Here is a 44,986-nt window from a genome sequence, read left to right on the forward strand (position 1 = left end):
GAGGCGCGCTACGGGCTCCCGGTCCTGGCCACCGCCTTCGCGCCCGAACTCATCGGGCCCGCGATACTCGGCCGGACCACGGCGACGCAATGGCTGGCCGGGATCGCGGAAGCGCTGGGCGGCCATCCCGAGGCCGTCCAGGCGACCGCGGAGTTCGCCGACGTGGACTTCTGGGTTGACCGACCGGTCGCCGACCTGCTGACGCGGGTACGGACGCGCATGCCGCTGATCCTGGTCACCAACGCTATGGACAACCTCGACGACCACCTGACGCGCCTGCGGCTCACCGGGTTCGCCGACGCGGTGATCAGCAGCGCGGTGGTGGGGATCGCCAAACCCGACCCGGGTATCTACGAGATCGCCGCCGAGGCAGCAGGTGTCCCGCCGCGGCGATGCCTGTTCATCGACGATCGGCTCGACAATGTGGCCGCCGCGCGGGCCCTCGGGATGACCGGCATCCACTTCCACGACATCGACGATCTGGCGGTGCTGCGGGCGGGCGCCTGAGAGGTGACCGGCGTGTCCATATCCCCGCCCACCCGGCAGGCGAAATCACCGCAGTGGCACCATGGATCCATGGCGCGACTCGACTACCAGGCCCTCAACTCCACCATTCGCTACCTGATGTTCTCGGTGTTCCAGGTGCAGCCGGGCGTGCTCGGCGAGGACCGGGCCGCGGCGATCAAGGAGGCGCAGGCGTTCTTCGACGGCCTGGCCGACAAGGGTGTCGTGCTGCGCGGCATCTACGACGTGGCCGGCCTGCGCGCCGACGCCGACTTCATGCTGTGGACCCACGCCGAGCGCGTCGAGGACCTGCAGGCCGCCTACGCCGACTTCCGGCGCACCACCGAGCTGGGCCGGGCCAGCGCCCCGGTGTGGAGCAATGTGGCGGTGCACCGCCCGGCGGAGTTCAACAAGAGCCACATCCCCGCGTTCCTGGCGGGGGAGGACCCGGGCAACTACATCTGCGTGTACCCGTTCGTGCGGTCCTACGAGTGGTACCTGCTGCCCGACGAGGAGCGGCGCAAGATGCTCGCCGATCACGGCAAGGCCGCCCGCGGCTACCCGGACGTGCGCGCCAACACCGTCAGCTCGATGGCGCTGGGCGACTACGAGTGGATCCTCGCCTTCGAGGCCCCCGAGCTGCACCGCATCGTCGACCTGATGCGTGACCTGCGCGCCACCGAGGCCCGCCTGCACGTGCGCGAGGAGATCCCGTTCTTCACCGGCCCGCGCGTCGAGGTCGACCAGCTGGTCACCGCGCTGCCGTAGTCAGGACACCGCGAAGGGCCCGGTCGCCTCGACCGGGCCCTTCGTCGTGTCAGTCCTCGGCGGGCTGCAGGCGCAGCGCGATCGAGTTGATGCAGTACCGCTGGTCGGTGGGCGTCGCGTAGCCCTCGCCCTCGAAGACATGGCCGAGGTGGCTGTGGCAGTTGGCGCACAGCACCTCCACCCGGCGCATGCCGAGCGAGTCGTCGGCGCGCAGGATCACCGCGTCGGAATCGGCCGGGTCGAAGAACGACGGCCAGCCGCAGTGCGAGTCGAATTTCTCGGTGCTGCGGAACAATTCGGCGTCGCAGGCGCGGCAGGTGTAGACACCCTCGGTCTTGGTGTCGGTGTATTCCCCGACGAACGGGCGCTCGGTGGCGGCCTCGCGGAGAACGGCGTACTCCTGCGGATCCAGTTTCGCCCGCCACTGCTGCGGCGTCAGCTGGATGCGCGGCGTGGGCAACGATGAGCTCATCACTCCACGCTAATGGTTTCGGCCGGTGCGCGCCGCGATCGTCGCGTCACAGCACCGGCCGTGCCCTATTTCAGCGCGGGTTCGCGGTCGTCGACCGGCTCTTCCGGGGCGACCGGATCGTCGCGATCGGGCGCGGGGGAGACCGCGGCGGGCGCGGGCTTGTCGTCGTCGGAACCGTCTCGCGAATCCGGCGCGCTCGCCATCCACGCCGGGTCGATGCCGAACCGCAGCCTGCCCTCGCGGCGCGCGGCCAGGTAGCGGTCACCCAGCACGCAGAACACGACGACGAGCAGCAGACCCCAGCCGAAGGTCACCCGCAGGTACTCGAGCGTGCGCCCGGTGCTCTGCCAACGGTCCGAGAGCCACTTGTCGTAGGTCATGAACCCGAAGATCGCCAGCCAGGCGGGCCAGTTGCGCAGCACGGAATTGCGCAGCACCACCGACAGCAGGAACGGGAACAGCATCATCGAGTAGTACATCTGGCCCAGCGAGAGCAGCAGGAACGACGCGGTGAGCAGCACCCCGGAGAACGTGGTGACGAAGAACAGCTCGTCGTCGCGGTAGTAGCGCCACAGCAGCCACAGCGTCACCGCGACCACGGCGGCCATCACGCCCTGCACCAGCAGGATCAGCCAGTGCGGCAGGCCGTAGTAGAGCCCGTTCCCGCCGATCGAGCTGTTGAAGTAGTCGCGCGTCTGCGCCAGATACGGCACCACCCGGGTGAAGAACTTCTCGGGATCCGCCGACAACGGCCAGGCGATCGCGGTGAGCGTCAGCGGCACGCCGAGCGCGGTGATGAAGACCTTCCACTGGCCGCGCACAGCCGCGACGAGCAGCAGCGGCGCCAGCGTGGGTTTGACCGAGATGCTCAACCCCAGCGCGACACCGGCCCAGAGGTCGCGCCGCGCCAGCAACAGGTGCAGGAACACCAGCTCGGCCAGCAGCAGACAGCCGTTGACATTGGTGAAGACCAGCGTGTTGGTCACCGTCTCGGAGGCGAACATCGCCAGCAGCAGCGCGGGCGCGGCGACGGACCCGAGACCGAACTTGAACAGACGCAGCAGCAGGTACCAGGCGATCAGGATCGCGACGGCGTTGAGGCCGATGAACAGCCAGCGCGACAGCTCGTACTCGATGACCGCCACCGGCGCGATCAGCAGCGTTCCACTCGGGTAGTACAGATAGTGCGGGTCGACCGAGGAGAAGTCGGCGGTGTACAGCGGCCTGCCGTTCAGGAACTCGAACGAGGCGTTGTACACAGGCCGGTAGTCGTCGGTGACGAATCCGTTGACCGCCTTGATGAAGACACGGTTCAGCACGGTCATGACCGCGAAGGGCCAGAGTGCGAACTTGATCACCTCGGCGGAGGTGCGAGCGGTGCGGGGCTCGAGCTGTCGGAACAACACTGGGGCACGGTACACCGGATCGGGTAGCGATGGTGTCGCCGGACCCGTCCGACGCGCCGGAATCACATGGTCGTACGACCTGGATCAGGCGGGGCAGGCACCGCCGTCGGCGGGCAATTTCGCTTCCGCGAGGTAGTCGGCGACCGCCTTCTGCGCGCAGCCGGAGTGCGCGGTCACCGGGTGCCCCCAGCCCTGCCAGGTCATGGTGGCGTGCCGGGCGCCCGCCGCCCCGAGCGCGCCGGTGACCGAGGCCGCGGCCCCGCCGACGATCGGGTCGGCGGCACCGGCGAACACCAGCACCGGCAGGTCCAGCTTCGTCGGCAGCGGCGGCGCGGTCGAGACCGGCCAGGCCGAGCAGACCATCAGCCCGATCGCGGCGGTGCGACCGAAAACCGGATATTTGCCGGCCCAGGTTCCGGCGAGCTCGCGGGCTCGGTCCGGGGTCGGCGGCTGCTGGCTGTCGGTGCAGCGGTTGACGAATTCGCCGTCGGAGTTGATCGCCGCGGATTCGCGGGCCACCAGCGCCGACAGCGGGGCTCGGTCGCCGCGGTCGGCGGCGGCGAGGATGTCGGCCAGCGCGGTGACCCGGCTCGCCTGGTCACCGCGTGGGCTGGACAGGAAGCCGGTGAGCGCGGTCGAGAGGTCGGCGCCCGAGATATCGCCGAGGCCGCCGCTGTTCGCCTTGGCCACCAGCCCGATGACGGTGGCGCGCGGGTCGGCGCCGAGGGCGCAGTTGGCGGCCTTGCAGCGCTGGGCGAACGCCGTCACGGCGGCCTCGGCGCCGGTGACGGCGGCCTCGGTCATCGTCGTGAGGTCGGCGCCGACCGGTTCGGGGGCGTCCAGGATCAGCCGGGCCAGGTGGTCGCCGTAGCGGCGGGCGTAGCTGAGCGCGACCTTGCCGCCGTTGCCGGTGCCGAGCAGGTTGATCTTGTCGACCTGCCACTGCTTGCGCAGCTGTTCGATGTCGTCGGCCGCGTGCGGCGCGTCGAAGGTTCCCTCGTAGGGCTGCAGGAAGTCGCGGCAGGCGATGGTGGCGTCCTGGCTGTAGCCGGCCACGGCGCCGACCTGGTCGTCGCTGCCGATGCCGAACTGGCCGAGGTCGGTCATCACCGCGCGCAGCTGCGCCGGGATGCAGTCGATGGGCTGGGAGGCGCCGATCCCGCGCCGGTCGACGGCGACGATCGGCTGCACGGCCAGCAGCGCGCTGTTCGGCCCGATCGCCAGCCCGGCCAGCGTCGAGGCCGAGGAACGATCGGCGCCGGAGGTGAGCACCAGCGGTGCGGCGTCGGCCGGAGTCTGCGGCAGCCGGGCCCGCAGCGCGCCCGCCCGGAACGTGCCGAGCACGGTGCCCGCGGTGTCGATCGGGGTGGAGAAGTCGGCGCATTCGAGCACCAGCCCGGCCGGGGCCGGACCGAAGTCGAGCGAACCCAGCGTGGCGGCGGTGCAGTCCTTCCAGGCCAGGTCGGTCTTGGGGACTTCCGCCGTGGCCGGTTCGGGCACCGTGGGTGTCTCGGTCTGCGCACCACCGACCCCCGGCCGCTCGACAGCGACGACGGGCCGATCCGACGGTCCGGCCCCGCAGCCCGCGAGCATGATCGACAGTGTCGCGGCCGTCGCCGCGGCCCGAGTCCAGCGCATGGGCTACACACTGCCAGGTTCGGCGCCAGGTTTCATCGACGGGCCCAGCGGGCCAGGACGGTGCCGTCCTCGGCGAGCACGAGCTGCCTGCGGTGCATCGGGATGTCGAAACCGCTCGCCGACAGCGAGATTCGCCCGCCCGCCCCGCCCACCAGCACCGGGGCGGTGGTCAGGCACAGCTCGTCGACCAGATCGGCCTCGGCCAGCTGGCCGAACAGATGCGGGCCGCCCTCGCACAGCACCCGCTGCAGGCCGCGCTCGGCGAGCACCCGCAGCAGCGCCGCGGGCATGATCGCGGCCTCCCCGGCGACCACCACCTCCGCGCCCGCCGCTTCCAGCGCCTCGACCTGCTCCGGTGCCGCGTGGGCGGTGGTGATGATCAGCGGGGCGGTCTCGGCGTCGGTGAAGAACCGCGACGCCGGATCCAGGCGCGCGCTCGCGGTGACGACGGCGATCGGTGGCGGCGTGCCGTCCGCCGACCCGCCGATCCCGTGCCGGAAATGCGCGCGCCGCCGGTCCGGATCGGGGTGCGCGCCGCCGTAGTCCTCCGCGCGCACCGTGCCCGCGCCGACGACGATCACCTCCGCCAGTTCCCGCAGCAGCCCGAACACCCGGTGGTCGGCGTCGGTGCCCAACCCCGCCGAGACCCCGTCGACGGTGAACGCCCCGTCGATACTGTTGACGAAGTTGGCGCGCACCCAGGGACGATCCAGCTGCCGGGGGTAGGCATAGCACCTGGCCAGTGCGTCGTCGTCGAGGTCTGCGAGCTGGGTCACATTGTGGATACGCTGCATAGGATCCGATGCAACCACGTCCGTACGATTCGTTCATGCAAGAACGCCTCGTCGATCGCCATCCGGAGGTCCCGGCCGACCAGCTCGTCGCGCAGATGGTGCCCCCGCCCATGTTCGACGAGGTCAGCTTCGCCTCCTACATTCCCGACCCCAAGGAACCGAGCCAGGCCGCCGCGGTCGCCAAGGCCGAGGAATTCGCCGGTCAGGTCGCCAAGATCCACAAGGCCGCGTCCAAGAAGAGCCTGTTCGGCAAGAAGAAGGCCGTCAGCGGCGCCGGTCTGTACCTCGACGGCGGGTTCGGCGTCGGCAAGACCCACCTGCTCGCCTCGATCTTCCACAGCGCGCCCGCGCCCAAGTCGTTCGGCACCTTCGGCGAGCTGACCAACCTGGTCGGCGCGCTGGGCTTCGTCAACGCCGTCGAGCGGCTCTCCGGCAACAGCCTGCTGTGCATCGACGAGTTCGAGCTCGACGATCCGGGCGACACCACCATGGTCTCGCGCCTGCTCACCGAGCTCTCCGCCGCGGGCGTCTCGATCGCGGCCACCTCCAACACGCTGCCCAGCCAGCTCGGCGAGGGCCGTTTCGCCGCACAGGATTTCCTGCGCGAGATCAAGAAGCTCGGCTCCATCTTCGAGCCGGTGCGCGTCGACGGTCCCGACTACCGCCACCGCGACCTGCCGCCCGCCCCCGAGCCGACCTCGCCGGACATCCTGGCCGAACGGGCCGCCACCACCCCTGGCTCCACCCTCGACGACTACGACGCGCTGCTCAAGCACCTGAGCACGCTGCACCCGTCGAAGTACGGCGCCCTGATCAACGGCGTGACCTCGGTGTTCATCTCCGGCGTCCACCCGGTGACCGACCAGGCCGTCGCGCTGCGCATCGTGGTGCTGGCCGACCGCCTCTACGACGCCAGCATCCCGGTGACGGTCTCCGGCGCCAAGCTCGACGAGATCTTCTCCCAGGAGATGCTCGACGGCGGCTACCGCAAGAAGTACCTGCGCGCGATCTCGCGACTGCTGGCGCTGTCGCGCTTCGAGGCCGCCGCCGCGTAACCGACCGGCGCCGGGTACGTTCGTGCTGACCGTGACCCGGCGTCGTCGAAGGAGCCCTGTCGTGACCCGTAGCCGTGCTCTGCGCGCGAGTCTGGCCGCCGCGACCGGAGTGGCCGTGCTGCTCGGTCCGGCGATCGGCCAGGCCGTGGCCGCACCCGCGCCCGCCAGTGAGACCACCGCCGATCGGCTGCTCGGCCTCACCGGCGTCCAGAACGCCAGGGACGCGGGCGGTTACCGCACCACCGACGGGCACCGGGTGCGCACCGGGCTGGTGTTCCGCACCGGTGCGCTGGACAAGGCGACCCCCGAGGATCTGGCCCGGCTCAGCGCCCTCGGCGTGCGCGTCGTCGACGACCTGCGCACCGGCTACGAGCGCGGCCTCGGCGCCGACCGGCTGCCCGCAGGCGCGGTCGGCAACTCCTACGACGTCATCGGCCAGGCGCCGCCGCTGATCCTGGCGGGCGCGCTGTTCGGCGGCGAGGGCATGTACCGCGCGTTCATCACCGCGCCCGGCGCGAACGAGGCGTTCGCCGCCGTGCTGCGCGACATCATCGCCGCCGACGGCACCGGCGTGCTCTACCACTGCAGCGCGGGCAAGGACCGGACCGGCTGGACCTCGGCGGTCCTGCTGACCCTGCTCGGTGTCGACCGGGCCACCGTCACCGCGGACTACCTGGCCTCCAACGTCTACCGCGGCGCCGCGCCCACCGACCCGCTCAACGGCGTCCAGCAGACCTGGCTCGACGCCGCGTTCGACCAGGCGGACCAGAGCTACGGCAGCTTCGACGGCTACGTGCGTGACGGCCTCGGCCTGTCCGACGCCGAGATCACCGCGCTGCGGGCCGCGCTACTCGACTGAGTCGCCCAGCGCCAGTTCGTAGACGAAGTCGGAGTGCACCTGGCTGCCGACCGGGAACGTCTTCGTGCCCACCTGGGTGAAACCGTGCTTGGCGTAGAACTTCTGGGCGCGTTCGTTGGCCTGGTTCACGCCCAGCCACAGCACCGCCGCGCCGGCGTCGCGGGCGGTCGCCACCGCCGCGGTCATCAGTGCCGCGGCGACGCCGCTGCCGTGGTGCCCCGGCAGCACGTACATCTTGCTCAGCTCGACCACCGCACCCGGGCTGACCTGGGCATCCACCTCCGGATCGGCCGGCCTGCCCGCCACCAGCATGGCGTAGCCGACGATCTCGTCACCCTCGACGGCCTTGAGGACCGTGCGCTCCGGATCGGACAGGTACTCGCCGAACCGCTCGCCCGAGAGCATCTGCTCGAGGAAGATCTCGATATCGCCCTGGGTGGCCTCCGGCGGGCACGCCAGCGGGAAGGTCGCCGCGGCGACGTCACTGAGCTCCTCGGCATCCCAGAGCCCGGCCCGATCGACGACGACGGAACTGTTGGTCATAGTTCCAGTACAGCACGGGTCGGCCCGGCGGCGGTGGCACCCGCGCGCCGGTGCCGAGTACTCTCCTCGCCATGACGAGCGGTAGCCGCATCGGGATCGTCGGTGCGGGAGTGGCGGGTTTGGCCTGCGCGAAAGTGTTGAGTCGGGCGGGTTTCCCGGTCGAGGTGTTCGACCGGGCCCCTGATGTCGGAGGTGTGTGGAGCGCCACCCGACGCTATCCGGGGCTGCGCGCACAGAACAGCAAGGTCCGGTACCACTTCAGCGATTACCCGATGCCCGAGGACTTCCCGCGCTGGCCCGACGGCCAGCAGATCCAGGCCTACCTGGCCGGGTACGTCCAGGAGTTCGGTCTGGCCGAACATCTGCGGCTGGGCACCGAGGTCGTCGCCGCCGACCCGGTCGACAGCGGCTGGCTGCTCGAGGTCCGCGATCGCGACGGCGTGCACCGCACCACCTGCGATCACCTGATCGTCGCCAACGGCGTGTTCAGCGACCCGGTGCTGCCCGCACTCCCCGGCGCGGCGGCGTTCGCGGCCGCGGGCGGGCGGCTGGTCCACGTGTCGGACTTCCACGACGTCGAGCAGGCCCGCGACCGCTCCGTGGTCGTGATCGGCTACGGCAAGTCGGCCTGTGATGTCGCCGAGGCCGTCAGCCATCTGGCCGACGAGACCAGCGTCGTCGCGCGCAGGCTCACCTGGAAGATGCCGCGCACGCTCGATCTCGGCCTCGACTACGAGCGGCTGCTGCTGACCCGCCTCGGCGAGGCGCACTTCCGGTCACGGGAGCCGCGCCGGATCGAGCGCTGGCTCGACGCGCTCAGCCTGCGGCAGGCGAACCTGGATCTGGTCCAGGAGCGGGTGACCCGCAAGCTCCGGCTACGCGAGCTCGATCTGCTGCCGACGGGCGGCATCGAGGAGATGACCAACAGCGGCGCGAGCCTGGCGACCGAGGGCTTCGCCGAGCAGGTCGAGGCGGGCCGGATCACCGTCCACCGCGACACCGAGGTCACCGAGCTGATCGGCGGGCAGCACGGGCCCGCCGTGCGCCTGTCCGACGGCACGCTGAAACTGGCCGAGATCGTCGTCTGCGCCACCGGATACCAGCAGGAGGTGCCGTTCCTGACCCCGTTCGTGCGGCGCAGCCTGACCGACGAGGTGGGCGACTTCCGGCTCTTCCGCAACATCCTGCCGGTCGAGGTGCCCAACCTGACCTTCGCCGGCTACAACAGCTCCAATGTGAGCGCGCTGAGCGCGGAAGTCGGCGCGCACTGGATCGCCGGGCTGCTCACCGGGAAGTTCGTGCCGCCGATGCCCGAGCAGATGAACTCCGAGATCGACGAGCGGCTGCACTGGTCGCGGGAACGCTCGGCGGGCTATCACGCCCAGGGCGCGTCGGTGGTGCCGTTCTCGCTGGCCAATATCGACGAGATGCTCGACGACCTGCGCACCCCGCTGCCGCTGACCAGCAGGCTGGCCCAGTGGGTGCGCCCGGTGCGGCCCGCCACCTACCGGCGGGTGCTGCGCGAACATCCGGCGACCGTCCCCGCGGCGCCCGCGCCCGCGCCGGTTGCCGAGCGGTAGCCCGACACGCAGGATCGTCGCCGCGACAACACTTGGCGGTAATCCTTGCGTTGGTGATAATCCTCGCGTGGACGCGCTGGATCTGAACCTGTTGCTCGCCCTCGACGCGCTGCTGGAGACCAACAGCGTGACCGAGGCGGCCCGGCGTCTGCACACGTCGACCTCGGCGATGAGCCGGACCCTCACCCGGTTGCGTGCCGTCCTCGGCGACCCGCTGCTGGTGCGCTCCGGTCGCCGGCTGGTGCCGACCCCGCGGGCGCTGGAGCTGCGCCACGACGTCGCCGGACTGGTCGACCAGGCGCGGTTGCTGCTCACCGCCCGCGACGACACCGGGGCGGGCCGCCATCGCGATTTCGTTGTCCGGGTGGCCGATTCGGTCGCTCCCCGGCTGACCGGTCCGCTGCTGGCCGCGGTCCGCGCCCAGCTGCCCGGCGTCACGGTGCGCGTGCTGGCCGCCGACGCCGCGGACACGGTGGTCGCCCTGCGCGACGGCCGGGTCGACGTGGAGGTCGGCATGATCGGCCAGACCGACCCGGAGACGGTGGTCACCCGCCTGTTCGCCGACCGCTGGATCGGCCTCGCCGCCGCGGGGCACCCGTTCGGCGCCGATCGCCCCACCGTGGCCGCCTACGCCTCCGCCCAGCACCTGGAGGTCTCGGCCACCGGCCGCACGCACAGCCCCATCGACGACCGCCTGGCCCTGCACGGCCGCACCCGGCGCGTGGTCGCCACTGTCCCCGACCTGTCCACCGCGCTGTTCACCGTCGCCACCACCGAATTGGTCTGTCCCGCCCCGGAACTGCTCGCCCGCCCCGCCGCGCTCTCCCTCGGCCTGACGACCTTCGAGATCCCCCTGCCACTCCCGGCCCCCGTCGTCGCCATGGCCTGGCACCCGCGCAACACCGCCGACGCGGGTCACCGCGCCCTGCGCGACCTCATCGGCACCGTCCTGCGCGAGGCTCCACGCCCCGACCTGGTCGTGGCGCCTGCTTGACCGGCTGGCGATGTCCCACGGCCCGACAGTGCCGCCGCACCGGTCCACAGCCGAGAGCTGAACCGGCTGACGGTGCCGACGTTCGACCGTCCTCGGTGGCGGAGAGCTGGCGCGGTTTTCGGGTCGCGGCGCGGACTGGGCGCCGGCGTCGGAGTTCGGCGTGGGCTGTCGGCAGCGGCCGGGGCGCAGGCTGGGCGCCGGCGTCGGAGTTCGGCGTGGGCTGTCGGCAGCGGCCGGGACGCAGGCTGGGCGCCGGCGTCGGAGTTCGGCGTGGGCTGTCGGCAGCGGCCGGGACGCGGACTGGGCGCCGGCGTCGGAGTTCGGCGTGGGCCGTCAGCAGCGGCCGGGGCGCGGACTGGGCGCCGGCGTCGGAGTTCGGCGTGGGCCGTCAGCAGCGGCTGGGACGCAGGCTGGGCGCCGGCGTCGGAGTTCGGCGTGGGCCGTCAGCAGCGGCCGGGGCGCGTGTCGAGGCATGGTGCGTGCCGAGGCCTGGTGCGGACTCCGCTGTCGGTGGCGGTGCCCGGCTGGTGCCGCTGGCGGAGCCCTGGCGCGGTTTTCGGGGCGCGGCGCAGGCTGGGCACCGACGTCGGAGCTCGGCCTGCACCGTCGGCAGCGGCCGGGGCGCGTGTCAGGGCCTGGTGCTTGCCGAGGCCTGGTGCGGACTCCGCTGTCGTGGCGGTGCCCGGCTGGTGCCGCTGGCGGCGGCCTGACGCGGCTTCCGTGTCAGTGGTCCGGCGCGGTGTCCGGTGTGTGCCCGGACCGGAGGACAGCGCCGCTGCTCAGCCGGCGTCGGTTGTCGGTGGTCCGAAGACGTCGCGCCGTCCCGGCGGCAGCCCGGCGGACCGCTTCAGCTCGTCGAGCATCGCCTGCAGCTTGTCGACGTTCGCCCGTTCGATATCGAAGGCACGGAACGTCCCCGTCACGGTGATCCCCGCCGCATCGGTCGCGGTCGGCGGAACCGGATCGGAACTCACCCGATCGAGCGGGCTGGTCGCGGGCGCATCAGGCCCGCCCGGATTCGCCGCGGCGAACCCGCCGGTCTGGGTCCGCTCGCCGCCACCGGCGGACTCGACGCCCGGGTACCCGTGGTCGGTCGTCGAGGAGCCGAATTGCGTGGTGGACTCGACGCCCGCGTCGCCTCGGCCGCTCAGGGGCTCCCCGAATCGAGCCGTAGGCTCCAGACGCGCGCTTCCGTCATCACCGGTCGGTGCGCCGAATCGCGTCGTGGGTTCGAAGGCCGAGCCGCCATGGTCGGTCGTCGAGCCGTCGAATCGGGTCGTGGGTTCGATACCCGCGTTGTCTCGGCTGCTCGTCGACGCGCCGAATCCGCTGGCGGGCGTTGTGCCTGCGCCTGCCGAGTCGGTCGACGGTGTGCCGAATCCGGTTGCGGGCGATAGGCCCATGCTGGGTTGGTCGGTCGTCGGTGCGCCGAATCGGGCCGTGGGTTCCGGGCCCGTGTTCGGCGTGGCGGTCGGCGAGGCGCCGAATGCGGCCGGTGCTTCACTGCCGGTGGGCTGCGTGGTGTCCTTCGGCGCGGACAGGCGGGCGGGCGGTGCCGACGGCGACGTGTCACCGGGGGCGGTGAGGCGCTCTCGTGGTGCCGCGTCGTCGAAGATCGATCCGGGGCGCTGCGTGTCACCGGTGAAGCCGTTGCGGGCGTAGCCGTTCGAGCTCGGGGTGGATGGGGTGGTCAGGTCCTCGTCGGTGAAGGTCCAGTGGATGCCGCTGGCGGTGGTGCCCGAGCCGGCGGATCCCGGTGTCGCGGTGGATCGCGGATCGAACCCGTTCACCTGGTGGGTGTTCGCTGGGGTCTCGCCGCGATCACCGGCGGTGAGACCGGCCGATCGGGGATCGCTCACGACCCGCTCGGGTTCGCCGCTCGAGGACTCGATCCGATTGCCGGACAATGCCTCCGACGATCCGGTACCCACGACGGGCGCGGCTGTCCCGCCTACGGGCCTGCCGACCGGCCTGGCCCGCTCCACACCCGCCTCGACGGGCGGTCGCACCCCGGTCTCGGTCGGCGGATCCGACAGCGCGTCGACGGCAGCGGCACTCGACTGCGGCGCCAGGGCACCATTGATCACGTCATCACCGCCACGCGCGGCAACCACCGGTGCTGTCCGCCCCGGCACGGTGAGCTCATCCCCGGCCCCGGCCCCGGCCCCGGCCCCGATCTCGGTCCTGGACCCGATCTCGGTCCCAGCCCTAGCGTCGGCTCCGGCCCCGATCCTGGTTCCGGCCTCAGCTGCGGTTCCGTCGCCAGCCATAGCCCCGGTCGTCACCCCCGACAGTCCCGCGTCCGGCGACACCCCATTGCGCCCGAGCGCGGAGATCGACACCGTCCGCCCGGCGACCTCGGCGTCACCACCCGAAGCACCGGCCGCACCACCCAGGCTCACGCCGTTCTGCGGCAACCGCTGCGTGACTTGCCAGTCCACGGCCTCGATCACACTGTCGTCCGACAACTCGACCGCCCGGCTGTTCGCCGACCCCAACCGCGCGGCGACACCGCCGGTCGTCCCGGCCCGCTCCGCGGTCGCGGCCTCCCGGCTCCGTTCGGCGGCGGCCGCGCGCATATCCAGTTCGGCCGCGGCGGCGAGGCGGTCGGCCCATTCGCGCGCGGTAGCCGTGGGAACGACATCGTCGACCTGCTGTTGCGCGGCGGCCGCGAGCCGGTCGGCCCACTCCCGCGCGGCCGCGGTCGGGACGACGTCGCCCGTCGGCTGGTCGGCTGCCGCCGCCGCGAGCCGGTCGGCCCACCGCCGCGCGGACTCGGTCGCGGCGACATCATCGACCGGCTGTGCGTTCGCGCCCCTCGTCTCCTCGGTCTGCTGCTGCGTTGCGGACACACCACTGCCCGGCTCGCGCGCCGCGAGCTTCGCGTCGTCCCGCCCGATTCCCTTCGCCGACACCGTCGCAGCGGCGTCCGCCGATCCGTCGACGCCTCGCGATCCATCGACCCGCACGTCAGCCGCGGCACCCACGTCAGCCGCGGCACCCACGTCAGCCGCGGCACCCACGTCAGCCGCGGCACCCGCACCCGCCGATCCCGCCGATCCGTCGACACCTCGCGATCCATCGACCCGCGCGGCGGCTGCGGCATCCGAGCCTGCCGCAGCACCCGCACCCGCCGACAAGGGGAGGGCAGGCCCGTCCGCCACCGGCGCCGCGACCCGCACACCCTGGACACGGTCACCGACGCCCGACTCTCCCCGCGCAGGCAGCTCGTGCACCGCGCCCGCCTCGTCGAGCACCCGAACGCCGTTGCGCGGCTTCACACCGTTGACTCTGGACGCACCATTCACCGGCGCCCGGCCGTTCACGGGTGGCACACGGTCGGCGCCATCACCGGCCACCCGGCTCGCACCGTTCACCCGCACCGCACGATCGCTGCCGTTCACCGGCGGCACCGACCCGGCCGACCCGGCGGCATCCTCCGACAGCGTCCCCACGGCCGACCCGGTCGGCGACGCGAAGCCCCCTGTCACGGACCCCTCGGCCGACCGTCCCGCGTGACCCGAGCGCACAGCCCGCGCCGTATCGGCGAACGGCGCTGCCTCGGAAGCCGACTCACCGACCGGTTCGAAGCTCGTCGAGGAACGGGGGACCGGGGCGACGGTGAGCGGCCAGGTCGGGTCGCCGAGGTGATCGGTCCGGGAATGCCTGCGCTCCAGCGGCGGCCGGTCGCCGGGTGGGGCCGAGAACTCTTCTCCCGCGCCCGGATCGGTAGCCGCGCGCTCGGCGGCTTCGGCGGCCTCCCGCACTTCCCGTCGGCTGCGGGTGCCGCGGGCGCGGGGCGCCGGTTCTGGATCGCCACCGTCGAGGGCGTCGAGCCGGGCGCTGAGCCGGGAAATGTCCTGTGACGCATGGAATGCCCAGGTCTCGAGCCTGCGGATCCTGGTCTGGTCGGGCAGATCCTCGTCGGCGGGGAACGCGGGGACTTCCTGCTGGACCCGGGCGGCGACGACATCGAGCTTGTCACTGACCTCACGCAGCGCCGCGGCGATACTCGCCAGCATCGACCCGATGGATTCGTCGTGCTCAGCGTGGTTCATGCACACCCTACTTCCCGTGCTCGGCGAGCGTGCCCGCCCCGGCCGCAGCGATCATATCCACCGGGCGCTGCGGCCGCGTCGTCGCGATGTCCCGGTGACCGGATCGGCGACGCGCCGAAGCGTTTCGTAATCCGGACGAAATGGACGGGCAACAGGCCCGGTCTGTGTATCGAAATGATCAAGATCTCGGCGACGTTCTGCGACGTCGGCACAATGAAATAGCTTGATATTCAAGTGGAGTCGCGTTTGTGATCTCGATCACCGGTCGGTGACGCACCCGAGCGCGGGTCAAGGGGGCTGGCGGCCGGTCGGTGGCTGCGGGAACCTGAAGAACAGGGCGTGGGCGCGGGCGCACGTCAGGGTCCCTGGTGAGGGAGTGTGGTGTGAGGACGAAGCGGCGAAGCGACACCCAGGTGGTGTGCGGACGGCGGGCGCTGCTCGACGAACTCGGCATCTCCGAAGGGACCCGGCGGGCGGCGCCGGAACGCACCGGATACGGCTGTGGTTGCCCCGAATGCGTGGCGACCCAATGGAATACCCAGCGACTCGAACACTGGATCTGCGGCAGGCTGACCGCGGCGGGCGCCGAGGAAGCCGAGGTCGACGCCCGGGTCGGTGACATCCCGGTCGACATCTTCTGGCGGCGCGGCGACCGGCGCTGCGTGGTCGAGGTGCGCAGCGGCCCCCTCGACATCACCGCGGCCCGCGCACACCGCAGCCGTCTGCAGGCGGCGGGCATCGACGACGTGCTGTGGGTCTGCCCGCACGGTTACTGGGTGCCGCTGGTGCCCGCGGTCGGCATCGCCGATTTCTCGCCCGCGGCCGCCGACTATCGCATCGACCAGGGCATGCTCGCCGCCGGCGAGACGGGTTTCGCCGGTCCGGTGCGGCCGGGCTGGGAACTGCGTGACTTCCTCGCGGGGTGGGTGACCGGCGAGATCCACTGGGGTCACGCGGATTCGACGACAGGAGGGTGGGCCGAGGTGGGCACCTGGGAACGGCATACCGCGGCGCAGGCCGCGATGATCGAGCATCAGCGCGGAGAACTGCGTGACCAGCGTGTCCAGCTGGCGGTGTCGCGCCAGACCGTGCGCGACAAGCAGAAGCTGGTCACCCGCCTGCACCACCGGATCGACCGCGCGGGCGTGAACGCCGACGCCGAGGCGATCACCCTGGCCGGGGTGCGCAGCGAGCTGGTGGCCCAGCAGCGGATCGCGGCGGGCCTGCGCGCGACGATCGGGCGGATGGACCGCACGATCAATCAGTGGCAGTGGCTGACCTGCTGCGCGATGCTGCTGGTGATCACCGTGCTGGCCGGTGCGATGGTGACGCGCTGAGGCGCATGGGCGTCCGGTCCCACCTCCAGTCGTTGCGCAGGACGAGACCGGCCAGGTCGAGCAGCTCGAGGCCGGTCTCGGCGCGCAGGCTCGCCAGCGCGCCCCGATCGTAGGGGCCCCGGTCGAGATCGGCGGCGATGCGTTCTTCGATCGCCGGGTCGGTGGCGCGGGCCCGCAGCCGGGCCGGGTCCAGCGTGCTGCCGGTCCACGCCAGCCAGCCCCAACCGTGGTCGTGGGCGTAGGCGCGGGCGAGCTCGCTCTGGATCCGGGTGTGGTGGAAGGCGATCCGGCCCAGCGGGACGACGTCGACGAGGACCGTCCGGCCGTCGGTGAGCTGGGCGGCGGCCGTCGGATAGTGCACGTGATCCGCGCCGTCGAAGGCGTAGGTGAGCGCCGTCGGTTCCTCCTGGAACGCCGTCACCGCGGGGCTGGCGTCGAGGGTGCGCAGCAGCCGGGCCGCCAGCGCGGAGTCGTAGGCGACGTCGCGGCCGACGGTGGCGAGATAGAAGCGGCCGCGGCCGTCGTCGTCACCGTCGGCGACGCGGGCCGAGGCGGTCGGCAGGGGAGCGGGGGTGCCGGTGGTCCACTCGACGTCGTCGAGCAGCGGCCCCAGATCGTCGGTCTCGTCGAGGGGCTGCAGCTTGGCCAGGATGCTGGCGGTCTTCTTCTGCCAGCCCAGGATTCGCTGCATCACGTATCCGGCGACGCGCTTGGCGTCGGCCTGGTCGTGCCCGGCCAGGCGCAGCTTCAGATACGACCATTCCATCGCCACCAGATCGGTGTCGGTGGCGTAGGTCTCGGCGAGCAGTTCCCGCACCAGCCGCAGATCGCCCGCGTCGCGCGGGTAGCGGTGCCCGAACACCTCGGCGCAGCGGTGCCCGGAGCGAGCGGCTTCCCGCACGAGCTGCCCGATCGCCTTGGCGTAGAGCTGGCGGACCCGGTCGCGTGCCAGGTCGTAGCGGGCGCCGATGCGGGTGAGGGTTTCCGGGCGCTGCCCGCCGATGCCCAGGCGCAGGGCGACGATGCGCGCGTCCCTGGCCGCGCGTTCGGCGTGCTCGGTGAGCAGCTCGGCGACCAGCTCGTCGAGTTCCTCGAGCTCGAAGGAGACATCGGTGGCGATGTCGTGATCGAGTTCCCGCCCACTCCCGGTCCTCACTGGGCCACCTCCCGCTCGCTCGTGTCGGGTCAGCGTAGCGGGGCGGGCCGACAGTTCCCGGCTACAGCGCGGTGATGTACTCGCCGTAGAACAGGCACAGCCCGATCGCCGACGCGATGCCGGCCAGCACCCAGAACCGGATGATCACCGCGGTTTCGGGCCAGTTGTTCAATTCGAAGTGGTGATGGAACGGCGCCATCCGGAACAACCGCGTGTGCGTGGTGCGGAAGACGACGATCTGCAGCACCACCGACATGATCTCCGCGACGAACAGCGCGCCGAGCACCACCGCGAGCAGTTCGGTGCGGCTGGTGATCGACAGCCCGGCCACCAGACCGCCGAGCCCGAGCGAGCCGGTGTCGCCCATGAAGATCTTGGCGGGCGCCGCGTTCCACCACAGGAACCCGATGCACGCGCCCGCGGCGGCGGCGCTGACCACCGCGAGATCGAGCGGATCGCGCACGTTGTAGCAGCCGCGGCCGGGGCTGAGCTCGCACGAGTTCTCGAACTGCCACAGCGTGATCACCACGTAGGCGCCCAGCGTCAGGCTCATCGAGCCGGCCGCGAGCCCGTCGAGCCCGTCGGTGATGTTGACGGCGTTCGACCACGCCACCACCAGCAGGCAGATGAACGCGACGAAGATCAGCGACCCGAAGGCGATGGTGTTGATGTCGCGGACGTAGGAGAGATTGTGGCCGGCGGGGGTGAGCCCGGTCGCGCCGGGGAAACGCAGCGCGAGCACCGCGAACACCACCGCGGCGCCGATCTGCCCGAGATACTTGCCCGCCGCGGTCAGCCCCAGATTGCGGTGTTTGCGCAGCTTGATCGAGTCGTCGAGGAAGCCGACCATGCCGAGCGCCGAGGCCAGCAGCAGCACCAGAATGCCGGAGGCGCTGGGCCCCGGCGCGTCCCACAGCAGGCCGATCAGGTGCGAGCCGAGGAATCCGGCCCATACGCCCGCGCCGATCGCCAGCCCGCCCATCGTCGGTGTGCCGCGTTTGGTCTGGTGGCTGGCGGGCCCGTCGATCCGGATCTCCTGCCCGAAGCCGCGGCGCGCGAACACCCGGATCAGGACCGGGGTGAGGGTGATGGTGACGAACAGGGCGATCCCCGCCGACAACAGGATCTGCCTCAACTGCTCGCCCCTCCGTACTGCTGGTCCGCGTCGCCGTCACCGGCCCGGCGACGCCGAGTGCCGATCCTAGGGGAGCGCCGACGGAATCCGGGCCGGGAGTGACCTGGGTTACATGCCGTGGCCCGTCGGGCCCGGAAATGCAAGAAGGCCCCGGTCGAAACCGGGGCCTTCTTGTGGTGCGCGATACTGGGATTGAACCAGTGACCTCTTCCGTGTCAGGGAAGCGCTCTCCCGCTGAGCTAATCGCGCGAGGTGGAGACGGGAATCGAACCCGTGTGCACGGCTTTGCAGGCCGTTGCCTCACCACTCGGCCACTCCACCGCGCAAAGGAGGATGGACATGAATGTCTAACCTACCTCTCGAGCGGATGACGGGATTTGAACCCGCGACCCTCACCTTGGCAAGGTGATGCGCTACCACTGCGCTACATCCGCATTCGCACTTCCGGAGGCTGTCTGCCTTGCGGCTTGGCTGCTCTCCGTGGTGCGAGGAAAACATTAGCCGACGGTCGGCGCAGACTACAAATCGGCTGGTAGATGGGCCTAAATGTGAATTACAGGGGTGTTGTTCGGTCGTCGGCAGGGGTGTGGCGGCGGTGGATGCGCGCCGAATCGTCCGTGACGGTTGCGGCTGGAGGTCGGACTTCCCGGGCGGGCGAGCTCGCGATCGAGCTGCCGCTCGCGACGCGGTGGTCGGAGACGCCTCGGCAGATGTGCGCTAGCTGGACGGCCGCCTCCCGGTGGCGTCGCCTCTGATGGGTCGACCTCGACCATGAAGAAACGTAGATATGCGCATCAAACATTCACCCGCTGTAGCCTGGCTTTGTGTTCGCGCATACGCGGCGGTCCACAGAACAGGCTTCGGACCCCGAAGCCCCCGTTCACGAGGCGATTTGGTGTCACCCGGGTGCACCGTGCTAATGTTCCATCTCGTTCGAGAGGCCCTCCAAAACCTCTCGACACAGTGTTCGGTCCCATAGCTCAGCGGGAGAGCGTCCGCCTCACACGCGGAAGGTCGCTGGTTCGAAACCAGCTGGGACCACTCTAAAACCGCAGGTCAGGGCCTTATTGGCGATGGCCTGCTTTTTTCGTGCAATATACGTGCAATAGCGGGCTCACGTCGGGGGCCCGAAGCTTCTGTCATGCCGTGCTGCTGACTCGCGCGCACCTCACTGGATCGTGATTCGCGTCACAGCTCAATTTGTTTGGATGCGCGAGAAGGTGGGCTCTGCGGTGCAATGTCAGTTGATCGGTCGCATCGCCGCGTCGATGTCTTCGAGCGCGATCCGGATCTGGCCGCGAAACCTGTACGCGGGAAGTGCGCCGTCCGCGATCATCCTTCGGATGGTGTCGGTACTGACCCCAGCTCGTTCGGCGGCGAACTTGATGGATACATAGCGGCTTGGGTTCGAACTGCGTTTCGGGCTACGCCGTGACATCGCGGATTGCCTTGAGACGAGGGTTGTGAGGCGAGCCGTGCGCGCAGCCGTACTCCCGGCCGATGATCTCCTCGTAGCATTCGAGGTCTGCGGTACGTGAGGAAGCTCGCCGTGCAGGGTTCCCCTCAACTACGACAGCCACGGCCTGCGGCCGTGTTGAAAGGGACACGGCCGCAGGCCTCGTCGATCGCAGTGGCTGGCCGGCTTCCGTGAGTCGTGAAACATCCAGGTAGTGCATCGGGCGCCTATTCGTCTGCCCGATCAATGGCTCTTCCCCTCCAGGAAACCCGAGATTGGGTGACTTCGCCAGTATCTGTGAGTTGGCGACGACTTGATCGCCGCTCCGTGCAGCACAGATCCGGCTGGGCAACTCTGCCACTCGATGTCAGGCGGAGGAACACGCAAGAATCTGCTGCGCTCGGGTCTGCTGTGGCCGGGGTGTGGACGTTCGGGGTCCTCGTGGCGCTCGACTCCGGCCGGAGCCAGGCTTCTGCGGTCAGTCAAGATGGGTGTGCTTTGGGGTCTTATGGGATCCGCAATAGATGGCGGGACAGGGCCGAAGTATGTTGGAGGCTGGTGGTGGAAAGTGAATGTAAATCGGGTGTTTGGCGTGTAAACCTGCAGGTTAAGAAGGTGCTCCCCGCGCGAGCGGGGATGAGCCCGGTTCCAGGATCACATCCACCCGCACCGTGGCGTGCTCCCCGCGCGAGCGGGGATGAGCCATACAGCACCGACACTGGCCAGCCGTGCGTGATGTGCTCCCCGCGCGAGCGGGGATGAGCCCGCCAGCGTCCCGCCGCCGAAGATGATGCCTGGGTGCTCCCCGCGCGAGCGGGGATGAGCCCCGGCCCGAACTCGTCGACGAATACGGCTTCGAGTGCTCCCCGCGCGAGCGGGGATGAGCCCTCACCGCGGAACGCGCGGTGCGCCTCGCGCTGGTGCTCCCCGCGCGAGCGGGGATGAGCCCGAGTTCCATCAGCTGGCAGAGGACATCGAAGCGTGCTCCCCGCGCGAGCGGGGATGAGCCCTTCTCGACCAGATGGGCGGGTCGGGTACGAAGGTGCTCCCCGCGCGAGCGGGGATGAGCCCGCTCGGCGACATCGGCGACGCCTGGGTCCGGCGTGCTCCCCGCGCGAGCGGGGATGAGCCCTCGCTGGTCGAGCCCGGAATCAGCCAGTCCACGTGCTCCCCGCGCGAGCGGGGATGAGCCCGGCACCAGGAACCCGCCCGCGGTGTCGGTCAAGTGCTCCCCGCGCGAGCGGGGATGAGCCGAACCCGTCGATCGCGGTCTGCACGCAACCTTTGTGCTCCCCGCGCGAGCGGGGATGAGCCCGGGAGTGCCGTGTCTGCCGCGCGCTCGCGCCCGTGCTCCCCGCGCGAGTGGGGATGAGCCCTACGTCGACCCGACGATGGACCGCCTGCTCGCGTGCTCCCCGCGCGAGCGGGGATGAGCCCTGGACCGCCGACACGGGCCCGTACCCGGGCAGGTGCTCCCCGCGCGAGCGGGGATGAGCCCGACCACATACACATGGCTGCGGTCCTCGTCCGTGCTCCCCGCGCGAGCGGGGATGAGCCCCGAACCGCGGTGCCGCGCCGGAGTGGCGACGGGTGCTCCCCGCGCGAGCGGGGATGAGCCCACCTGCGGCGCCGGCGCCGATCGACTGCTGGAGTGCTCCCCGCGCGAGCGGGGATGAGCCCGGTCCTGCACGGGCTCGATCTCAACGATTGGCGTGCTCCCCGCGCGAGCGGGGATGAGCCCTAGTAGAAAAGCACGAGCAAGCTATCGAACGTGTGCTCCCCGCGCGAGCGGGGATGAGCCCCAACCGAAGGTGATCGCGGTCCGGGTGACACGGTGCTCCCCGCGCGAGCGGGGATGAGCCCCACCGGCATCCATACCGCGAACACGGCGCAAGGTGCTCCCCGCGCGAGCGGGGATGAGCCCTGCATCGCCTTGCCTTCGGCATCCCGGAACCCGTGCTCCCCGCGCGAGCGGGGATGAGCCCTCTGCCGGTGATCGCGCGTCGGGTCCCGGAGTGTGCTCCCCGCGCGAGCGGGGATGAGTCCGCTCACGACTACTGCCGTCCTGCGCCAAGTGCTTTCCCAGGCGAACGGAGCTTGTATCCAGTGCACCACCTTCTGCCCAGTCGTCGATTACGGCACCACGCGTGGTAGCGGGTTTTCGACGAGTTTCGCTGGGGGAGTGTATGTGTCACCAGTCGTGGGTAAGGTCGGCAGTCGCGTTGACTGGGCGGGTTCGCGAAGGGGGAGCAGTGGTTATTCTTGCGGTGGCTCGGACATGTGTGCAGCAGCGCACGCGAATACTGCTGGCGGACGTGATATCTCGCGGCACGAGAGCGGAGCGTTGGTTGTCCACGGGTTGTCACATCGTGAGACCGTGTCTCTCAGCAGCCGGAGTATGCCCTGCGCCCCAGAGTGTTTGCGTCCGATCGTGGCGCTGTGGCTGACCTCTGGGGTAAGCGGTCGGGACTGCCGCGCTCATACCCGCTGAAGTGGCATCTGCACGACACGGCTGCAGCGGCTCATGTGTTGTGGGATGTGCATCTACCTGCCGGAGTGCGTGAGTGGATCAGCGGTCAGCTCCGATTGAGCCCGGAGGACGCGCGCCGGTTCGTGGCGTTCTTGGCTGGCTTGCACGATGTCGGCAAGGCCTGCCCGTGCTTTCAGAACCAGCATCCTCCGCGGAACGCGGTGGGTTGGATTCATCACGCCACTGTCACCTATTTGACGTTGCCGGAATTGCTTAGCTACTCCGGCCGGGAGCATCGAATCTCGGTCCGGTCGAGCCCGTATCGGATGGCGGAGCTCCTCGGCGGGCACCATGGTGTGTTCCAGGTGTGTGACAAGGGTGCACTCGGCAGACGCACCCCTCGTCAGGAAACCAAACTCGGCGGTACGGCGTTTCATCAGAGTCGGCGTGAGCTTGTCGACGGTCTGCGGTCGGTGTTGGGTGACCCGACGATCCCGGAGCGCATCGGTGGCTCTCTAGCTGGTGTTCTGGCGGGTTTCGTCATCTTGGCCGACTGGATCGCCAGCGACACCGAATGGATCAAGACCTCTCAGCTGTCGGCGCCCGCCGATCCCATACAGCGCTGGCGCCAGACCATCTCGTCGATGCGAAGGCGGCTGCCGGACTTGGGGTTGGGGGTGCCCAACCTGGCTGATCTGGTGTCGATCGAGTTGCTGGTCGGGGGTCCGGCGAATCCGTTGCAACGATCGATCGAGCATGACTTCCATCCGCCCGGTCCTGGATTGCTGGTGATCACCGCTGGCACTGGATCAGGGAAGACCGAAGCCGCTTTCGTCGGCGTGCATCGATTCGGAGTCGCGACCGGGCGCCCGGGAATGATCATGTGCTTGCCTACCCAGGCAACCACCAATGCGATGTGGATGCGCGGAACGGCTTTCGCGGGCGCGGCCGCCTCCTCGGATCGTCCTGTGACGCTGGCTCATACGATGAGTGCGTTCTTCGAGCCTTACCGTGACTATTGCGCCGATGATGTCGTGATGGGCTGGTTGAACGGTCCACGTAAGCCCCTACTGGCGGGCATGTCGGTAGTCACCGTCGACCAGGTGCTGCTCGCGGCACTGGCGACGAAGTTCAACATGCTCCGTCTGTGGGGGCTGCTGGGCAAGACTTTGGTCGTCGACGAGGTCCATGCCGCTGACCCGTACATGCTCACGCTGCTCGCCCGCCTGCTGTCGTGGTGCGGTTTCCTCGGGGTACCGGTGATCATGATCTCTGCGACACTGCCCCGCCACATCACCCGCGAACTGGCGGCCTCCTATCTCGGCCATCTCCACGACGCCGCATCGCGCGCCCTGGAAGAACTGCCCTATCCCGGCTGGCTGTACGTCGGAGCCGACGGAATGGTTCAACGCCCGGCCCAGGACTCGGTGTCCCCGATGCGCGCCTTCGGCCGACGGCCCACCCGCATCGACTACTGCCGGTATCGACCGGGAAGCCGGGTCGACCGCATCCTCGGTCACCTCCAATCCGCGGTGGCATCGCGGGGGTGTGTCGCGGTGGTGTGCTCGACAGTGGCCTCCGCGCAACGCACCTTCGAACAGATCAAGACGGCACTGAACTCACCCGGTGGAGCCCCCTCAGGGGCCACCCCGCTCTGGCTGCTACATGCTCGCTTCCCTTACCAACAGCGGCTGCAGATCGAAACCGAAGTCATCACCAGGTTCGGCAAGCATCCCACGGAACAGCATGGGCGGCCCGAGCGTGGAATCGTTGTAACGACCACGATTCTCGAACAGTCACTCGACGTGGACTTCGACCTGGTCATCAGTGATTTGGTGCCGGTCGCGCAGCTGATCCAACGTCTGGGCCGGGTGTGGCGGCACTCTGGCTATACCCGGCCGGAGTGGGTGTCGAAGCCGACACTGGTAGTGCTCGACCCCGAGATCGCCGGCTTCCCACCCGAGTGGCTCAGCATCTACCCGGAGTACGAACTCGCCGCGACGCGACGGCTGCTCGCACCGCTGGGATTGGACCTGCTCGTCCCCGATGGCGTGGATCAATTGGTCCAGCAAGTACACAACCGCGACCTGCCCCCCATCGACAGCGCTGAGGCGACTGCGTGGAGTAAGCGCAATTCAACAGCGCTCGAGCGGAAGTCGATGGCTGGGTTCGTCACGATTCCGGCGCCCCACCATCTCGGGGATCTGATCGAGCTGACCGATCCACTTGTTGTCGAGGACGATGTGGACGCTTCGACGCGCCTCGGTGTCGACAATGTCTGGCTGATACCGCAGTACACCGACACCGACGGCAGGCATTGGCTCGACGCGGACCATCGCATCCCGTTCCCTGTCGGCAGTCTCAGCGACAGTGACGTGATGACCGTGATCGCGGCGTCGGTGCGGTGCCCACTCGGCTGGGTTCGCGGGTGGGACAACCCGTACCGAACGCGGTGGAAGAAGACACCGTTGGTCAACACCTACTTGTTGCCTGCTCCGCGGCATGGCGGCTTGTATCTCGACCCTGAGCTCGGCCTGGTGAAAGAAGGTCTCTCCGATGCCCTTTGATCTTCGTGTCGAACCCGCGATTCCTGTGTTCGCCTCGGCAACCGCAGGTTCCGGCCAAGACGATGTGGAATGGGTGGGCTTGCGTGAACTGCTGGTGAATGCACACCTCTGTGCCGACCTCGCCATGACGAGCCCGCCGGCCGCCGCAGGGATGCTGCGCGTGTTGTTCACGATCGCGGCGAGGATCACCGGCCTCGACAAGGCGACGACTCGACCCGAGTTCGAGGAACGCCGACTCGACGTCGCGGAGTCGGGTCAATTCGCAGTCGACGCGATCGACGGGTACCTGAATCGACCGGACCTGGACGGGCGCTGGGATCTGTTCGACCCGGTGTGGCCGTGGCTGCAAGACTCGCGTTTGACCGAGCAAGCACAACGGAAGCCGGTCAATGTGTTGGATCCGACCAGACCGGCCGACAACACACCGATCTGGTGGCAGCACACCTCCAACACACATGCCCCCGACATTGCGGCACCGTATGCGCTGCAATGCCTGCTGGCCCATCATTGGTACGGCTCCGGTGGCACCGGCGGGACCCGCACGGTCGGGCCGGTGAGCAACCAGCACATGTCGGCTGGCCCTTTACGCGGAACCGTGAGCTTCTACCCCCTGGGCCGCAACTTGTTCGAGACGTTGATCGCCGGAATTCCCTCCCCCGGCACTGCGCAGGGAGCCGGCGACGACCTTGCTCCCTGGGAAGTACGCAACCGACACGACCCACTCGCCCAGCCGCCGGAGGCGACCTGGCCAGGCGGACTCCTCACCGGCCAATCCCGTCATGCCGTTCTGATGGTCCCCACGGACGACGAGAAGTCGGTGTGTGGCTGCTACTTGACCTGGTCCAGCAAAGACCGTCACCTGCCGATCGCCGATCCCTACACTATCCAGGACCGGGTCAACGACACCTGGCGGGCGCGCTCAGCACAGGCTGCACGAGCAGTTTGGCGTGATCTGGATGCCTTGCTCGCCGACCGGGAAGGCCAGCGCCGACCGGCGGTCCTCTCGGCGACCTCGACCCTGCCTATCGACTGGCAATCGGCGCTACGAGTCCGCGTGCACGGCTGGGACCAGGATCGACAGTCCACAGACCGGTTGGTGTTCACCGCAACTACACCGGAGTTGCTGCGGTGGTCCTACGAGAACGATCCCGATGCCGCCGATGGCGCCGCCGAACTTCATGCGGCGGCAGAAGATGTTCACGATGTGCTGTGCACCGCGTTGCGGCGGGCCTACCGGAATCTCGGGACGGGAAGTTCCTCGGCGCGTAGGCAGGACGACATCCCGTGGATTGCTCCAGCGCAAGCCTACTATTGGCCCGAGTCGGAGGCCTTGTTCTGGCAGCTCCTCGAGCAGCGCCGATTCGACCGGACCTATCAGGCGTTCCTGGGGCCGGCGTTGCGGGCCGTCGACGCTGCCACCAGACACCTCGGCCACCATCCCGCGGTCGCCCGCGAAACCGCAGGTGTCGTCACCTACCTGCGTCGATTCGTCGCCAAGAAGAACCCTCCAGCGAAGGAAGACCAGTGACGGCAGCCCCAGGCAACATCAAGTTCGTCGAATACATCGCCGACCTCACCGACGACCTCGGTGTTCGTGCGGCGTTGCGATCAGGGCTCGGCCGCCCGGTCGAGCGCGCCGACCGGATGCACGCCTATCTGGCTCCGTGGACCACCAGCAGCAAGCCGCACGAAGAAGCTGTCCGCTACACGGTGGCATCGCTGATCGCGCACAGGCCTGCGGGTGCGATTCCGGCCACGGCGCCAGGAAATATCGGCGCCAGCATCGCCCGCTACACCGCGGTCGCCGCCAATACTCGTGAATCCTCGGTCCACCTGTTGAGCCGCCAGCCCGCAGGGGCACTGTGTCGAATGCTCACCCGCATCGTGGTTCCGATGCGAAGCGACGACGTCGCAGTCGATTTCGCCGCTCTGCTGCAGGACGCGAACCGGTGGCCTCGGTACCGCAACGACACCGCCCGCCGGTGGCTGCAGGCCTTCTACCGCACACAAAGCCTCGACCAGGACGTTGAAACATCCCTGGCCCCACAATGATCGGCCACCAGCGATCGGTCGTGCCGCACCAGCTCGTCACCACATCAGAGAAAGGGAACCAGGTGTTCCTCGATATCCACGCGCTGCACACATTGCCCTACTCCAACGTCAACAGAGACGGACTCGGAAGTCCCAAGAGCTGCATCTACGGCGGAACTCAACGAATCCGGGTCTCCAGTCAGAGCTGGAAACGCGCAGCACGGCTGGAACTCGAACGCCGCATCGACTCACCGACGGTGCGCACACGTCAGATCGCCGTCGAAGTTCAGACACTGCTCGTCGAACAAGGCTGGTCACCCGATGATGCCCGCCGGGCAGGACGCGCCCTTGTCGAAGCGTACGGATTGACCGCCGAGGACGATACCGACATCACCAAAGTCCTGCTGTGGTTGCCGTCCACGGTGACCCTAGACCTGGCGGATCTGGCCAACGAACACCGCGAACTGATCACCGCCCTTCCCCTGCCCGAACTCGACGCCGCGGGCAAACCGAAACGGCTCTCGAAAGCGGACAAAGAAGCCAAGGTCGCCGCCACCAAGGCCGCGGTGTCCTCGCTCGCCCGACCGGTCTCTCAGATCCTCAATCAGCGGAGTTCCACGATTGCGCTGCTCGGACGAATGCTCGCTGACACCCCTGAACACACCGTCGACGGGGCAACTCAGGTAGCACATGCCTTCACCGTGCACGAGGCAGCCCCGGACTTCGACTACTTCACCGCAGTCGACGACCTCGCGCCCAACTCCGGGGCCGGCCATCTCGCGACCGCCGAATTCGCCTCCGGGACGTTCTACCGATACTGCACGGTCAATATCGCCCAGTTCGTCGACCAGCTCGGTGACTTCGAGACCGCACTCGAGGTTGTCGAGGCATGGACCAGAACGTTCCTGACGGTCGTGCCATCGGGCAAGGCCAACTCCACCGCCGCGCACACTGCCCCGGACCTGGTGTATCTCGCGGTGCGCGCAGCACCGATGTCGCTGGCCGGTGGATTCGAAAAACCCATCTATACCAACGGTGACGGCTACCTCGACCGCGCCATCTCCACACTCGACAACTACACCCAACGCCTGCACCGCTTTCTGGGAGACCAGGGATCGTGGTCCGGGCATTCCGGCACAACCGATATCGACACCAACGGGCTCGGCACCTACTACGCCTCGCTGGCCGACCTGACCGCCCACGCCTCGGAAGCCGTCCGCGACGCGATGGCAGCCAAGGCCGCAGTATGAGCGGACTCGTGCTGCGGCTGTCAGGGCCGATGCAGTCGTGGGGAACACGCTCTCACTGGAACGTTCGCGAAACGTTGCCGCACCCCAGCCGGTCCGGTTTGATCGGCCTTCTGGGCGCGGCGCTGGGACACGACCGACACCAGCCACTGGACCGCTTCAGCAGCCTCGAATTCACCATCAGAGTCGACCGAAGCGGGCAGTCGATCGCTGACTTCCACACTGTCGGCGGCGGTCGACCCCGCGAGCAGACACCGCCGACGGCCGGCGGCGGACGCCGAGCTGAAGGCAAGACGACGATCATCTCCGAACGGTATTACCTGTCCGATGCCGCTTTCACCGTGGCGGTCAGCAGCAGCGACGACGAGCTGATCACCGCTCTCGAGACCGCTCTTCACGCCCCGACCTTCGGAGTCCACCTCGGCCGCCGATCATGCCCACCTGCGGGCCCGCTGTTGATTACCCGCGACAGCGACCCGGCCACCGCACTGTTCGCGACAGTGCCGCTGGCAAGAGAGAAGCCACGCGATGCCGACTCGGTGACAGTCGAATTCATCACCGAGCATCCGCCCGAAGGTACAGCGCCTGTGCGCAGATACACCCAGCCTGCACAGCCGCTGAGCTTCGCAGGTCCGCGCGCCTACCAGCCCCACACCACATGGCACACGACCCACGAACTGCCTGCGACGCTGTGCGCCGGCCTCGGAACCAGCTACCTCGACGCGCTCATCGACTACCGCGAATCCCCACCGGCACCGAAGAACACCCAACGACGGGAACACGATCACCGTGCCAGCGCCGGAATCGCAGCGACCAAGACCACCACCAAGCCTCACGACCCGTTCGCCGCGCTGGGAGGCGCCTGATGTACCTGTCGCGAATTCCCCTCAACCCCGCGCGCCAAGGCACCCGCCTGTTCCTGTCCTCACCCCAGGTCACCCACGCCGCGGTCCTGGCCTCCTTCCCACCCTCCGACCACACCGACGGCACCGGTCTGGTCGGCGGCGGGCGTGTGCTGTGGCGGATCGACCGCTCCGAGAACACCATTCACCTCTACGTCGTTTCCCCGACGCGGCCGGACTTCACCCATGTGGTCGAACAGGCAGGGTGGCCGACCACCAGCACCTGGGCGACCCGTGACTACCGAGACCTGCTCGACGACCTGGCCGCGGGGCAGCGGTGGCACTTCCGGCTCACCGCCAATCCCGTGCGCCGAGCCATGGACCGCGACCGCAACGACCCGAGCGAACGCGGCCGAACCACCGGTCTCGATGCCGAAGGCCAACTGCAATGGCTGCAGCGCAAAGCCATCGACCACGGTTTCGAGCTCGGGCAATGCGTCAGCGGCGACAGCAAAGAACCCGATGTCGTCATCACCGACCGCAGATCGGTGACCTTCCAACGGCATGCACAGAAGGTGTCGCTCTCGACTGCCACGTTCGAAGGCACTCTGCAGGTCACCGACCCGCAAGCACTGCGTGGAGCACTCATCGGTGGGATCGGGCGCGCGAAAGGATACGGCTGCGGGCTGCTGACGTTGGCGCCGGCGTGAAAGACATCCCCGGTACACGGCCGCCACGGATCGGGGAACTCGTCCGGGCACGGGATCGGTTGTCGTTCATCTATATCGAACGCGCCACCGTGCACCGCGACGCCAACGCGATCACCTCCACCGACGAACGCGGAGTCGTCCACATCCCCGCCGCCGCCATCGGCGCTCTATTGCTGGGGCCGGGCACCAGGGTGACCCATCAGGCGATGATGTTGCTCGCCGAAAGCGGATCGACGGTCGCGTGGGTGGGGGAGCGGGGCGTGCGCTACTACGCCCACGGCCGGTCGCTGGCGCGCAGCTCCCGTCTGCTCGAAGCGCAGGCGGCGGCGGTGTCGAATCAGGCCAGCCGCCTGCGGATCGCGCGGCAGATGTATGAGATGCGGTTCCCCGGCGAAGACGTCGCCGGTTTGACCATGCAGCAGCTGCGGGGGCGTGAAGGTGCCCGCGTACGCCGGATCGACCGCGAGCACGCCCAGCGCACCGGGATCGAATGGCAACGCCGCGACTACAACCCGAACGACTTCGGCGGATCGGATCTGGTCAATCAAGCACTCTCGGCTGCCACGACCTGTCTGTACGGTGTGGCCCATGCGGTGATCGTCGCGCTCGGCTGCGCTCCAGGACTCGGGTTCGTCCACACCGGACACGAGCGGTCCTTCGTGTTCGATCTGGCTGATCTGTACAAGGCCGAGTACGCGATCCCGGCGGCGTTCGATGCCGCAGCACTCCTCGCGGCCGAGGGCGGCGACGACATCGGAGGCATCACCCGTCGGGCAGTCCGCGACGCGGTCCATGCAGGAAACCTATTGGCCCGCTGCTGTTCCGACATCTACGAGCTACTCATGCCCGACCGTGACGGCGACGCCGAGGAATGGGACAGCGACGTCGTGGAACTGTGGGACCGCAAGGGCAACCTGGCAGCGGGAATCTCCTATGCCGATGAGGACCCGCCGTGGTAGTGCTGGTCCTGACCGCCTGTCCCGCAGGCTATGTGGACATTTGACCCGCTGGTTCCTCGAGATCAGCCCTGGCGTGTTCGTCGGGGTGGTCAGCGCGCGGGTGCGAGATCTCGCCTGGCAGCGCGTGATCGAACTCTGCAAGGACGGCCGAGCGATCATGATCCACACCACCCGCGGCGAACAACGGATGGCGTTCAGAACCCACCGCCATGATTGGGAACCGATCGACATCGACGGCGTCCATCTCATGCTCCGCCCGCACACCAGTGACGGTAGTGGTGGGAAGGCACGGCCGGGCTGGAGCAAGGCGAGCCGGTATCGCCGTGCCCATCAGGCGAAGCGTGGGCGGTCGGGCGATGAGGACCAGCCGTAGGCTGGAGGTTTCGTCGGACATGGCGCTACCACGAGGTCTTTGCCAGGTCGCCACCGAGTCGGTGGATTTCCTCGACGATTGTGTAGGGCCGAGGTGTGGGTGGACGATTGAAAGTGAATGAAATTCGGTTGATTGCGTTGTAAACGCGCAGGTCAATTAGTGTGCTCCCCGCGCGAGCGGGGATGAGCCCTCTAGTCGCCTCGTAAAGGGGTCTGGCCTTGCGTGCTCTCCGCGCGAGCGGGGATGAGCCCCAGCGCGACGGCCGACTGGACAATGGCGCCGTGTGCTCCCCGCGCGAGCGGGGATGAGCCCGGCGCACTGATCCTGGAGGTCCAGGACAAGAGGTGCTCCCCGCGCGAGCGGGGATGAGCCCCAGAAGTTGCCCCACTCGTCGCGTGTGGTCATGTGCTCCCCGCGCGAGCGGGGATGAGCCCCACGGACCTGGAGGACTCTCCGAGACCCTGCTGTGCTCCCCGCGCGAGCAGGGATGAGCCCAGCGAGGTCTCGCCGAGTTGTTCTGTGCGGCCGTGCTCCCCGCGCGAGCGGGGATGAGCCCCGGTTGACCTGGGTGATCTCCGGCTCGACGTAGTGCTCCCCGCGCGAGCGGGGATGAGCCCCACACGATTTGGAGAGCAATCACATGAGCATCGTGCTCCCCGCGCGAGCGGGGATGAGCCCAGGGTCGACATCGAGGCCCGGATCACCAACGCGTGCTCCCCGCGCGAGCGGGGATGAGCCCGTCCACATCACCGCGCAGACGGGGTGGATGTTGTGCTCCCCGCGCGAGCGGGGATGAGCCCGCCGACATCAGCGGGATCGGTGCGGGCGAGACGTGCTCCCCGCGCGAGCGGGGATGAGCCCTAGCGAGACGTATGCTGTAGCCAATTCCAAGCGTGCTCCCCGCGCGAGCGGGGATGAGCCCAGGCCGTTGAACGAGGTCACGCCGCCACCAACGTGCTCCCCGCGCGAGCGGGGATGAGCCCCACGCAGGGCACGGCAACGCGGCAGCCTCCGAGTGCTCCCCGCGCGAGCGGGGATGAGCCCGATCACCGTGGACGACACCCTGGCCGCCGCCGGTGCTCCCCGCGCGAGCGGGGATGAGCCCTCGTCGGCGTGGCCCGCCGTGACGAACGCGATGTGCTCCCCGCGCGAGCGGGGATGAGCCCATACACCAACCGGTCGGTTTCTCTATCTGACCGTGCTCCCCGCGCGAGCGGGGATGAGCCCGCGAACCAGAGCAGGTAAGCGACAGTCGATTTGTGCTCCCCGCGCGAGCGGGGATGAGCCCCTCGTACCATCTCGTTGTCTACACCAATGTCTGTGCTCCCCGCGCGAGCGGGGATGAGCCCGACCCGAAAAACGGCGGCGGCGTCGGCAACGTGTGCTCCCCGCGCGAGCGGGGATGAGCCCACCAACACCGAGCACATCTTCACGCTCGGGCAGTGCTCCCCGCGCGAGCGGGGATGAGCCCGACGAGCGCTGCTCGCCGGGCTCGGGATCGGAGGTGCTCCCCGCGCGAGCGGGGATGAGCCCTCGCCCACGTTGACCGAGCCGATCATGGACAGGTGCTCCCCGCGAGCGGGATGAGCCCCGGCCCGGCCCCGGCGCACGAACCGACCTCAAGTGCTCCCCGCGCGAGCGGGGTGAGCCCAGGTTCGAGACGAACATGTCGTTGAGCGGATCGTGCTCCTCGCGCGAGCAGGATGAGCCCTGGACCGGGTCCGGCTGCATCTGCGAAGTGATGTGCTCCCCGGCGCGAGCGGGGATGAGCCCGCCGCACCAGCGTGCTGGTGGTCGCGGGCCCGGTGCTCCCCGGGCGAGCGGGGATGAGCCCTCGTGCAGTACCGCCTGGCGTACCTGAACCTTGTGCTCCTCGCGCGAGCGGGGATGAGCCCGCGATCAGCTGGATACGCGCGGATCGGATCGTGTGCTCCCACGCAAGCGGGGATGAGCCCCGGACCACCGAGATTCCGGTGTGGCCCGGGGGTGCTCCCCGCGCGAGCGGGGATGAGCTCCTCGGGTTCTCTGTGTCCTCTCCCGTACAGATCCGGGCTGGCTCGTCTGCGTCCAACTCCCACTGAACGAGGTGTCCTGCGCCCACGCTCATCAGCCGCCGGACTGCAAACCGTCGACCTAGCGCCATTGAGGCCCTCTGGCCAAGACCAGTCCGTAGCCGGCCGTGGTGATCCCGGTACGGCCGATTTCGCAGCCCACCCCGGCATGCCACACTCGGAACGGCAACCATCTAGCTTGTGTCAGAGCCTGTGCGCGGCCGATTACCCAATCACGAATGCCCCGGACTCGCATTGCGAGTCCGGGGCATTCGGCGTTCTGGTGCGGGCGGGCCAGTTCGGGCTGGCGGGAGGTCGTCGACCACAGGCCCGTCGGCGATGTCAAGATGGCGGTGGAGCCTGGCCTCCGATAAGCGGGCCGAATCGGCGGTCAGCATCAGCGTGTCGAATTTCGGCTGGTGCCTGTTGGAGCGACAGTATGGTGTCGAAATCGGTTCGGTGGCAGGCTATTGCGGGTGAACGAGATGGGGCCCGGTGGTGTGCGCTCGCTTCCAGCGTTGTTCAAAGTAGCGGCGTGGCTGTATCGGAAGTGGCGGCCGGAAAAGCACGCGCGTGTCTTGGCGCAGCGAGCCGAGGACCTAGCCGGTGCTGTGGATAAGGCTGAGTTGAAGCTGCAGCAGGAGCTCCGTGCGATGCAGGGCTCGGGCTCGTTTATGCCCGTGATGTTCACCGCCGCCGATCGGCTCCAGCCCGGGAGTGTGATCTCGGCCGAGGTCGATGACATCGCCAGCTACTTCGAGCTGCTCGACAACCCGCGGCGCATGGTTGTTCTCGGCGATCCGGGTGCCGGCAAGACCGTCGCCGCGACCTACCTTGTCCGCGGTCTGATCCAACACCGCCGCGAACTGCACCCCGAGACACTCCGTAGTGCCGAACCAGTACCGGTCCGGGTCAACACCGCCGGATGGGACGGCGCGCAGCAGTTCTCATCCTGGCTGGTCAACCGGCTGAACCTCGACTACCAACTGCCGAGCGTCCTCGGCGCGGAGATGCTCGACAGCCGGATGATCCTGCCCGTGCTCGACGGCCTCGACGAAATGGACGACGACATCACCGACGGGGCACGCGCCCGAGCGCTGCTGGACCGACTCAACGACCGCGAATGGGCACACCGCCCCGTCGTCGTGTTATGTCGCAGAACTGAATTCGCCCACTTCAGACAAGTCGGGGGCGACAACGGCCTGCACGGCGCGGCCACTGTTACTCTCGACCCGCTGCCCGCCGACCAGCCCGCCGACTACCTCTCCGACTACCGGGATCGGATCGAAGCCACACACCCTGCATGGGAGCAGATCATCACCCACGTGCGCGAGCATGCCGATCCCGAATACGCCGACAGTCCTCTGGCCGGGGTGCTGCGTAACCCGTGGATGCTCGGCTTGACCGCCGCTACCCTGCACCGCACACCACAAACCGCTGCGACCTTACTCGACTGCACCACCCCCTACGCCGTGCGCGACGGATTGTTCGCTGCACAGATCCCCGCCGCGATCTCCGGCACCCACGACACCGAACAGCACCGCAGATACACCCCCACCAACGTCGAGAAGTGGCTCCGCACCCTGGCTCGTCACCTCGAACATCGGCGAGACACCGGCGGCAACGGCACTTCCATCCGCCTCGATGAAATCTGGGAAATCGTCGGCACCACCCGTATCCGTGTCCTCCATGGACTGATCGCTGCACTCATAGCTGGGCCCACGTTCGGGCTCGTCATCGGGCTCATGGTCGGGCGCGCGGTCGGACCTGCGGCCGGGCTCACGGCCGGGCTCGCGTTCGGGCTCATATTTGGGCTCGGGGCCGGGCTCCAGAGATCACTCGCAAGGCGCTTTGCCTGGAAAGTGCCTACGCGTACGCGGTGGCCGTCCGGTCTCGCGTCCGGGCTCGCGATCGGGCTCACGTTCGGGCTCGCGGCCGGGCTCACGTTCGGGCTCACGTTCGGGCTCGCGATCGGGCTCGCGACCGGGCTCGCGATCGGGCTCGCGACCGGGCTCTCGTTCGGGCTCACGACCGGGCTCGAAACCACCGCCGAGGATCAGCTCGCTATTGGGACCGATGCGCGACGGCTGATTCGCAACGACCTGCAGTCATCGCTCTTCCACGGTGCAACGACCGGAATCGCGGCCGGGCTCATGAGCGTGCTCGTGATCAAAGCCACGATCGGGCTGCCGGGAGGCCTCGTCGTCGACCTCGTGGCCGGGCTCGTGGGCGCGCTCATCGCTACGCTCATCATCGCAGTCGTGGCCGGGTCCGCTAGTGTCCGCTTCTTCCTGGCCGCACTTCTGTTCAAGATCACCGCAGACTTTTCGGACCACCCCGCCACTTTTCTCGCATGGGCGAACGACAGTGGCCTGCTTCGCGTCAACGCCTCCGCCTACCAGTTCCGCCACCAGACTTATCAGCAGTGGCTCCTCCGACATCCCGGCACGACGAGCCCCTCGTCGGACGACGACGAAACCGCTGCTCAATTGTCAGCTTGAGGCAGAGCCCAGATCTAACCGCCCGAACACTTCTCCCGAAACCACCTCGGCATGCACGACACCCTACGCGGCGTCCTCGAGCCTGCCAGCATCGATTCGCAGTGGTGGCCAAGGACTTTCGGGGTCAGCGTCCAACAACGGAGGCATCGTTATCGACCTCGGCTCGCTGAACTCGGTGACCCTCACCGACCCCGACTCCGGGCTGGTCCGCGTCGGAGCGGGCGCGCGATGGTCACAGGTCGCCTCGGCCCTGAGCCCGCACGACCTGGTGATCAGCTCCGGTGACCACGGCAACGTCGGGGTCGGAGGTCTGGCCACCGCCGGCGGAATCGGTTGGCTGGTCCGCACGTACGGCCTGACCATCGATCACGTCCGCGCCGCGACCGTGGTACTGCCCAGCGGAGAGGTCGTTCGCGCCGACACGACCGAGCCCGACCTGTTCTGGGCAGTGCGCGGCGCCGGGTCCTTCGTCGTCACCGACTTCGAGATCGAGGCGATGCGCCTACCCGGCACCCGGGTCGGCCAGGTGATGATCGAGATCGACAAGGAAGGCTCGTCACTGCGCCGCTGGTCGGACTTCATGGCCGACGCACCACGCGAACTGACGATGAGCGGCATCCTCACCTCCTCCGGCAGCAACCTGATCCTCGCGATGACCGCTGTTGTGGCCGAACAGGACCCGCGGGTCGCCGCCGCGGTACTCGCGCCGCTGAACGAGCACCGCGGGACCTAACGTGGCCCGATGACGCCGGCCCGCTACACCGAACTGATGCCACCCGGCCACATCCACGCCAACCTCGGCCAGCAGGCCACGACAACGACCAACGCCCTGTTCCCGGGCATCGGCCCGGGCTCTGGTCGAAGTCGCAGGGCATCGCAACCGCCCGCTGCTGCAGGTCCGCGGCATCGGCGGCGCGGTCAACGACGTCGCCGCCGATGCGACGGCGTACTCGCACCGAAGCGCCGAGGTCCTCGTCACCGCGACCCTGTTCCCGCCGCACGGCGATCGCGCGCTGGGGCAGGCAGTCGCCCCACGGTGGCCCCATGCGCTCGGCGCCTACCGTAACTTCGAAAGTGCGCATACCGCAGACACTTTCGTACGCGCCTATCCAGGTGCAGCCGGTTCACGGTACGGGAGCTCGCCGCTCGCTACGATCCCGACAACCTACTCACTCCGCCTAATGCAGCGTTGGGGCTCCCCGCCTGAGCGCGCGATCGATGGTCAACGAACAGAGAGTAACTCCGCGAGCTAAGCCGTGCTGGAATTCGTAGGCAGAGGTCGGAGATATATCTTTGGGAACCTGCATTGCGTGAGTTAATTCCGTATTGCGCGAGGCATCGGAGTGAAATTCCTTCGAGTCGCGTAATCGGGTACGCACAGGCACGCCACATTGCCGAAACGCATCGTTGATTAGCTGATTCGAGAGCCAGCCCGGACATCTGTGAAAGCTCGGTGATTCGACCATGACGACGACGACTGCGCGGTCAGCCCCCGCGATCGAGACGACAACCGCTGCCCCGCTGGTCGAGATCTCCGGCATGTCGGTGACGTTTTCGGCCCGTGCCGCGTCCGGTACCGGAGTGCGCGCGGTCGACGACTTCGGAATTCGGATCGTACCGGGCGATCGGGTGGCGATCGTCGGCGAATCCGGATCGGGAAAGACCACGGCCTGTATGGCGATCGCAGGCTTCCTGCCCTACCACGACACGACGGTCGGGGTACGCATCGCCGAATTCGACGGCGCTCCGATGGAACTCGGGTCCGCCGGTAATCGGATTCCACGCAGACGACCCGGCGTGACAATGATCTTCCAGGACGCGATGACCTCGCTGGATCCGGTGTGGCGAATCGGGAGTCAGTTCAAGGCTGCGATCCGCGGCGCCGGAACGCGCGGGCGAGCCGAACAGCGCGACATCGCCGAACACTGGCTGCGCCGAGTAGGCCTGCCCGATACCGAGCGTGTCCTGCGGTCCAGGTCCTATGAGCTGTCTGGTGGGATGCGACAGCGCGTGATGCTCGCGCTGGCGATGTGCAGTTCACCTCGCCTGTTGATCGCCGATGAGCCGACCAGCGCACTCGATGCCTCCCTCGCCCGCGACACGATGCAGCTGATCCGTGATCTCGTCGACGAGACAGGCACAGCGTTGCTGATGATCAGCCACGACATCGAGCTGACCCAACGATTCTGCGATCGCATGGTGGTGATGTACGGCGGGCACATCGTCGAGGAAGGCGCCGCCGGACAGATCCGGGCCACCCCTCGCCATCCCTACACCGCCGCCCTGTTCGCCAGCGTGCCCACACTGGCTCAGCTGGACGACGAGCAACTTCCGACCATCGCGCCCGCTCCGGTGCCGTTCCCCGATATCTCGCGACAGGGTTGCCCGTTCCGGTTCCGCTGTCCCCGCGCGAGTGCCGACTGCGAGGTGATGCCCGGCGCCGCGACGGTGCCAGGCACCGACACGATCGTGCGCTGTTGGCATCCGCTGGAGGCCCGATGAGCGAGCAGCGTACCCGGGGCAAAGATGTCATCCTGCAAGCGATCGATCTCTCGAAAAGCTATGGTCGCGGCCGGAATCGGACCACGGCATTGCAGCCGATCACCCGCGACTTCACCGGCGCCGAGCGACTCGGGATCATCGGCGAATCGGGGTCGGGGAAATCGACGCTGAGCAGGTTGCTGGCCGGACTCGATACCCCCACCTCGGGGACGCTGTATTGGAACGGTCGCGACGTCGCCACATTGATGCGTGGTGAGCGGCGGCAGTTCAGGCGTGAGGTCCAGTACATCGCCCAGGACACGTCCTCCTCGTTCGACCCACGCCGTACGTTGCTCGACAGCATCCTGCAGCCGCTGCGCCGGCTGTCCGGGCTTGCCGACCGCGCGGCGATACACCGGGCGCGTGAGGTGATGGCGCTGCTGGCGCTGGACGCCGACCTGGCCGACGGGCTGCCCGGGGATGTCTCCGGCGGGCAGCGTCAGCGGTTCGCGATCGCGCGGGCACTCGTCGTTCGCCCCTCGATTCTGCTGTGCGACGAGGTCGTCTCCGCACTCGACGTCTCGGTGCAAGGTTCGATCCTGAATCTGCTCACCCAGTACTGCCGCGACGAGGAAGCGGGACTGATCTTCGTCTCCCACGGCATTCCGGCCACCGCCTTCGTCGCCGAGCACCTGCTGGTCATGCACGGCGGCGCGGTAGTCGAGTCGGGCGCCACCGGCGAGGTCGTGCGCATGCCCGAGCATCACTACACCGCACAGCTGATGGAGACAGTTCGATGAACGACGTCTCGGCACGGCTGGCGCGCCACCGATGGTGGCTCGCCCGGCTCGCCGGATTGCCGGTGCAGATCATCGCGTTCGCCGCGGTGGTGTTCTTCATCGTCCACGCCCTGCCCGGCGACCCGGTCCTGGCCATGACCGGCGGACGACTCACTCCAGAACAGCTGGAGCTGGCGCGCGAGCGGCTCGGCCTCGACCGATCCCTCTGGGCGCAGTTCCGTGAATTCATGACCGGTGTAGTGCATTTCGACCTCGGCCAGTCGACCGCGACCGGGCGCCCGGTGACCGAGAAGCTGTTCGAGGTGCTGCCGGCGACGGTGGAGCTCGCCGTGGTCGGACTCGCGTTCACCGTGCTGGTTGCGCTGGTCCTCGGTTTCTGGCTGATGACGCACCCCACCGGAATCGTGGCCCGAGTGCTGCGCGGCTATCTCGGATTCGCCGGTGCGCTCCCGGATTTCGTCGTCGGCATCGTATTGATCTTCGTGTTCTACACGACGTTGCACCTGGTTCCTGCGCCGATCGGCAGACTCGACCCGCTGATGTCGGCACCCGAACGGGTGACCGGATTCCCTTTGCTGGACTGTCTGCTGTCCGGTGACACGGCCGCCCTCGCGTCGATGAGCGCCCACCTTGTCCTGCCGATCTCGGCGCTGGTGCTCTATCAAGCTCCGGTGCTGGTCCGATTGCTGTCGCACGCGACCGACGACGCGATCGCCGCACCGTGCACGTTGTTCCGCGTCTCCTACGGCGCGCGGCGATCGACGATCTGGCTCAGTGTCTACCGGCGGGCCCTGCCCAGCATGGTGTCGATGCTGGGGACCATGCTCGGCACGCTGCTGGGCGGAGCGATAGTGCTGGAGAAGCTGTTCGGGCTCGGTGGGCTCGGGAAATTCGTCGTCGACGCGGTGTCTGTCGCCGACGCCACCGCCATTCGCGGATTCCTCGTGGTGGTCGGTGCGATGACCTTGATCGCGTTCCTGCTGGTGGACGTGACGAACATGCTGCTGGATCCACGCCGGCGGCCGGGAGCTGTGGAGGCCGAATCATGAGTGTCGACTCCGTCGCCGCACAACCGGCGACCGAGCGTGCGTACCGGCGCTGGTTACGCCGATACGCACGCTGGATTCCCGTGGGTGTGCTGGTGCTGATCGCGCTGGCCGGTCCGGCACTGGTACCCTTCGATCCCCAGAAGGTTGTGGCCGCGCCTTCGCTGCCGCCCGGCGCCGAGCATCTGATGGGCACCGATTCGGTCGGGATCGACGTCTTCTCGGCGACGATCGTCGCCACCCGTCTCGATCTGCTGATCGGATTCGCGGTCACGGTGCTCGCCTCGACGTGGGGTGTGGCGAGCGGGCTGTTGATCGGGATGACCGAGCAGCGCCGAAGCCTGCTCGGTCGTGGTTCACGCACATTGGCGCGGGCCATCGAACTGTCGAGCTCGCTGCCGCCGATGGTGTTCGCCCTTGCGGTGGTGGCCTTCGCCGGGCCGACCGCGCTCTCGTTGACCCTCGTCGTCGCGGCGGGCCTGACACCGAATCTGACCCGCCTGGTCCGCACCGAAGTGCTGAAGGTGCGTGGCGACGCCTATCTCGACGCGGCCCGGCAGGCCGGACTGGGGGAGGCCGGGGTCGTGATCCGGCATGTCCTGCCCAATACGATCTGGCCGGTAGTCGAGACCTTCTCGATCACCTTCGGTTCGGCGATCATGTTGACCGCCGGTCTCGGGTTCCTCGGTGTCGGTGTGCCCGCACCGACACCGGAGTGGGGCACGATGATCGCGCGCGGGGTCGCCGATGTGTCCTTCGGCCGCTGGTGGGCGGCGTTGTTCCCGGCGATGGCGATGGCGATCTCGGTCGGCTGTGTCGCGCTGGCGACCCGGCGTGGTGGCAGGCGGTTTCACTGATCGATCGCGACGGGTGGGCGGGGGCGAGCCCTGACCTGCTCGAATCGCCGTGCCAGCTCGAGGAGTTCGATGTCGCGGTGTGGCCTGCCGACGAACTGGATGCCCACCGGTGTCGCGTCGTCCGACAATCCGGCGTACACCGAGACAGCGGGTTGGCCGGTGAGGTTGAACGGGGCGGTGAAGGTGCAATGCGCTGCCAGATCGGTCTCCGGCCGCCAGTCGTCGATCCGGGCCGCGGGCAGGGCCACCGTGGGCGTGCACATCGCCGCGAGCCCGTGGTCGCGGAAGGTTTTCGAGACCGCGGACCGGACGATGTCGCGTGCGGTCCGCGCATCGCGCAGCGCGGACGGTTCGACAGCGGCGCCCGCGGCGAGCGCGCGCAGAACGGCGGGCGAGTAGGCGTGCGGGCGTGCGGCGAGGAGCTCGCGGTGTACGGCGTAGTTCTCGGCGGCGGCGAGGACGCTGAACGCCTCGATCGCGTCGACAAGTTCGGGCACCGGCACATGCACCGGATCCAGTCCCGCCGTGGCGAAGTCGGCCAAACTGGCACGGTAGACGCGGGCCACTGCGGGATGGACGGTGAACCTGTCGAGATCGATGACGCCGACCCGCACCCGATCAGGGCCGACGCCCTGGACTGTCGACGGCTGCTGGCCGTCGACCATGATCCGGAGTAGGACCTCGCTGTCCGCGACGGATCGGGTGATGAACCCGACATGCTCGAGCGAACTCGCGCCGGGGACGATCCCCGTGCAGCTGATGAGGCCGGTGGTCGGCTTGTAGCCGACCACACCGTTCATGGCGGCGGGCACGCGAACCGATCCGCCGCTGTCGGTCCCGAGCGCAGCGAAGGCGGTGCCCAGAGCCACCGAGACGGCCCCACCCGCGCTCGACCCACCCGGGAACCGGCTCGCGTCCCAGGCATTTCGGGTGGGCACCTCGGTCAGGCCGAACCCGAACTCGTGAGTGTGCTGCTTGCCGAGCACGATCGCGCCGGATGCGCGTAACGCGGCGACCGCGACGGCATCGACCGCCGGCACGTAGCCGCTCAGCCCAGATGACCCTGCGCGGGTGGGGAAATCGACGGTATCGAAGAGGTCCTTCACCCCGATCGGTACACCGCGGAGTGGACCACTGATCTGGATCGCGGCGGCCCGCGCCGCCGCGTCGAAATCGAGTGCCGCATACGCATGGTGCCGGTGCTCGGTCTGCGCCACGCGGACTTCGACGGCGTGGACTAGGTCGATCGGTCGAATCCTCCCCGACGCGAGGAGCGCGAGTACGTCGGTCAGGTCGAGGTCGCACAGTTCGGTCATGGATCACTCCCACAGGGCAAACGACAAGAACCGGCGTGCGACTGCTCACGCAGCGGCACGCCGGTCCGGCGGGTGGTCAGAAGAGGGATTCGGCGTGCTCCGGGAGGTAGCCACCGTGTACGAGTGTCGTGCGCTCACCGGCGCCGAGCACTTCCGCGCAGGTCAGCAACAGGCTCGGCGGGCGCGAATCCGTGATCTGGTCGGTCATTTCCCGCCACCGCCGCGAGGCGAGGGCGAAGACGACAGTGCCGATCCCAGCACTGAAGATCGCACCCGAGCACATCGCGCACGGCTCGCAGCTCGCGTAGAGCGTCGAGGTGCTCAGCTGCTCGCGGCTCACCGAGGGGGAAAGCAACCGCACCAGCCGGGTCTCGGCATGATCTGTGCAGTCACCTGTTTCGTTGACGGTGTTGTAGGCGGCGCCGAGTTCGGTGCCTTGATCATCGAACAGCACCGCGCCGAACGCGAGGTTGCCGAGTGCTTTGCCCTGCGCGGCGACCTCGATCGCCCGTATCAGGCCGCGCGTGTCGACCGTTGTCAGCTCACTCATCTGCGTGTTCCTTTCCACGTTGGACCGGTCAGCCCTTGCGCACGATGCTGAAGTCGATGGCACTGTCACTGCGCGGTGCGTACCCGGTGATGCCGGCGCGCACCGCGTCGGAGGGATAGAGGTAGGCGAAGAACGCCATCGGCATTTCTGCCCGCATCACGCGTTCGACCGCGTTCCACGACTGCATCGCCTCCACCGAGACCGCGTCGGGATAGGTCAGCGCGGTTCCCATCGCGGTGTAGAACGCCTCCGATTCCCAGTTCGCCAAGTTGAACGGTGAACCACGGTCGGTCCACAGCCGGAGCTGGTACGGCGGGGTCATGACCATCGCCGAGTCGCGGTCCAGGAAGGCCTGGAACTTCGCCGTGCTGCGGCCGGCGGCGTAGTCGGCGGGGGAGAGCTGGTTAACCTTCACGTCGAATCCGGCGTCCTTGGCGAAGGATTGGATGACCACGGCGGCGTCGACCGCGTCGGGCACGCCACTGCTGACGGTCAGCGCGAACTGCACAGGCTGTTTGATTCCGGCGTCGCGCAGGATCTGCTGTGCCTTGGCCGGATCGTAGGCGAGCGGCTCCACACCTCGGCCGTCGTAGTTCTGGCTGTCGCGGCTGAGCACCTGCCCCATCCGGGAAGCCCGGCCGCGGAAGACCTTGTCCACGATCTGGTCGTAGGGCACCGCGTAGCCCATCGCCTGCCGGACCGCCGGATTGTCGAACGGTGCCTTGGACGTGATCATCGGCATCTTCATGTGCTGGTTGGTGGCCAGCTCGAAGGTCTGTACCGACTTGTTGGCCTTGAGGTCGTTGAGCTGCGCGGGTAGCAGATCCAACGCCATGTCGGCGTCTCCGGCCTGCACCGCCGAGGCTCGGGTGCCCGCGTCGGCCACGATGCGCATCGTGATCCGCTTGACCGCGGGCGCGCCGAGCGCGAAGTCCGGGTTGGCGGTCAGGACGACGGATTCGCCCTGTGCGTGCGACTCCACCTTGTACGCGCCGAAGCCGGTGCCGGAATTGCTTTTCGTCCAGGTGACGGCATAGGGGTCGGCAGCCGATGCCTTCGATTTCAACAGCGTGGAGTCGAAGATCGGGGTATCCATATCGGACAGCAGCGACAGCACGGTGACGCCGTCACCGGATCGCTTGAGCCGCAATGCCACCGTGTGGTCGTCGACCTTGGTGAGCTGTTCGCCGAGATTGTCGACATAGGGTTTGAAGACGAATTTCGCCGCAGCGGTCTCGGTGTTGAAATGGCGTTCCATCGACCACAGGACGTCGTCGGCGCTGAGTTCGTTCCCCGCCTGACTGCGCAATCCCTTGCGCAGGTGGAAGGTGTAGAGCAGGCCATCGGGGCTGACATCCCAGGATTCGGCCAGCAGACCCTCGAAATTGACCCAGTCCTGTTCGAGCAGTCCGGTGGCCTGGTCGGTCACGTAGCGATTGCGAACCAGGTTCGCCTGGGTGTTGGCGATGACGAAACCCTGGCCGCGCCCACCGGTTCCGCCGGAATCCTGGGTGTAGGTGCTCGGGTCGTCCGAGGCGAGCACGACCACATCGGTCGGCGAGGACGTGCCGGAGCCACCTGCACCCGCACACGACGTCGTCAGCAGGGCGACAGCGGTCACCACTGCCGTCAGCGCGGCCGTCGAACGCGTTCGCGATATTCGTACCGGTGGCGCGCTCCGGGCGCCGAGTCGCAGCGGCATCAACATCATCCATCTCCTGAATTCGCTAGGCACAGCGTTGATGGCTTGTATACAACAGGAGCAGAGTTACGTCGTTGTGACGATCGGACTGTTTTCCGAGTTGCGCGGCCGGGCGGTGGCGCAACGGGACCGTTTCCTGCGGGCGGTCGATCGGTGTCGGGTTGCCGGAATCGCCCACTGCCAGCGTATCGACAAGAACTGATCGCGGCTCGACCACCCGCGCGGCGCGGCCGCTGCTGCGGCGTCCTTCTTCACGCGGGGTACACGGAGTGGATACACGGCGGAAACCGGCCACGCCTACTTTGTATACAAACATCGCGAGGGTATGTCGCGCTCAGCTATCGCCGACACCGCGGTGACGATCGAAAGGACTCCCCAACACCATGTTTCATCTCGGTTGGTTCATCGGATCCGGATACAGCCTGCAGCGCTGGAACGCCGATCCGTGGATGGGCAGTCCTTGGGCGGGTACGAACCGGCGGGATTGGATGAAGCCCGACATGTACGTCGACATGGCCGCATCCCTGGAACGCGCCGGCTTCGACTACATCCTCATCGAGGACACTCTCATGCTCGAGGACGCCTACGGCGACTCACTCGAGGCGACGCTGGCGCACGGATTCCACGCGCCGAAGAATGATCCGGTGCCGTTGGTGCCGTTGATGACTCAGCGGACGAGGCATATCGGTGTGGCTGTGACGTTGTCGACGAGTTTTTATCATCCGTAT

The 44,986-nt window shown here is 68.4% G+C and carries 33 protein-coding genes, 4 tRNA genes, 1 pseudogene and 2 CRISPR repeat arrays (1 of these 40 only partly in view); of the genes and pseudogenes, 23 read left to right on the forward strand and 15 right to left on the reverse strand.

The genetic code is table 11. The features are described from left to right. On the forward strand, positions 1-507 hold the 3' portion of the coding sequence (locus tag ACFVW6_RS21550) for an HAD family hydrolase (RefSeq protein WP_378831075.1). The gene continues 78 nt to the left of window position 1, outside the view; only the last 507 of its 585 coding nucleotides appear in the window; the start codon falls outside the window, past its left edge; it ends in the stop codon at positions 505-507. Positions 508-576: 69 nt separating this feature from the next. Further along, a complete protein-coding gene (gene hemQ, locus ACFVW6_RS21555; protein WP_355277473.1) occupies positions 577-1,272 on the forward strand; it encodes a hydrogen peroxide-dependent heme synthase in 696 nt (231 codons plus the stop codon). Positions 1,273-1,321: 49 nt separating this feature from the next. On the opposite strand, the gene msrB is transcribed toward hemQ, so the two are convergent. The 4 genes from msrB to ACFVW6_RS21575 form a co-directional block, all read right to left on the reverse strand. Then, positions 1,322-1,744 carry a peptide-methionine (R)-S-oxide reductase MsrB gene (msrB, locus tag ACFVW6_RS21560; RefSeq protein ID WP_365006847.1) on the reverse strand — a complete coding sequence of 141 codons (423 nt, stop codon included), beginning with the start codon at positions 1,742-1,744 and terminating at the stop codon, positions 1,322-1,324. A gap of 65 nt (positions 1,745-1,809) precedes the next feature. Beyond that, entirely contained in the window at positions 1,810-3,150 is a 1,341-nt protein-coding gene (locus tag ACFVW6_RS21565) for a glycosyltransferase family 87 protein (protein ID WP_378831071.1), read from the reverse strand. An 84-nt stretch (positions 3,151-3,234) separates the two neighbouring features. Continuing rightward, positions 3,235-4,788, reverse strand: coding sequence for an alpha/beta hydrolase (locus tag ACFVW6_RS21570; RefSeq protein WP_378831069.1), 1,554 nt, complete (start codon positions 4,786-4,788; stop codon positions 3,235-3,237). 32 nt (positions 4,789-4,820) lie between these two features. Further along, positions 4,821-5,582, reverse strand: coding sequence for a pyrimidine reductase family protein (locus ACFVW6_RS21575; protein WP_378831067.1), 762 nt, complete (start codon positions 5,580-5,582; stop codon positions 4,821-4,823). A 35-nt stretch (positions 5,583-5,617) separates the two neighbouring features. Between ACFVW6_RS21575 and zapE the strand changes: the two genes are divergently transcribed. Together zapE and ACFVW6_RS21585 are read left to right on the forward strand one after the other, a co-directional pair. Continuing rightward, the gene (gene zapE / locus ACFVW6_RS21580) at positions 5,618-6,637 is read left to right on the forward strand and encodes a cell division protein ZapE (protein WP_355277461.1); all 1,020 of its coding nucleotides are present in this window, start codon (positions 5,618-5,620) and stop codon (positions 6,635-6,637) included. 61 nt (positions 6,638-6,698) lie between these two features. Continuing rightward, positions 6,699-7,496: a tyrosine-protein phosphatase gene (locus tag ACFVW6_RS21585; RefSeq protein ID WP_378831064.1), complete on the forward strand. Its 798-nt coding sequence runs from the start codon at positions 6,699-6,701 to the stop codon at positions 7,494-7,496. On the opposite strand, the gene ACFVW6_RS21590 is transcribed toward ACFVW6_RS21585, so the two are convergent. Continuing rightward, positions 7,485-8,039 (reverse strand): GNAT family N-acetyltransferase, encoded by a 555-nt coding sequence (locus ACFVW6_RS21590; RefSeq protein WP_378831061.1) that lies wholly within the window; start codon positions 8,037-8,039, stop codon positions 7,485-7,487. The two genes, ACFVW6_RS21585 and ACFVW6_RS21590, sit on opposite strands and share 12 nt — an antisense overlap. A 71-nt stretch (positions 8,040-8,110) precedes the next feature. Here ACFVW6_RS21590 and ACFVW6_RS21595 point away from each other — a divergent pair, with 71 nt between their 5' ends. Continuing rightward, the gene (locus ACFVW6_RS21595; protein ID WP_378831059.1) at positions 8,111-9,619 is read left to right on the forward strand and encodes a flavin-containing monooxygenase; all 1,509 of its coding nucleotides are present in this window, start codon (positions 8,111-8,113) and stop codon (positions 9,617-9,619) included. 67 nt (positions 9,620-9,686) lie between these two features. Further along, positions 9,687-10,613, forward strand: coding sequence for a LysR family transcriptional regulator (locus ACFVW6_RS21600; RefSeq protein WP_355277453.1), 927 nt, complete (start codon positions 9,687-9,689; stop codon positions 10,611-10,613). 779 nt (positions 10,614-11,392) lie between these two features. Here ACFVW6_RS21600 and ACFVW6_RS21605 read toward each other — a convergent pair. After that, complete coding sequence (locus ACFVW6_RS21605) at positions 11,393-14,671, reverse strand: hypothetical protein (protein WP_378831057.1); 3,279 nt, start codon at positions 14,669-14,671, stop codon at positions 11,393-11,395. 383 nt (positions 14,672-15,054) lie between these two features. Here ACFVW6_RS21605 and ACFVW6_RS21610 point away from each other — a divergent pair, with 383 nt between their 5' ends. Next, positions 15,055-16,008: a hypothetical protein gene (locus ACFVW6_RS21610; RefSeq protein ID WP_378831054.1), complete on the forward strand. Its 954-nt coding sequence runs from the start codon at positions 15,055-15,057 to the stop codon at positions 16,006-16,008. Here the strand turns inward: ACFVW6_RS21610 and ACFVW6_RS21615 are convergent. The 5 genes from ACFVW6_RS21615 to ACFVW6_RS21635 all read right to left on the reverse strand — a co-directional run bounded on the left by ACFVW6_RS21615 (position 15,974) and on the right by ACFVW6_RS21635 (position 18,733). Next, on the reverse strand, positions 15,974-17,164 hold the full coding sequence (locus ACFVW6_RS21615) for a hypothetical protein (RefSeq protein WP_378831052.1): 1,191 nt from the start codon (positions 17,162-17,164) through the stop codon (positions 15,974-15,976). The genes ACFVW6_RS21610 and ACFVW6_RS21615 overlap by 35 nt on opposite strands. Before the next feature lie 61 nt (positions 17,165-17,225). Continuing rightward, a complete protein-coding gene (gene mraY / locus ACFVW6_RS21620) occupies positions 17,226-18,299 on the reverse strand; it encodes a phospho-N-acetylmuramoyl-pentapeptide-transferase (protein WP_355277444.1) in 1,074 nt (357 codons plus the stop codon). Positions 18,300-18,473: 174 nt separating this feature from the next. Further along, positions 18,474-18,548: transfer RNA gene (locus tag ACFVW6_RS21625), tRNA-Val, on the reverse strand. Position 18,549: 1 nt separating this feature from the next. Beyond that, a tRNA-Cys gene (locus ACFVW6_RS21630) sits at positions 18,550-18,620 on the reverse strand. A 41-nt stretch (positions 18,621-18,661) separates the two neighbouring features. Then, positions 18,662-18,733: transfer RNA gene (locus ACFVW6_RS21635), tRNA-Gly, on the reverse strand. Positions 18,734-19,268: 535 nt separating this feature from the next. Between ACFVW6_RS21635 and ACFVW6_RS21640 the strand changes: the two genes are divergently transcribed. Next, positions 19,269-19,340: transfer RNA gene (locus ACFVW6_RS21640), tRNA-Val, on the forward strand. Between the two features lie 199 nt (positions 19,341-19,539). On the opposite strand, the gene ACFVW6_RS21645 is transcribed toward ACFVW6_RS21640, so the two are convergent. Further along, the gene (locus ACFVW6_RS21645; RefSeq protein ID WP_378831050.1) at positions 19,540-19,737 is read right to left on the reverse strand and encodes an excisionase family DNA-binding protein; all 198 of its coding nucleotides are present in this window, start codon (positions 19,735-19,737) and stop codon (positions 19,540-19,542) included. 633 nt (positions 19,738-20,370) lie between these two features. Then, positions 20,371-21,801: a CRISPR direct-repeat array (repeat unit 29 nt; unit sequence GTGCTCCCCGCGCGAGCGGGGATGAGCCC). A 393-nt stretch (positions 21,802-22,194) separates the two neighbouring features. On the opposite strand from ACFVW6_RS21645, the gene cas3 reads away from it, so the two are divergent. The 14 genes from cas3 (at position 22,195) to ACFVW6_RS21715 (ending at position 40,690) form a co-directional block, all read left to right on the forward strand. After that, positions 22,195-24,792 (forward strand): CRISPR-associated helicase Cas3', encoded by a 2,598-nt coding sequence (cas3, locus tag ACFVW6_RS21650; RefSeq protein WP_378831046.1) that lies wholly within the window; start codon positions 22,195-22,197, stop codon positions 24,790-24,792. Further along, positions 24,782-26,320, forward strand: a complete 1,539-nt coding sequence (casA, locus tag ACFVW6_RS21655) for a type I-E CRISPR-associated protein Cse1/CasA (protein ID WP_378831044.1) — start codon at positions 24,782-24,784, stop codon at positions 26,318-26,320. The genes cas3 and casA overlap by 11 nt, the downstream gene beginning before the upstream one ends. After that, on the forward strand, positions 26,317-26,844 hold the full coding sequence (gene casB / locus ACFVW6_RS21660) for a type I-E CRISPR-associated protein Cse2/CasB (RefSeq protein WP_378831042.1): 528 nt from the start codon (positions 26,317-26,319) through the stop codon (positions 26,842-26,844). Before casA ends, casB begins: the two co-directional genes overlap by 4 nt. Then, on the forward strand, positions 26,841-28,073 hold the full coding sequence (gene cas7e / locus ACFVW6_RS21665) for a type I-E CRISPR-associated protein Cas7/Cse4/CasC (RefSeq protein WP_378831040.1): 1,233 nt from the start codon (positions 26,841-26,843) through the stop codon (positions 28,071-28,073). The genes casB and cas7e overlap by 4 nt, the downstream gene beginning before the upstream one ends. Then, entirely contained in the window at positions 28,070-28,936 is an 867-nt protein-coding gene (cas5e, locus tag ACFVW6_RS21670) for a type I-E CRISPR-associated protein Cas5/CasD (RefSeq protein WP_378831038.1), read from the forward strand. Before cas7e ends, cas5e begins: the two co-directional genes overlap by 4 nt. Then, positions 28,936-29,622, forward strand: a complete 687-nt coding sequence (gene cas6e, locus ACFVW6_RS21675; protein ID WP_378831036.1) for a type I-E CRISPR-associated protein Cas6/Cse3/CasE — start codon at positions 28,936-28,938, stop codon at positions 29,620-29,622. The genes cas5e and cas6e overlap by 1 nt, the downstream gene beginning before the upstream one ends. Beyond that, on the forward strand, positions 29,619-30,581 hold the full coding sequence (cas1e, locus tag ACFVW6_RS21680; protein WP_378831033.1) for a type I-E CRISPR-associated endonuclease Cas1e: 963 nt from the start codon (positions 29,619-29,621) through the stop codon (positions 30,579-30,581). The genes cas6e and cas1e overlap by 4 nt, the downstream gene beginning before the upstream one ends. A gap of 40 nt (positions 30,582-30,621) precedes the next feature. After that, positions 30,622-30,954 carry a type I-E CRISPR-associated endoribonuclease Cas2e gene (gene cas2e / locus ACFVW6_RS21685; RefSeq protein WP_378831031.1) on the forward strand — a complete coding sequence of 111 codons (333 nt, stop codon included), beginning with the start codon at positions 30,622-30,624 and terminating at the stop codon, positions 30,952-30,954. Positions 30,955-31,115: 161 nt separating this feature from the next. Continuing rightward, positions 31,116-32,971: a CRISPR direct-repeat array (repeat unit 29 nt; unit sequence GTGCTCCCCGCGCGAGCGGGGATGAGCCC). A gap of 510 nt (positions 32,972-33,481) precedes the next feature. Further along, positions 33,482-35,506 (forward strand): hypothetical protein, encoded by a 2,025-nt coding sequence (locus ACFVW6_RS21690; RefSeq protein ID WP_378831029.1) that lies wholly within the window; start codon positions 33,482-33,484, stop codon positions 35,504-35,506. Beyond that, on the forward strand, positions 35,487-36,239 hold the full coding sequence (locus ACFVW6_RS21695) for an FAD-binding oxidoreductase (RefSeq protein WP_387792579.1): 753 nt from the start codon (positions 35,487-35,489) through the stop codon (positions 36,237-36,239). Before ACFVW6_RS21690 ends, ACFVW6_RS21695 begins: the two co-directional genes overlap by 20 nt. Before the next feature lie 731 nt (positions 36,240-36,970). Further along, a complete protein-coding gene (locus tag ACFVW6_RS21700) occupies positions 36,971-38,008 on the forward strand; it encodes an ABC transporter ATP-binding protein (protein WP_378831028.1) in 1,038 nt (345 codons plus the stop codon). Next, the gene (locus ACFVW6_RS21705) at positions 38,005-38,787 is read left to right on the forward strand and encodes an ABC transporter ATP-binding protein (protein ID WP_378831026.1); all 783 of its coding nucleotides are present in this window, start codon (positions 38,005-38,007) and stop codon (positions 38,785-38,787) included. The genes ACFVW6_RS21700 and ACFVW6_RS21705 overlap by 4 nt, the downstream gene beginning before the upstream one ends. Continuing rightward, a complete protein-coding gene (locus ACFVW6_RS21710) occupies positions 38,784-39,836 on the forward strand; it encodes an ABC transporter permease (protein WP_378831023.1) in 1,053 nt (350 codons plus the stop codon). The genes ACFVW6_RS21705 and ACFVW6_RS21710 overlap by 4 nt, the downstream gene beginning before the upstream one ends. Further along, complete coding sequence (locus ACFVW6_RS21715) at positions 39,833-40,690, forward strand: ABC transporter permease (RefSeq protein WP_378831021.1); 858 nt, start codon at positions 39,833-39,835, stop codon at positions 40,688-40,690. The genes ACFVW6_RS21710 and ACFVW6_RS21715 overlap by 4 nt, the downstream gene beginning before the upstream one ends. Here the strand turns inward: ACFVW6_RS21715 and ACFVW6_RS21720 are convergent. The 3 genes from ACFVW6_RS21720 to ACFVW6_RS21730 all read right to left on the reverse strand — a co-directional run bounded on the left by ACFVW6_RS21720 (position 40,684) and on the right by ACFVW6_RS21730 (position 44,177). After that, entirely contained in the window at positions 40,684-42,006 is a 1,323-nt protein-coding gene (locus ACFVW6_RS21720; protein ID WP_378831019.1) for an amidase, read from the reverse strand. The genes ACFVW6_RS21715 and ACFVW6_RS21720 overlap by 7 nt on opposite strands. Positions 42,007-42,082: 76 nt before the next feature. Continuing rightward, positions 42,083-42,556 (reverse strand): nucleoside deaminase, encoded by a 474-nt coding sequence (locus tag ACFVW6_RS21725; RefSeq protein WP_378831017.1) that lies wholly within the window; start codon positions 42,554-42,556, stop codon positions 42,083-42,085. Between the two features lie 28 nt (positions 42,557-42,584). Next, positions 42,585-44,177, reverse strand: a complete 1,593-nt coding sequence (locus ACFVW6_RS21730; protein WP_378831015.1) for an ABC transporter substrate-binding protein — start codon at positions 44,175-44,177, stop codon at positions 42,585-42,587. 464 nt (positions 44,178-44,641) lie between these two features. Between ACFVW6_RS21730 and ACFVW6_RS21735 the strand changes: the two are divergent. Continuing rightward, a pseudogene (locus ACFVW6_RS21735) lies at positions 44,642-44,986 on the forward strand (FMNH2-dependent monooxygenase); the annotation flags it as partial.

The sequence above is a fragment of the Nocardia sp. NPDC058244 genome, assembly GCF_042882065.1.
Taxonomy (GTDB): Bacteria; Actinomycetota; Actinomycetes; order Mycobacteriales; family Mycobacteriaceae; genus Nocardia.

Bases quoted from the DNA above. Each gene is read 5' to 3' on its own strand.
- ACFVW6_RS21590 (WP_378831061.1), bottom strand. From the start codon at position 8,039: ATGACCAACAGTTCCGTCGTCGTCGATCGGGCCGGGCTCTGGGATGCC.
- casA (WP_378831044.1), top strand. From the start codon at position 24,782: ATGCCCTTTGATCTTCGTGTCGAACCCGCGATTCCTGTGTTCGCCTCG.
- ACFVW6_RS21575 (WP_378831067.1), bottom strand. From the start codon at position 5,582: ATGCAGCGTATCCACAATGTGACCCAGCTCGCAGACCTCGACGACGAC.
- zapE (WP_355277461.1), top strand. From the start codon at position 5,618: ATGCAAGAACGCCTCGTCGATCGCCATCCGGAGGTCCCGGCCGACCAG.
- ACFVW6_RS21645 (WP_378831050.1), bottom strand. From the start codon at position 19,737: ATGTCACGGCGTAGCCCGAAACGCAGTTCGAACCCAAGCCGCTATGTA.
- cas7e (WP_378831040.1), top strand. From the start codon at position 26,841: ATGATCGGCCACCAGCGATCGGTCGTGCCGCACCAGCTCGTCACCACA.
- hemQ (WP_355277473.1), top strand. From the start codon at position 577: ATGGCGCGACTCGACTACCAGGCCCTCAACTCCACCATTCGCTACCTG.
- ACFVW6_RS21570 (WP_378831069.1), bottom strand. From the start codon at position 4,788: ATGCGCTGGACTCGGGCCGCGGCGACGGCCGCGACACTGTCGATCATG.
- ACFVW6_RS21605 (WP_378831057.1), bottom strand. From the start codon at position 14,671: ATGAACCACGCTGAGCACGACGAATCCATCGGGTCGATGCTGGCGAGT.
- cas6e (WP_378831036.1), top strand. From the start codon at position 28,936: ATGTACCTGTCGCGAATTCCCCTCAACCCCGCGCGCCAAGGCACCCGC.
- ACFVW6_RS21725 (WP_378831017.1), bottom strand. From the start codon at position 42,556: ATGAGTGAGCTGACAACGGTCGACACGCGCGGCCTGATACGGGCGATC.
- ACFVW6_RS21720 (WP_378831019.1), bottom strand. From the start codon at position 42,006: ATGACCGAACTGTGCGACCTCGACCTGACCGACGTACTCGCGCTCCTC.
- ACFVW6_RS21595 (WP_378831059.1), top strand. From the start codon at position 8,111: ATGACGAGCGGTAGCCGCATCGGGATCGTCGGTGCGGGAGTGGCGGGT.
- ACFVW6_RS21700 (WP_378831028.1), top strand. From the start codon at position 36,971: ATGACGACGACGACTGCGCGGTCAGCCCCCGCGATCGAGACGACAACC.
- ACFVW6_RS21710 (WP_378831023.1), top strand. From the start codon at position 38,784: ATGAACGACGTCTCGGCACGGCTGGCGCGCCACCGATGGTGGCTCGCC.
- ACFVW6_RS21705 (WP_378831026.1), top strand. From the start codon at position 38,005: ATGAGCGAGCAGCGTACCCGGGGCAAAGATGTCATCCTGCAAGCGATC.
- ACFVW6_RS21715 (WP_378831021.1), top strand. From the start codon at position 39,833: ATGAGTGTCGACTCCGTCGCCGCACAACCGGCGACCGAGCGTGCGTAC.
- msrB (WP_365006847.1), bottom strand. From the start codon at position 1,744: ATGAGCTCATCGTTGCCCACGCCGCGCATCCAGCTGACGCCGCAGCAG.
- cas5e (WP_378831038.1), top strand. From the start codon at position 28,070: ATGAGCGGACTCGTGCTGCGGCTGTCAGGGCCGATGCAGTCGTGGGGA.